A 57,671-nucleotide genomic window follows, 5' to 3' on the forward strand; every position below is an offset into this window, starting at 1 on the left:
GGCTGCTCGGGCGGTGTTGCGGATCGGGTTGCGTAAGCGGGGGGAGTTGCCGGGGTTGCCGGGTGCGCCGATGTATCGGTTCCGGGAGCGGTCGATGCGGGAGTATGTGGCTACGACGGGGGTGCCGGTGACGGCGGGTGGGGAGAACCGGTTCATGGACGTCGGGCTCGCGGCGGCGAATGCGCTTGGTGAGTTGGTCGATCATCTGGTGGCGTATCGGGGGCTGAGTCGGGAGCAGGCGTACGTGCTGGTGAGTGTGGCGGCGGATCTGCATATTTCGTCGGTCGTCAACATTCCGAACGTTCTGGTGTCCGCGGCGCTGCCGCTGGACGTCTTCGAGTGACCAGACCTGCCCGGCCAGGCCCAGCTCGGCGCCGGTCGCTCCGCTGATCGTTTCCGGCCGCCCGGACCACCCCTGGCTCACCGGCGCCCACCCGGATCGCTCCGTATCGGCCCGCCCGCGGCGGGCGCCGAAACCGCCGCACCGTCCGCTCAGGACCGCCCAGCGTTTCCTCAGACAGGGATTCGCGCCGGTCCGCACCAGCTTTCGGCCGCATGCGCGGTCCCCGCGGAAACCTGGTGCGCGGCGGAGCGTTTCCCGCGGGCACCGCTGCGGCCGTCGGCGAGCTGGCGCTCGCCGAGATCCCCGGCCTCCGCTACAAGGTCCGCGACAAAAGCCCGCCCCGGAGGAGCACAGACGGGGCAGCTCCAGAGCTTCCCGCGCGCACACATCCGCCCCGACCGCGGTGCGGTGGTGAGCTGCCGTGGACACGCAGACCCTGGGCGGCAGCCGGCTCCCCGCAGGGGCCGGGGTGAGATCGCCGACCGCGCAGGGTGAGGCCGCGGGAGCGACGGTCCGGACCACAACGGACATCGCGGCAGCCCAAGTCCTCTTTTTCGGGGTTTGATCCTCTCCAGACGCCGACGGCCCAAGCCATCCCCGACTCGAAACCTCGCTGGGTGCCCGCGTCAAGGTCGACAAGCCGATGCGACCCGGCGGCGCCGTCCGCATGGTACGACTGCGCTAATAAGGTGCGGAACTGACAGAACGGGCGAATCGATGGCGGGAAGTAGGGCGGAAGCGCTGCTGCGCAAACCCGGGCAACCGCCAGGGGCCAGCTACCTGGAACTCTTCTTCGACCTGGTGTTCGTATTCGCGCTCACGCAGCTCTCCCAGTGGCTCCTGGAGGAGATGACCTCTCGGCACCACATCGTCCTGGCCGGCCAGGCGCTGCTGTTGCTGCTGACGCTGATGATGCTCTGGTTCGCCACGGCATGGCTCACCGACCTGTTGGACCCGCGGCGGCCGGAGATCCAACTGGTGATCGCGGGCGCCATGTTCAGCGCGCTGGTGATGGCGGTCTCGCTGCCCGGGGCGTTCGGATCTCTTGGCCTGTCCTTCGCCGGCGCGTACGTCGGGGCCCACATCGGCCGCGGCCTCGTCCTCGTGGCCACGCTGCGGGGCCACGAAGCCCAGCGCCGATCGGTGGGCGCGCTGCTGTGGTTCACGCTGTCCGCCGTGCCCTGGATCATCGGCGCGACCTTCGCGCACGGTTTCGCGCGTGGAGCGTTGTGGACACTGGCGATAACCATCGAGTACACGGCGGTGATGCTGCTGTTCGCCCCGGTGCCGAGGATTCACCGCCCGAGGCTGGCACAGTGGCCCATCGCCGCCGAGCACATGGCCGAGCGGTACCAGCAGTTCTTCCTCATCGTCCTCGGTGAGCTGGTCGCGGTCACCGGCGCCACCGACGGGGCGCACTACCTGGAAAACGCCAGCGCCACGGCGGCGTTCTTCATGTCGTTCGCCACCACCGTGCTGCTGTGGCTGACGTACCTCTACCGGGCCGGGGCGTTGCTGCCCGCCGCCTTCGCGGCCGTTCCCGTGCCGGCCCGCCTGGTCCGCCGCGCGTTGCTCGCTCACGTGGTCATGGTGGCCGGCATCGTCGCCACCGACGCCGGCTTCGAACTTGTCATCGCGAACCCGCGTGGATACGTCGATCTGCCCTGGCTCTGCCTCATCGTCGGCGGTCCGGTCGCGTTCCTCGCCGGACGCGTCCTGTTCGGACACATGATATTCGCCCGCGTCTCCAAGTCCCGGGTGATCGGGGCGCTCCTGCTCGCCGGCATCTCGCCAGCGTTGATCTTCCTGCCGCCGTTGGCCATCACCATCACGGTCGCGCTCGTCCTGGCCGGCATCGTCACCTCCGACGTGGTCCTCGCCCGCGGACACCCGCCCAAACCGCCGTCACCGCCCAGCTGACCGGGTCCGCGCCAAGGCTCTGGACAGATGTGCCCCGGTCCGCGTCAGCCGCGGACCGTTCGCTCCCGAGGGCACCGCTGCGGCCGGCGGCGAGCTGAAGCTCGCCGGGAGGCCCCGGCTCCCCGCGGGGGCCGCGGTGCGGGCGCCAACCGCGAAGGGTGAGGCCGCGGGAGCAGCGGCCCGGACCACGGCGGACATCGCGGTAGCCCAGATCTCCTGCCGGGTGGCTCCCTCCACATAGGACCACCGTCAGCTTCACCCTCGGAGAACCTCACGTCCACAACCGCGAGGGCGAGAAGTGCGTCACTGCCCGCGACCTCATCCGGCCCGTCATTCCCGCCGCATAGGTCTCGGCTCGGCGGGCTGCGGCTGAAGGTACGGGTCGGTGATTTCCCGTAGGGCGGCGAGCGCTTGAGCGGGATGTCGTGGCCGTGAGCGCGGTTCAACCCCCACCGCGTCAACACCCTCCTGGCCATCCGCCACCGTCGCGACCCTAAAGGCCTGAGTGCCGCATCGGCAGGACCGGGGCCACGTTGGTGAGGTGTTCGGACTGTTCCCATAGCCGGGCGGCGAGTGTCGCGTCGTAGGATCTGCGGCTCGATCGGACGAGGGTCGGGTGACCGCGTCGTTGCATGAACCCGTCCGGCCCGAGGCAGGCGCCGCCGGTCAGGCCTGGCGCGGTTGCCGCGTAGAGGATCGGCAGCGCGCCCATCTGGGGAGCTTGCGCGGGCCCACCGGCAAGGAGCTTTCCCCGCAACGACGTGTCTCGGCGCTGCCCCTCGGTCGCGGCGACGCCGGGGTGCGCCGCCACCGAAATGGTCCGCCGGCCCGCCGCGGAGAGCCGTCGGTCGAGTTCGTAGGCGAACAGCAGGTTGGCCAGCTTGGACTGCGCGTAGGCCAGCCACCGCTGGTAGCGGCGGTGTTCCCAGTTCAGGTCGTGGTGAATCCGGCCGAGCACGTGCAGGCCGCTGGATACGGTGACGACGCGGTCGCGTACCCGGTTGATCAGCAGGCCGGTCAGTGCGAACGGCCCGAGGTGGTTGGTGCCGATGTGCCGTTCGAAACCGTCCGCTGTGGTGCCTTTGGGTACGGCCATGACTCCCGCGTTGTTGATCAGCACGTCGACGTCGCCGTCGAAGCCCTCGGCAAACGCGCGTACGGACGACAAGTCGGCCAGGTCGAGCCTGCGCACCTCGGTGTGCCCGTCGATCCCGTCCGCCACCGCGCGGGCCCTGTCGGGGTCCCGGCACGCCATGATCACCTTTGCGCCGGCCTCGGCGAGCACTCGGGCCGTTTCCGCGCCGAGCCCGCTGTTGGCGCCGGTGACGATCACCGTGCGACCGCTCGTGTCGGTGACGTCCGCCGCGGTCCACTTCGCCATGTCGCGCTCCTCCGCCGCGCGCCAGACATCGCACGCTGTCGTCGGTCGCTTCCGGGACAGTCGCGATCCGTGGTTCCACGGTGCCCGGCACCACGAGCCGACGCGTCGTGCGGCGGGCGACAACGCGGCTACCCCGCCGGGGGCAGCTCAGCGGCTCTCGTACTCCACTGGCAGTATTCGTCGGGTGCGCGAGCCAACGGGGGTTGGGTCCGCTCGCCCGGTCGGCCCGCCGGGCAAGCCGATCGACGTCGCGACAACCCGGCGCGCCTGAACACGCACAACCGCCGCCGAACCCGGCGACCGGCCCGAAAGGAGATCATCATGGACGACACCGACCAGCGGGGCCGCCAACCCGGGCGCGGGACGATCCGGCGGATGGACAACATCGCCGTCGTCGTCGACGACCTCGCGGCCGCCAAGGCGTTCTTCCTCGCGCTCGGACTGGAGCTGGAAGGCGAGGCGACAGTCGAGGGCAGCGCGGTGGATCGCCTCGTCGGGCTCGACGGAGTCCGATCGGACCTGGCGATGATGCGCACCCCGGACGGCCACGGACGGCTCGAGCTGACCAAGTACCACGCGCCGTCGAGCCGAGACGGTGACCCGCGCGCCCCGGTGAACACGCTGGGCATGCATCGCGTCATGTTCGCCGTCGAAGACATCGACGACACCCTCGACCGCTTACGGCCACACGGCGCCGAACTCGTCGGCGAGATCGTGCGGTACGAGAACAGCTACCGGCTCTGCTACCTCCGCGGCCCCGCGGGCATCGTCGTCGCGCTGGCCGAGCAGATCAAGTGACCGGTCGAGTCGATCCACCTGGCCGGCTTCGCCGGCGCCGGGCGACCAGCGGCTCTTGGCCGCTGGTCACCGGGTGAACGTCAGCGGCCACCGCATCAGCTGGCCAGGACCAGGCCGGCCCGCTGGGCGCCCCGGCTGAAGAGATATCCGCGGATCCGGTCCAGCGCCGCCCGATAGGTACTTCGCCGGCTCTCCGGCAGCCGCGGGTCAGCCAGCGCGCGGGAAAGCTCGACCAAGCGGATGTCCGGTTGCAGATCGACCCAGGTAGGGATCGCCTCGATCTTCGTCACCGTCCACCGCCTCGGGGCCTGCTCGGTGAAGGTGACGCGGGCCATGATCCCTTCACGGTTGCCGTCGGTCGGCTCCGCGTGCCGGGCCAGTTCGTTGCCCATCCCGTAGACGACCCACTTGCCCCCGATCCGCTCGATCGGCTGGACGACGTGCGCGTGGTGCCCGAGGATCACATCGATGTACGGGGAAGCGAGCAGTTCCCGCGCCAGGTCTCGCTGATCGGCGTCCGGCTCGTGCCGGTACTCGGTGCCCCAGTGCAGGCTCAGCACCACGATCTCGGCACCGACCGCGCGGGCCCGCTTCGCCATGGCGACGACCTTGGCCGGTTCGATCCGGTTGGCCAGCCATTGCTTGCCCGGCGGTCGGCTGAGCCCGTTGAAATGCGAGGCGTACGCCAGATGCGCCACCTTGACACCGCGGACCGTGTACACCAGCGGTGTGTTCGCCTGCTCGGCGCTGCGGAACGTGCCCGTGTGGCCGAGCTTGGCCGCTTCGAACGCCTCGATCGTCCGGACCACGCCCGCCTCACCCCGGTCGAGCGAGTGGTTGGAGGCCGTGGAGCAGCCCTCGTACCCGGCCCGCTTCACGCCCTGCAACACCTGGGGAGGCACGCTGAAGCTCGGGAACCCCTCGAACGGCCCGTCGGGACGGGCCAGCGGCGTTTCCAGGTGACAGATCGCCAGGTCGGCGCCGGAAACGGTCTGGCTCACCCCCTGGAACATCGGGAAGAAGTCGAACCCACCGCTTGTGGCGTCGCGCCGCGCCTGTTCCCAGACCGGCGGGTGGACGAGCACGTCCCCGGCGCCCAGCACGGTCAGCGTCCGAGCGCCGGCGGGGGTACTCGTCGCCGGTCCCGCACCGACCCACTCGGCCGGCGCATTGTCCGCCGGCGCCGAGCGTGGGGAGGGCGGCCAACCGGAGCCGAAGGCGACGAACGCGATGCCGGCGACCAGCACCACGACGACCAACACGCCGAGGCGACGGCGGCCAGGACGACGCTTGCCATCCCACACGGGCACGGCGCAAGGATAAGCCCGCCGTTTCGGGACCGGGGCATTTATCAGATCCTTGCCGGGCCAGTGCGGTGGCCACTAACCTTTGCCGGCTTCTCCGGGCCCGGGTGACCAGCGGCCGAAGGCCGCCGGTCACCCGGTGAACGTTGGTGGCCACCGCTTTAGCTCGCTCACGCGCCGTCTGACGGTGCGTCCCACGCTCTCTTCGGCGGACCTTCGTTCCCGGGTCGCCGGGACCTTGGGCCCTGCTGGACGCGGCCCGGCTCAAGTGACGATCACCTTGTCCAGGGATCGTTTCAGCGGGTGAGGACACCATGACACGTACATCTGTCGTCACAGGATCGGCGTCCGGCATCGGTAAGGCCACCAAGGAACTGCTGGAAAGCCGCGGCGAACGGGTCATCGGCGTGGACCTGCACGGCGCGGACGTGACGGCCGACCTGACGACCGAGCAGGGCCGGGCCGCGATGGTCGACGGCGTGCGGGAGCTCAGCGGCGGGGCCGTCGACGCCGTGTACGCGGTCGCCGGGCTCAGCCAGCCGGCGCCGGCCACGGTCGCCGTCAACTACTTCGGTGCCGTCGCCACACTGGAGGGGTTGCGCCCCCTCCTGCTGACCTCGGCCGCGCCCCGCGCCGTCGTGGTCTCGTCCATGGCGGCCCTGCACCCGGTCGACGAGCCGCTGGTGGCGGCGCTCCGGGCGGGTGACGAGATCGCGGCGCTGAGCCGCGCGGAGGTCATGGCGAAGGAACCCGAGTCGCTGGGCCGGTTGATCTACAGCTCCAGCAAGCGGGCGATCTCCCAGTGGGTACGGCGGCAGGCGCCCACGGCGCTGTGGGCCGGCGCCGCCATCCCGCTCAACGCCATCGGGCCCGGCATCATCGCCACCGCGATGACGGCCGACCTTATCTCCACCGAGGAGAAGAAGGCGGCGCTGCTCGAGATGGTGCCGATGCCGCTCAACGGTGTCGCGGAGGCGGAGGCCGTGGCCCACCTCCTGGCCTGGCTCGGCGGCGTGCACAACACGCACCTGTGTGGCCAGGTGATCTACATCGACGGTGGCAGCGACGCCGTCATCCGTGGCGACTCCATCTGGTGAAGCGGCGGCTCCCCGTCCGGTGAAGCGGTGACTTCGACCGCTAGGCCGGTGTGATCGGCTTGCCGGAGGCAGAGGCGGCGGCGGAGGCAGAGGCGGTGACGGAGGTGGCGGCTGCGCCCTGGGCGGCCAGCTTGGTCCGGACCTCGTCGGCGTCCGGATGCTTGAGTTCGTCGAAGACGCACAAAGCCCGCTGCCATGCGGCCACGGCCGCCGCGGTGCTGCCGGCGGCGAGGTGGGTGTCGCCCAGGTGGTGCAGGACGTCCGCCTGGTAGTACTGGTTGCCCAGCTGCCGGTACAGGTCGAGGGAGCGCTCGTACGCGTCGACGGCCTCGGTGAACTGGCCCAGGCGGTGGTGGATGTAGCCGAGGCTGTCCCAGGTCGGGGCCTCCCCGTGCTGGTCGCCCTCGGTCTGGAAGAGCGCGAGCGCGTCCCGGCAGTGGGCCAGCGCCTCGCCGTGCCGCCCGAGCACGCTGTGGCACCAGCCGATCCCGTTCAACGCGTTCGCCTGGCCCACCCGGTGACCCGAGGCCTGAAACACCTGGAGCGCCCGCGTGGCGCGGTGCAGCGCCAGCGGGTAGTCGGCCCGCTTCGACGCCGCCCAGCCGAGGTCGAGGTACGTGTGCCCCTCGCCGTCGTCGCCGAGCCGGCCGAACAGGTCGGCGGCGGACGAGAGGTGGGACTCGGCCTGTGCGTAGCGGTCCCGCCGGGCGTGGGCCAGCCCGAGACCGCGGTGGGCGTGCGCCTGGCCGGTCGGGTCGGCCGCCCGCAGCGCGGCCTCCAGCGCGAGCTGATGCGTCGTCAGGGCGTCGTCCCACCGGCCGCGCCGGTCCATCTGGCTGGCCAGGGCCCAGGCGAGCTGCCACGCGTGTACGTCGAACCCGTCCCGCGCCGCCTGCGCGACCGCGGCCAGCAGGACCTGGTACTCGGCGGCGAACCACGCGGACGCGTCCCGCTGGTCGGCGAGCTCGCGGACCGCCACTCCGGCGCCGGGTGGAGCGACGGAGATCCGGCTCCGGTGCGGCTGCTGCAACAGCGCGGCGCGGTGCGCGGTGTGCAGGTAGTGGTCGAGGAGGCGGCGCAGCGCCGCGCTCCGCCGCTCGGCGGGCTCGACGCCGTGCGCCGTCTCCCCGGCGTACGCCCGGAGCAGGTCGTGGTGGGTGTACCGGCCGGGGGTGTGCTCGGTGAGCATGTGCGCCTCGGTCAGCGTGGCCAGCAGCGGGCGGACCCGCGCCGGTGGTTCACCGGTGAGGCTCGCCGCCGCGGGCAGGCCGATGTCGGGGCCGAGCGGCAGGCCGAGCAGGCGGAAGAGCCGTGCCGCCGGCGGCGCCAGCGTCCGGTACGAGGCCGAGAACGCCAGCCGGACGTCGGTGACCGCGTCGCCACCGCCGAGCCGGCTCAGCCCGGCGGACGTGCTCAGCAGGTCGCCGGCGACGTCGGCGAGCGGAAACCGCGGGTGGATGGCGGCCCGCGCCGCCACGACGGCGAGGGCGAGGGGGAGGCGCCCGCACCGGGCGACGATGTCGTCGACCGCCTCGGGCTCGGCGGCCACCCGGTCCCGGCCGAGCCGCCCGGCGAGCAGGTCGCGCGCCTCGCCGTCGGCGAACGGTGCCAGCGTCAGCACGCGGGCACCCTCGCCCGCGACCAGGCCGGCGAGCTGGTGGCGGCTGGTCACCAGGACCACGCAGCCGGGCGTACCCGGTAGGAGGGGGCGGACCTGGTCGGCGTCGCCGGCGTCGTCCAGCACGACGAGGAACCGCCGTCCGGCGAGCAGGCTGCGAAACCGCGCGGCCCGGCCGGTCTCGTCGGCCGGGATCCGGTCGGGCGGCGTGCCGAGGGCCTCCAGGAACCCGTGCAGGGCGTCGGCCGGGGAGACCGGGGCGGCCGGGCCGAATCCGCGGAGGTTCACGTACAGCTGGCCGTCGGGGAAGCGGTCGGCGACGCGGTGCGCCCAGTGCGTCGCCAGGCTGGTCTTGCCGACCCCCGCCATGCCGGTCACCACCGCGATCAGCACGGCCGGGCGCTCCTCGCGCTCCACGCCGTCGAGCCAGCCGTCCAGCGCGCCGATCTCCTCGGCCCGCCCGGTGAAGGCGGCGACGCCGGGCGGCAGCTGCCGGGCCGGCGGGGGAGCGACCCGCACCGGACGGCCGCTGGGCGGCGCGAGGGTGGGATCGGCGGCGAGGATCCGCTCGTACAGCTGCCGCAGCGGGTCGCCGGGCGCCACCCCCAGCTCGTCTTCGAGCACCTGGCACACGTCCCGGTACGTGGCCAGCGCCGCCGACCGCCCGCCGCACCGGTACCGGGCCAGGATCAGTCGGTCCCACAGCCGTTCCCGCAGCGGGTGGGCCTGGACGAGCTGGTCGATCTCGGCGGCGACCTGGGCGTGGTGCCCTTCGGCCAGCGCGGCGTCCGCCCACAGCTCGGCGACGTGCAGCCGGCGCTGCTCCAGCCGGGCCGCCTCCGCGCTGAGCAGCGGGCCGCCGGAGAGCCCGGCCAGGGCTGGCCCGCGCCACAGGTCCAGCGCCCGGCGCAGCCGCTCGACCGCGGTGGCGGTGCCACTGGCGTGGACCGCCGCCTCCCCCTCGGTGGCCAACTCCTCGAAGCAGGCGAGGTCGAGCTCGCCCGGCCGGACCTCGAGCCGGTAGCCGGCGCGGTCCGTGGTCAGCCGCGACCCGCCGCCATCGGTGGCCAGGACCCTGCGGAGGTTGGCGACGTAGGTCCGCAGGTTGGACTCCGCGGCGCGCGGCGGCTCGGCCCAGAGCATCTCGGCCAGCCGGCCCGGCGTCACCGTCCGGTTGGCGTCGAGCAGGAGCGTCGCCGCGACGGCCCGGCTCTTTCCGGCGGGCAGCGGCGCCGCCCGGCGGTCGCCGCTGATCTCCAGCGGCCCGAGCAGCCGGAACTCCACGCGACCCCCTCCCGGCGCCGTGACGGGTGCCTGCCGCGCCCGCGCCAGCATAGTGGGTCCGGTCGATGCCGACCGGCCCCGTACATGCGTTCACGGCCGCCGATGTGCGAAACGTGTGCACACGACCGGCGAGGCTTGCCGCGCCGGCGGACACGGCCGCCGGCGGTACCGACGAGGAGGGGACAGATGACGATGGCCGTGCTCCTGGCCGCGGCGGTCGCGGCGACGTCGATCTGGGGCTGCACCACGCGACCGGTGCGGCGCCGCTCGACGCTCGACCGGATCCTGCGGCCCGTGCCGTAGCGGGACGCCGTCGCGCGGGCGGTGTCGTCAGGTCAGGAGCGCGTCCAGCTGCCCGACCGCCGCGTGGTCCCCCAGCCGCGCGTACACCGTCCGCGCCCGCGTCCAGGCGTCCCGCGCGGCGGTCTCGGCGCCGGACGCCTGCTGCGCGTCGCCCAGGGCGCGCAGCACCCAGGCCCGCAGCGGCGGGCCGTCGAGCCCTTCCGCGATCGCCAGCGCCTCGGTGCAGAGCCTGACGGCCAGCTCCGGACGGCGCTGGCGGCGGTGCAGGTCGCCGAGGGCCATGAGCGCGAGCCCCTCGCCGAAGCCGACGCGGAGCCGGCGGCACGCCGCCAAGGCCGACTCCAGCGTCTCCTGGGCCTGCGGATGTCCCTGGTCGGCGAGCACCTGCCCGAGGGTGAGCATCGTCGCGGCCCACGCGCTGGCGTGTTCGCGCTCGTTCAGGATGGCCAGTGCCTGCCGCAGCCGCAGCTGCGCCGCGTCCGGGTCGCCGCCCCGCCGGTACAGCGAGGCGAGCGCCCGCAGGGTGATCGCCTCCCGCACGGGTGCCCCGCGCCCGCGGAGGGAGTCCAGCGCCCGCAGGTACGCCGCCTCCGCCTCGTCGCGGCGCCCCTGGAGCTGCAGCGCCATGGCCCGCGACAGCCAGAGGTCGCCGGCGAGCTCGGGATCCGCGCCGGCCTCCGTCGCCAGCGCCTCGTCGACGCGGCGGATCGCCTCCTCCGGGCGGCCGTGCTTCTGGTGGAAGAACGACATGAGCTCCAGCGCCTTGGCCCGCCCCCGCGGCTCGCCGTGCGCGGCGAAGAGCTCGGCCGCACGGCTCACCACCGCCATGTGGTCCTCCTCGCCGGCCTCCGGGCCGTTCGACCAGAGCACGCCGAGCGCCATCAGCATCGTCGCCTCGCCCAGGCCGTCGCCCGCGGCCTGGCAATGCCGCAGCACCAGCCGGCACAGGCGCAGGCCGTCGTCGTAGTAGCCGCGGGCGTCCAGGTAGGTGCTGCACGCCGCGGCGAGCGCCCAGGCGTGCGCGGTCAGCCCGGCGGCGCAGCACGCCTCCACGGCCGAGACGAGCCCGGCCCGCTCGGCGTCGAACCAGCCCGCCGGCCCGGCTGCCAGCTCCGCCAGGACGTCCGGCGGGACCGGGTACCGGCCGGCGGGGCTGGGAATTCGCGGCAGCTCCCGGCCGGGCAGCCGGCTCGTGGCCTCCTCCGCCGCGGCCAGCCACGCCCCGGCGAGTCGGGTCAGCGCGGCCCGCCGGTCGGCCTCGGTCTCCTCCCGGGCGCCGAACTCCCGCGCGCAGAGCCGTACCAGGTCGTGCAGGCGAAACCTCGTCCGGCCCGTCGCGTCCGTCCCCACCGGATCGACCAGGTACGCCTCGGCCAGCACGTCGACCAGCTCCTCGGCCTCCTCCGGCCGCACGTCCAGCAGCGGCCCGGCGATCCAGGCCGCGAAGTCCGGAATGTCCACGATGGACAGCGCGCGCAGGGCGCGGGCGGCGCCCGGCCCCAGCGACCGGTAGCTCAGCGCGAGGCTGGAGCGGACGTCCAGGTCACCGGCGGTCAGCTCGCCCAGCCGCCGCCGGCCGTCGGCCAGCCGGCCGGCCAGCCACCCCAGCCCCCGGTGCGGCCGGGCCGCGAGCCGGGCGCCGGCGATCCGGACCGCCAGCGGGAGAAAACCGCAGAGCTCACCGATCCGGTACGCGGCGGCGGGGTCCTCGGTCACCGCCTCCCGCCCCACCAGCGCGCCGAGCAGGTCCAGCGCCTCGGGCGGCTCCAGGACGTCGAGGTCCAGCCGCTTGACGCCGGCCAGCTCGGTCAGCCGGGAACGGCTGGTCACCAGCACCGCGCACGGGCCGGACCCGGGCAGCAGCGGCCGGACCTGCGCGGCCGATCCCGCGTCGTCGAGGACGACCAGTACCCGCCGCTCGGCCAGCAGGGCCCGAAACAGGGCGGCCCGCTCCTCCGGCTCGGCCGGCACGGCCGCCCCGTCCACGCCCAGCCAGCGCAGGAACCGGCCCAGCACCGAGACCGGATCGGCCGGCTCGGCGCTCGCCCCGCGCAGGTCGGCGTAGAGCTGGCCGTCCGGGAAGCCCGCCGCCACGCGGTGCGCCACCCGCAGCGCCAGCGCCGTCTTGCCCACCCCGGCTCGGCCGGCGACCGCCGACACCACCGGCGCCACGCCGCCGGCGCCCGGAGCCAGCAGCGCCGTCAGCCACGCCACGTCCTTGTCCCGCCCGACGAAATCGGCGGCGTCGGCGGGGAGCAGCGCCGGCACCGGCCAGGGCCGGGCGCGCTCCGTACCCGCCCGGTCGGTGGCGTCGCCGGTGCCGGCCTGCTGGAGCCGCAGCCACGCGGCCTCCCAACCGCGCACCCCCTCGGCGTCCGCGCCGCAGGCGGCGACCAGCCGCCGCACGACGTCCAGCGCCGGAAGACCCGACCGGCGCCGGCTCAGCGCGTCGGCGAGGGTGCTCCGCGGGACCCCGGACAGCCGCGCCAGCCGGTCGAACGACGGGTTGCCGGCCCAGGCCTTCATCATCCTGAGCAGCGCGACGAACGCCGCGGGGCTCGCCACCCCCGAGGGATCAGGCGGACTGATCGTCGTCGACACGTCGAAAGAGTCTAAAGGGTCCCGTTCGCGATCAAAGCTCCCCTCGATCCGCTGGGACGGCGCGAGGGGAGCTTCGACCGCGGGTGGGCGGCGCGTTACTAGACGGCGGGGGTGGCGGTCATGCGGTGCGGGTCCAGGCTGGCGGTCAGCCGGATCCCGCCGATGGTGGTCGCGCGCTCGCTGTCCACGTTCTCCTTCGCCCACTTCCCCGCCTGGCCGCGCAGCTCGTCGCCCTGCGGGGAGAGGACCGCGTCGGCCAGGGTGGAGGCGAGCGTCGTACACGCGTTGGTCTTGAGGCCAACGCGGCACGTGGCCTCCACCATCTTTATCTTGTCGGCCGCGTCGTACCCGACGGTGACGAACGTGTCCCGGTCCTCGTCGTCGGGCAGGCCGCACTCGGTCATCTTCTTGACCTGGACGTAGCCGTCGGGGTCGGCGTCCTTCTCGGCGCACGTCCACGAGTTCGACTTCTTCATCCAGTCCTCGACGACCACGTCGAGCGTCACGCCGGTCATGTACTGCCGCTCCCCGCTGGGGAACTCGGCGGCGAGCGCGGGCGGGGTGTCGCTGTCGGGAGGTTCGGTGCTCGCCGCGCCGCCGATACCGCCGGCGAGCCCGCCGCACAACGCCGCCGCGACCAGCGTGCCGGCCAGCGCCAGCACGAAGCCGGCCTTGGCCGGGCGCCGGGGGAGCGCGCCGCCCGGTGGCGGGAAACCGGGACCGGGCGGCGCGGCGGCCACCGGACGCCAGCCGGCGCCGTCCCACCAGAACCTGCCGTCGGGGGTGTAGTGCTGGCCGGGGGGTGGAGCGGTCATCAGAAATCGCCCTTGATGTTGAGCTCGACGCTGTACGTCTCGGGATTGGTGAGCCGGTACTCGTAGTCGCCGATGACGGCCTGGGTGTCCTTGTTGCCGTTGACCTGTTCGGCGACCCACGCCTCGATCTGGGCGGAGGTCTCCGCGTCCCGGGCGTACGGCAGGGTGGCGAACCAGTTCAGGTACGCCAGGCCGGTCTCGGTGACCGGGTCGCTGCCGCCACGGTAGACGCTGACGCTCATCGCGTGGATGAGCTCGTCGGCGACCTGGAGCGTAGCCTCGAAGCGCACCAGGCCGATCTTCAGATCGCAGGTCCGGTGGTTGAACTCCTCCGTGCAGGTGTGCCCCTTGTCCCGCAGCGCCTTGACCACCGTGGCGGCTTCGAGCCGGGGGATGCAGCTGTACGACCCGCAGGACTGCGAGGCCTGGCTCCCCTCGTAGCCGCGCGCGAGGAAGAAGGCGCCGGCGCCGGCGAGCAGCAGCACGGCCGCGCCGAGCGCGGGGAGCAGCAGCCACTTGCGGCGGCCACCCGGAGTGGGCGGTGCGGGAGGTGTCCGCGACATCTCAGCCTCCATTTTGGACGTAGCTCTTCCACCGGCTCCGGAAGGAGTCGCTGGACATGCCGAGCACGTCCGCCGAGATGCCCTCGAAGACCGGCAGCTCGAGGATGGAACGGTCGGCCGAGTCGACCCGCTGGACGAGGCGGGCGTACAGCTCGGCGGCCGCGTCCCGTCCCTTCAACCGTTCGGCGAGGCTGAAGACCGTCGACCCCAGGGCGTAGTTGAAGCCGGCGTCCTTGCCGTAGAAGGCGTCGCTGAACGGCGTGGTGCCGCGGAACTTGCCGGCCCGCACCCCGTCGGCCACATTGCCCCGGATCAGGGCGGCGCGGGACGGCTGGTCGATCGTCTCGCTGTACCGCGCGAAGCCCTCGACCACCCATCGGGCCGGTTGCGCGGTGTCGCTGTAGCCGGCCAGGGAGGCCCGGGCGGTGACCGCGTGGGTCAGCTCGTGCCGGATGGTGGCCCACGGTTCGTTCTTTCCGGCCTCGATCGAGGCGAGGTTGACCAGGATCCGGGACGCGGCGTACTTGCCGGTGTAGGTCTGGCCGTCCTTGCGCACCCCGAGCTGCGGAATCTGGAAACCCAGCGCCTGCCGGACGACGTTGTCGGTGCCGCTGATGCCGAACCACCGCAGCACGCTCTCCTTCTTGCGGCTGAAGAAGAGGACGTTGCCGGGGAAGGACTCCCGGCCACCCCAGAGCTTCTTGACCGTGGCCAGCTCCTGGTTGGTGACGGCGCCGAACTCGTCGAGGTCGGTGACGCTCTCGTCGCCGACCAGCCAGACCGCCTCGCCCACCTTGAGCACCCTGAGCTTGTCGGTGTTCCACGGGGCGTCGGCGCGCGGCCCGGTGATGCCGAGCTCTTCCCGGTTCTGCATGGTGGTCCGCACGATGTCGCCGATGACGTTCCTGTCGCCGGTCCTGGTCAGCCAGTAGAGGAACGACTCGCCGGGCGCGATGTCGCCGGGGCCGGCGTCCGCGGTGAGCTTGGCGATCCGGACCACCGGCGAAAACCACGAGCCACCCTTGTCGGGGCGCTCGTGCATGCCGTTGAGGACGTACCGGATCTCGGCGAACTCGAACTGGCGCAGGTTGGCGAAGACCAGCTTCTCCCGCTCGATCAGGTCCTTGTTGGACGGATCGAGGTCGGCGAGGTACGCCTCCTCGTCCTCGTCCGCCAACGCCTTGGCCCGGCGCTCCAGGATCGGCCGGATCCGGCTCAGACCCGAGGCGGAGCCCTCGTAGTCCGCGCTCTGGATGACCGGCTTCTCCGGGCCGCCGCAGCCGGTCAGCAACAACCCGCCGGCCAGCAGGACCGAGCGCCTCGACCACCGGAGCCCCGATACGTCGTTCGGCGAGCTCAGCTCTGGCACGCTTTCGCACCCCCACACAGATCGACGGACTGGCGACCGTCACCCGGACTGGTCCCGGCGCCCAGGCCGTACCCCGGGTGGGACCCTAGGTCACCGGCCGGCCCCGCCGCCGTCCGCTCGGACGACTCCGGACGATCCCGGATGGCGCGACCCCGGCCCGGCAAGGCGCCGGCCCGGCCGGACCCACGCTGCTGGTACCCTCCCCGTCGTCGTCCGGGCCGAGCGGCCGGGACAGGAGTGGGGTGACGCGGTCGTGCGAGTCGTCCGTCGCATGTCGACAGTCCTGGTGTTCGCCGTCGCGATGTGCCTGCTCGCGTCGTCGCAGGTGTACGCCGGAACGCCGGTCGTCGCGACCTCCGGCGTCCCGCTGCCCGACGGGGTGTACCCGGGCCAGGCCGGCTACGAGGCGGCCGGCTACTACCAGTACGCGCCGTCGATCGTCCAGACCTCCGACACGCAGCGGATCGTCTACTACTGCGCCAACCGCGTCCGCTACGACCGGGCCGCCGGCAACGCGCTCGCGGCCACGCACGACCACGTGCTCTTCAACGTCGGCACCCGGCAGTCCAACGGCGCGTACCGCTGGGGTGCCACCCAGGTGGCGCTCCGCCCGCGGCTCCAGCCCGGCGACCCCGACCACCATCCGGCCACCCCGGCCTGGGCGGCGTACCACATCTGCGACCCGGATGTCGTCAGTGGACGGTTCACGTACGCGGCGCCGGGGCTCGGGCGGCGCACGTACACCTGGGCGATGTTCTTCACCGGCGCCGACAACGACGACCACGGCGCCGACGGCCGCTTCAACGTGGTCGGGGTCGCGCTCGCCACCTCACCGCTCGGGCCGTGGACGATCGTCGCGTCGCCCGTCGTCGACATCACCGAGCCGGACTACAACCCGGCCGGGTACGGGGTGGGCCAGCCGAGCGTCACCAGCGTCGACGGGCAGGGCCGGCTGCTGCTCTTCTACAGTGGACTGGACTGCGCCGCGCTGGACACGCCGAACCCGTCCTGCGACGGCACGGAGCGGGGCACCGCCCGGCGCACCCTCGACCTCGGCGACGCCAACGCGCCGGTCCTCGGCACCCGGTCGTTCGTCACGACGGCCGGCCTGACGCCGGAGCCGTTCCTGCCGGACTCCGGCCGGTTCCTGCACAACGCCTCCTGGGCGTACGACGGCAGCCGCGACTCGTTCGTCGTCTCCCGCGACACCGGTGCGCTGGAGGGCAACGAGGTCCAGCGGAACGTCGAGGTCGACCGGATCGCGGGGGCGAGCGTCTGGGCCGGCGGCGGCACCTGGACCGTGCTGGGCCAGATCACCGGCGCCCACTCCGGGTACCGGTGGAACCACAACTCCGGCCTCGTCCGCGACCCGTACGGCGGCCTGGCCTACCAGCGCCCGCTGGACTACTCGGGCGTGGACGTCTACTTCGCCACCGAACCCGGCACCGGCGACGGCCCGCCACCCTGGGACGGCTACTTCTCGTACCGCATGCGGCACTCCGCCTCGCCCCTGTGACCGGGCTCGCCGGCTAGGGCCTGTATCAAATGCCTTGCCGGGCCAGGTGGGCGCCGAGTTCGCGGCCGCCGACCGTGACCGCGCGCAGGGTGGCCGGCAGGCCGAGGCCGGCGCGCAGCTTCCGGGCCGCGGACCGGGCGCTCCGGGCGGCGTCGGGCTGGCCGCCGGCGGCGGCGACGGCGGCCCGCACGTCGAGGGTACGGGCGGTCCAGTATGGACTGTCCAGCCGCTGCCAGATCGACAGGGACCGCTCCACCGCCGCCACGGCGGGCGCGGTCCGTCCACTGTGCAGGTAGAGGTCGGCCTGGCTGCGCAGCGTCAGAGCCTCACCGAAGCGCTCGCCGTACCGGCGGTACGCGGCCAGGCAGTCGTCGAGCATCCGCTCGGCGCGGTCCGGTTCCCCGCAGACGTCGGCCAGGTGGGCCAGCCAGTGCCGCGCGTGCACCTCGCCGGCGTGGTCGCCCACCTTCGCGGCGAGCTCGCCGGAGAGCTCCAGCTGCGCGGCCGCGTCGGACAGCCGGCCGGCGGCCAGGTACACCAGCCCCAGGCAACGGCGCCCCGCGGCCATCCCGTTGTGGTGCCCGATCCGGTTGGAGATGGTCAGCGCCTGCTCGGCGTCCCGCTCGGCCCGCCGGATGTCGCCGCGTTCCAGGTGGACGCTGACCAGCCCGCGACGGGCGTACGCCTCGGCCCGCGGGCTGCCGCTGCTCCGGGCGCTGTCGATCGCCCGGTCCAGCCACCCGGCCGCCTCCAGGTACCGGCCGCGCAGGCGCAGCAGCACGCCGAGCCCGGACGCGGCCGCCGTCTCGCCGGGGTCGTTCGTGTCCTGGTAGGCCCGCAGCGCCGTCTGGAACGCCGCGATCGCCTCGTCGTAGCGGTCCACCACCGTGTTCAGCTCGCCGAGGTTGCGGCACATCACGGCCTCGCCGAGGCGGTCGCCGGCCTGCCGGGCCGCCGCCAGAGCCACCTCGTGGACGTCCCGCCAGTCGTCGAAGTGGGTGGCGATCTCGAAGTAGCCGGCCAGCGCGGCGGCCAGCCGCCAGGCCACGCCCGCCAGCCCGGCCGCCGCCGCCTGCCGGATCAGCGCGCACAACGTGGTCCGCTCCGCGTTCAGCCAGCTCAACGGCGCGGCCGTGAGCCGGTGCAGGTCGGCGTCGGGCAGCCGCCACCCGGCGGGTACGGCCGGCGCCGGATCGAGGAAGCCGGCGTCGAGGCTCTCGTCGGCGCGGCGCGCCACCGTCAGGTACGCCGCGCAGACCCGGCCCAGGGCGGCCGTCCGCGCCGCCGGTGTGTCCTCCGCCTCGGCCCGTTCCCGGGCGAAGAGGCGGACCAGGTCGTGCAGCCGGTACCGGTGTTCGAGGGTCGCGTCGGTCGAGTCGAACTCCAGCAGATGGTTGTCGACCAGTTCGCCGGTGACCCGCTCGCCCTCGGCCGGGGTGCGGTCCAGCAGCGCGCCGACGACCCAGCCGGGGACCGTCGGCGTGCTCAGCAGCCCCAACAGCCGCAGGGCGCGGCGGGCGGGGGCCTGCAGCGTCTCGTAGCTGAGGGCGACGCTCGATCGCACCTCCAGGTCTCCGGCGACCAGCTCGTCCAGGCGGCGCCGCTCGTCGTCCAGCGCGTCCGCCAGCCGGCCGGCGGAGAGGTGCCGGCGGGTGGCCAGCCGGGCTCCGGCGATGCGCAGCGCCAGCGGCAGGTTGCCGCAGAGCCCGATGAGCCGGCGGGCGGCGTGCGGCTCGCGCTGGCTCCGGTCGTCGCCGGCCGCGGCGGAGAGCAGGTCGAGCGCCTCGGCGTCGCTGAGCACGTCCAGGCCGACGCGAGCCACCGCCTCCAGCCCGGCGAGGGCGGCCCGGCTGGTGACCAGCGCCGCGCTGTGGCCGGTGCCGGGCAGCAGCGGCCGCACCTGGCGCTCGTGCACCGCGTTGTCGAGCACCACCAGCACCCGCAGGCCGGCCAGCACGGCCCGGTACCGCCGGGCCCGCTCGGCCACCCCGTCCGGGATCTCCGCACCGGTGACGCCGAGGGTCTTGAGCAGCGAGGCCAGTACGTCGGCCGGTTCGGCGGTGCTGTTCTCCGGGCCGCGCAGGTCGGCGAAGAGCTGGCCGTCGGGGAAGGCGTCCCGCATCAGGTCCGCGACATGCACGGCGAACGCGCTCTTGCCGACGCCCGCCTTCCCGGTCACCAGCACGGTCCGGGCCGCCGCCGCCCCGGCCGGCCCGCGGCGGGCGTCCAGCAGGCCGAGTACCCGGTCGACCTGCTCGTGGCGGCCCACGAAGTCGGGTACCCGGCCGGGAAGCTGGTAGGACGCGGCCCGGGGCGCGGGCAGGTCGGGCGGCGGCGCGGGCGGCTCGGGCTCGTCGGCGAGCAGCTGCTGGTGGATCCGGCGCAGCTCGCTGCCGGGCCGCACGCCCAGCTCGTCGGAGAGGACGCCGGCCACGGTCGCGTACGCGGCCAGCGCGTCGGAGCGGCGACCGCACCGGTGCAGGGCGACCAGCAGCCGGGCCCACAGCGGCTCCCGCAGCGGATGCTCGGCGACCAGCTCGCGCAGCTCGGCGACGAGCTCGGCGTGCCGGCCGACGGCGAGCTTCGCGTCCGCCAGGTCCTCCCAGGCGCACAGGCGCCGTTCTTCCAGCCGTTCGGCCTCGGCCAGCACGGTGGGCGTGTGCGGTACGTCGGCCAGCGGGCGGCCGCGCCACAGCGACAGCGCCTCGGTCAGCCGCGCCACGGCGGTCGCCGCCTCCCGCCCGGCCAGCGCCTCGCGGCCCTGGTCGACCAGGGCGGCGAACCGGCCGGCGTCCACCTCGTCCGGTGCGACGCTCAGCTCGTACCCGCCGGGACGGGTCAGCAGCCGCACCGGCGGCGAACCGAGGGCGCGGCGCAGCCGGTACACGTAGACCTGCAGCGTCTTCGCCGCCGACTCCGGCGGCTGGTCTCCCCACAGCTCGGCGATGAGGCGGTCGGCCGACACGAACCGGTTCGCGTTGATCAACAGGCAGGTGAGCAGGAGACGCCACTTCGCCGCGTTGAGCTGACTCCACTCCTGACCGTTCCACACATTCAGCCGGCCAAGGATCTGGTAGCGCATCATTGTCCCCGCGTCATGCCTCGCGATGCTGCGACCCGCGTACGGCGCAGACACCCGGCACAGGAAAGCGGCTACGGCACGCGTTGACGAGGGCAATCGTTGTCAATGCCTGTCCGGGTGTCAACCCCTACGGAGGGTGACTGCCGGGGCCCGCGCTACCGGCGCGCTACCGCGGCGCATCGCCGGCCCGGTACACCCTGATCGTCACGCCGCGGGCCCTGCCGGCGTGCGGGGGAGGTGGAGGGTGGCGGCGTCGCTTGGGATGCTGTCGTGCGGTGGCGGGTCGACCGGGTCGCAGACCACCCGGCCGGCCGAGCTGACCGGAGCGCAGTGGCGGATCCTGCGCCTGATGACGATGGGGATGAGCGACGTGGCCCTGTCCTCGGCCACCGGTGCGACGGTCAAGACCGTCCGCCGCCACGTCACGGCGGTCCTGCTGGTGCTGGGGGCGCGGACCCGGTTCGCGGGCGGTGTCGAGGCGGCCCGCCGCGGCTGGCTACGCGCCGAGCACCTCGCCGCCGGCGGTGCGGACGACGGCTCGTTGACCCCGTTCGACCGGCGGGTGCTGGCACTGCTGGCCGCCGGCCACCGCGACGCCTACGTGGCCACGCTGACCGGCACCTGCGTGCGGACCGTGCGGCGGCGGATCACCGCGATCGTCGCGCACTTCGGCGTCACCAGCCGGTTCGCGGCCGGTGTGGAGGCGTACCGGCGCGGGCTGGTGCCCGCGGCGCTCGCTCATCCGGGCAGGGCCAGTGACGGCTCGCCGGTGCGCCGGAGCAGGTCGCCCGCCGCGTGACGGGCGTGCCGGGCGGCCGAGTGCTCGCCCAGCGCCTCGCACCCGTCCGCGAGGGCCCGCAGGCCGGTCGCGAGCAGGTCGATGGAGAGCGGCCCGTCCGCCGGTACGGGACGCGCGTCGGCGAGCGACCCGTCGCCGCGGAGGATCCGCTCGTGCAGCCGCCGCAGCTCGGGGCCGGGGTCGGTGCCGAGCTCGGCGGCCAGCACCCCACGCAGCTCGGCGTACGCGGCGAGCGCCTCGCCCGGCCGTCCGGACCGGCACAGGGCCAGGATCAGGCAGCCCCACAGCCGCTCCCGCAACGGATGCTCCTTGACCAGGGCCCGCAGCTCGGGGACCACCCGCTCGGGGCGGCCCAGGTCGAGCCAGGCGTGCGCCCACTGCTCGGCCACCGCGAGCCGCCGCTCCTCCACCAGCATCACCTTCGTCTGCAGCCCCGGCCCGCACGCCAGCCCGTCGAGCGCCCGCCCGCGCCAGAGCCGGAGTGCCTGCTCGAAGCTGTCCGCCGCCGCTCGCGGCCGCCCGTCGCGCAGCTCCCGGCCGCCCCGGTCGGCCAGGCCGTAGAACCGGTCCAGGTCCAGCTCGCCGGGGAGCACGGTCAGCTCGTAGACGCCGGTCCACGGGGTACGCAGGCGGGAGCCCTGCTCGCCGGGTACCCGCAGCAGGCGGCGCAGGCCGGACAGGTACATCCGCAGGTTCGACCCGGCGGCGGCCGGCGGGTCCCACCAGACCGAGTCGACGAGGCGGGCGGTGGAGAGCGGCTCGTTCGCACTGAGCAGGAGCGCCGCGAGCACGGTCCGTTGCTTCAGCGTGCCGGAGTCCAGGCATTCGCCGTCCTGGCAGACCTCCGGCCGCCCCAGTACCCGGAATTCCACGTCAACGTTCTATCCGGGAACGCCGGGCCCGGGCGAGGGGAGAAGTGGACACGGGGTCTGCGGTGTCCACATTTGACCTCCCGGTGCGGTGGCCCCGACCGTACCTTCGGCGGGCATGAGGACCCACAAGGCCGGGCGGCGCTGGTCGCGGTTGGCAACGCGCCTGCTCGTGGTGACGATGCTGGCGCTGCCCGCGGCCGCCTTCGGCGCGGGTGGGGCGTCCGCCTTCGGCGGCGCCTTCTACCCGGCCCAGCGCCTGGGCAACCGCGGCGTCGACGTGCTGGCCATCGAGTACCTGCTCCAGCACCACGGCCACGACGTGCCCGCCGACGGCCAGTTCACGTCCTCTGTGGACACCGCGGTGCGGGCGTTCCAGTCGGCCCGGGGGCTCGGCGTCGACGGGATCGTCGGCCCGAGGACGTGGGCCGCGCTGGTGGTGACCATCGGCCGCGGTGCGAGCGGTCCGGCGGTGCGGGCCGTGCAGGAGCAGCTCAACGAGAAGCGAAACGCCGGCCTCGCGGTCAGCGGCACGTTCGACGACGCCACCCACGCGGCGGTGGTGGCGTTCCAGGGGCATGCCGCGATCGCCGCCGACGGCATCGTCGGCGCCGTCACCTGGACCAACCTGGCCTGGCACTACGCGTACCCGGACATGTCCGCCGGCCTCTGCGACCAGGACCCGGACGGAAACGGCACCGCCAACTGGGCCACCGGCGCGGCGGTGGCGCAGCTCGAAGCGGCCGCCGCCAGCTTCGCCGGCACCGGCCAGGGCCAGGTGCCGCTGGGCGACGCGAGCAGGGAGCACGGCGGCGACATCCCCGGCCACTCCAGCCACGAGGTCGGCCTCGACATCGACGTGTGGCCGATCCGCACCGACTCGGCGCAGTGCACGGCCGGCCGGATCACGTGGCGGTCGTCGACCTACGACCGGGCCGCCACCCGCCAGCTCGTCCAGGCGATCCGGAGCGCGGCGCCCGGCCACGTGCGGCTCGTCTTCTTCAACGACCCGACCCTGATCGCCGAGGGGCTCACCACGGAGTACGCCGGCCACGACAACCACCTGCACATCCGTTACTGCGAGCGGGTCCATCCGAACAGCCTCTACACCTGCTGAGCGCGGAAGTGCGGAAGATGTGCGGCTGCCTGTTCATCCTGTTGCTGGCCGCGCGCCCCACCCGTACCCGGCCGGGCCGGGCGGTGGGGCGCGCACGTGGAGCGGAGGGATCGCGATGACGCTTCGGTTCGGTGCCGCCGGTTGGCCGGTGGCTCTGTTGGCGGCACTCGTGGTCGGGTCCGCGCCGACCGCCGGTCCCGCGTCCGCGGGTGCGCCCCCGCGCCGGCCGGTGACCGCGCCGGCGGCGCCCGATCGGGCGGGCGTCACGGAGGCGGTGCGGGCGGCCGAGGCGGCGCGGCGGACCGGCGTACCGGTCGAGATCGTGGGCGAGCGCACCGAGACCGCGCGGGTGTTCGCGAACCCGTCCGGTACCCGCACGCTCGAGCAGCACCTGCTGCCGGTGCGGGCCAAGCGCGGCGGCGAGTGGGTCCCGATCGACACCCGGTTGGTCCGGGACGCGGCCGGTGGCGTCGTGCCGGGCGCGACCCCGGTCGGGTTGCGGCTCTCCGGTGGTGGCTCCGGTCCGCTGGTGACCGCTGAGCGGGACGGTGCCGAGTTGGCGTTGTCCTGGCCGGCGCCGCTGCCCGCGCCGGTGCTCGACGGTGACGCGGCGACGTACCCGGAGGTGTTGCCGGGGGTGGATCTGCGGGTCCGGGTCAACGCGGTGGGCTTCTCGCAGTTCCTCGTCGTCAAGGACGCCGCCGCGGCGGCGAACCCGGCCCTGCGCCGCATCCGGTTCGGTACCAGCACGCGGAACCTGACGCTGCGGGCCGGGCCGGACGGCAGCAGCGCGGCCGTGGACGCCGCCGGCCGAGCGGTTTTCGCCGCCGGACCGCCGGTGATGTGGGACAGCACGCCCGAGCCGCCCGAGGCGGCCGGTGTCGCGGCGGCGGACACCCGCTCCGCTGAGGCGAGTCCGGCGCCGGAGCGGCGGCGGGCGACGGGCGTGGAGGTCAATCCCGGTGAGCTGGTGGTGATTCCGGACCAGAAGATGCTCTCCGCCCCGCAGACCCGGTACCCGGTCTACATCGACCCGTCGTACAGCGCGGCCCAGTACCGGTGGACGCTGGTCAACCACGACGACCCCGCCAAGTCGTACTGGACCGACGACTTCTACCGCGAGGACGCGCGGGTCGGCTCGGTGTACGGCAGCGGCGACGGCCCATGGCGGACGTTCTTCCAGATGAACGTGGCCCGGGTGGCCCGCGCGACGGTCGCCCGCGCCTGGTTCTCGATCTCGATGACCCACACCGCGGACTGCGCGGAGACGAGCGTGGAGCTGTGGCACACCCGGCTGATCGACCCCGGGACACCGGTGACGTGGAACAACAGCGCGGGCCACTGGCTCGGCGGCGCGGCCCTGGACACCCGCAAGGGCAAGGCCAACAAGTCGGCCTGCGGCCAGCCGCCGAAGCTCATGGAGTTCGGCCTCAGCCCCGACACGGTCACGCCGGTCGTGCGGGAGGCCGTGTCGGGAGCGGACGGGCCGCAGGAGGCGATCGGCTTCGGGCTGCGGATCCCCGCCGCGAACGAGGGGACGCAGCTCTACTGGAAGCGGTTCAAGCCGTCCACCGCGCTGCTCAACATCGAGTACAACACCGCGCCGGAGAGCCCGACGAGCGTCTCCACCGTGCCGCCGTCGCCATGCGGGACCGCGGCCGCGCCGACCCCGCTGAGCACCGCCACGCCGACCTTCTCCGGGGTGGGCTACGACCCGAACGGCGACAACGTCACCAACGAGTTGGAGATCCTGTCCGGTGAGACGGTGCTGGCCGGCCTCTCCTCGGGCACGGTCGGTTCGGGCAGTGTGGTGCGCTGGTCGCCGGTCCCGTCCGGGACGCTCCCGACCGATCAGCCGGGTGCGGTGTTCAGCTACCGGGCTCGCACCCGGGACGCGGGGCTGGCCGGCCCGTACGGTGAGCGGTGCTAGTTCACAGTGGACACCAGCCAGCCGGATCCGCCGGTGCTGACGTCGGCGGACTTTCCGGGTCCGAGCCCGGTGAAGTCGGTCGGCGAGGTCGGCACGGTCACCTTCGCCCCGGGTGGCGGGGAGAGCGACGTCGCCGGCTACCGGTACGGGTTCAGCCAGGACGTCACGACCATGTGGGTGGCCGCCGGCGCCGACGGGCGGGCCACCGTGCCGGTGACGCTGTGGCCGGAGTACGCGACCGACACCGGTGACGTGCGCCGGACGCTGTACGCGCGGGCGGTGGACCGGGCGGGCAACGCCAGTAGGCTCGGCCCGGGACGCGAGTTGGTCGCCCGGGGCCGCGCGGTCAGCGATCCGGCGGTCTCCGCGGACGTCAACGGGGATCGGCGGGCCGACGTGACCGCCCTGGTGGACCACGGGCATGGCCAGACGGCGGTGTGGAATCTGCTTTCCGCCCCGGGCGGCGTCCATCCGGGGTACGTCGCCTGGGACACCGGCGTCGGCGGCGGGTCTCCGGCCGATCTGGTGCGGAGCGTGACCGGTGACTTCGACCGGAACGGCCGCACCGACGTGGCCATCTTCCGCGAGGACGCGGACCGGATGGTGCGGCTGTTCCTGCTTCCCGCCGACGGAAACCGGTTCTCGGCGGTGAGCGAGCCGGTGTGGACCGGCGACATGTTCCGGCTCTCCCACCTGAGGGTGGCCGCCGGGGACTTCGACGCGGACGGCGACGACGACATCGCCGCCCTTCAGGGCCTGGCCGGCGGCCAGCTCAGGCTCTGGGCGTTCCTGTCCACAAGGGACGGCTTCGCCGCTCCCGCGCTGAGCTGGGACAGCGGCGCCTCCGGTGCCGGCGTGACCGGGGCCAACCTGGTGGCGATGGACGTCGACGCGGACGGCGACGACGACGTCGTGGACATGCACGACATGGGCAACGCCCAGACGCAGATGCGGATCCACCACGCCACCGCCGGCGTGTTCGGCGCTCCGGTGACGCGGTGGGACAGCGGGGCCGGTGGCTTCGACGCCCGGCGGGCCCGGTTCGCCGGTGGAGACCTCGACGGCGACGCCGAACGCCGCCACGAGGTGGTCGCGCTCTACGACGACGGCGGCGCCACCGCCCGGCTGGTGGTCTTCAAGGGGCGGGGGACGGTGTGGACCCCGACCATCTGGTGGAGCAGTGGCGCGGGCGGGTTCGACGCCACCCGCGGCACCCTCGCCGCCGGCGACTTCGACGCCGACGGCCGGACCGACGTCGCGTCGCTCTACGACACCGGCGCCGGCAAGCGCCGCCTCTACACCTTCGTCTCGTCCGGCACCGGGTTCGCCGACAAGCGCGCCGACTGGGAAGGGTACGTCAGCGAGGCCAAACCGGCCGTGCACGTCGACCCGAACCGCCGGTACCGGATACACCCCGTGCACAGCGGCAAGTGCTTCGACGTACCCGGCGGGAGCGCGGCGAACGACGCGATCCTGGACCAGTGGGACTGCGTCGCCACCGCCACCTGGGAGACGTTCCGCTTCGAACGGGTCGGCGGCTCACCCTACTACCTGATCCGGACCGCCGCCGACAAGTGCCTGGATCTCAAGCTGTACAGCCTCTTGGACAACGCGCAGACCCTCCAGTACGCGTGCGACGAAGCCGGCGCGGCAAAGCCCAACCAGCAGTTCCGCCTCGATCTGGTGGGCGGCGGCGGATACGAACCCGTGGTGCGGTTGCGGGTCGTACACAGTGGAAAGTGCCTCCACGTCAGCGGCGCGAGCCTCGCCAACGGAGCGCAGATCGTGCAGGCCCCGTGCGCCGCGGTACCGCCGGACGAGCAACGGTTCACGCTCCGCCTGGAGCCGTGACCACGGATACCCGCGCCGGCAGCCTCCTGGGCGTCTCCTGCGTTGCCGGAACGACATGACCACGGACGACCTGGGGAGGACTCGTGGAACACGCGGCGCGTCGCCAGCTGGGACTGGCGTTGGCAACGATCATGGCAGCGTCGATGGTGTGCGGCATCCCGGAGCGGGCGGCGGCCGCGCCGGCGGAGAACCTCTCGCTCGCCAAGGAGCGATCGACGCCCGTCCGGCCGGTGTCGGCACCGCAAGCCAAACCGGGCCTCGACGAGGAGCTGGCGCTGCGCGGCACCCCGGCCGTCTCCTGGCCCGCGCCGGGCAAGGCGGAGGTCGCGCTGAAGACGGCCGGCGCGAGCGCCGCCGGCACCGCGCGGGTCCGGGCGGGCGCGCTGCCGGTGTCGGTCGGCGCAGCCAAGAGCGCCGCCGCCCGGTCGGCAACGCCCGCCCAGGTACGGGTCGAGATGCTGCCACGGCGCGCGGACGGCTTGCTGTTGCGGGTGAACCGCGCGGACGGCGTGGCCGCCGCCGGCCAGATCGACCTCGAGGTCGACTACTCCTCCTTCCGCGACGCCTACGGTGGGGACTGGGCGACCCGGCTGCGGTTGATGGCCCTACCCGAGTGTGCGCTGTCCACACCGGACCTTCCGGAGTGCGCCGGTAGTCCGATCGCCACCCGCAACGACGGTTCGGGCCGGCTGAGCGGGGACGTCCCGGTGCGGGCCGAGAGCGGATCCGGCTTGTTCGCGGTCATCGCCGCCGCCTCCTCCGGCGCGGGCGACTTCAAGGCGACCGCGCTCTCGCCCTCCTCCACGTGGTCGGTCGGCACCTCCTCCGGCGACTTCGGTTGGCAGTATCCGATGGAGGTGGTGCCGGGCCTCAGCGGGCCGCAGCCGACCATGGAGCTCGGTTACTCCAGTGGCGGCGTCGACGGCCGGACCTCGTCGACGAACAACCAGCCGTCGTGGGTCGGGGAGGGGTTCTCGCTCGACCCGGGAGGCTACATCGAGCGGCGGTACAAGTCGTGCGGCGAGGACACCGGCGGCGGCACCAACAGCGGCCGCAAGACCGGCGACCTGTGCTGGGCGACCGACGCCGGACGCAGCCGAAGCTACGACAACGCGGTCATGTCGCTCAACGGGCGCGGCGGTGAGCTGATCCGTGACGACGCCACCGGGCAGTGGCGGACGCGCGTCGACGACGGCACCAAAGTGGAGCTGCTGACCGGCGCGGGCAACGGCGACGACAACGGGGAATACTGGCGGATCACCACCCCGGACGGCACCCAGTACCACTTCGGAAAGCACAAGCTGACCGGATGGGCCACCGGTAACGAGCTCACCAACTCGGTCTGGACGGTTCCGGTGTTCGGCAACCACTCCGGCGAGCCGTGCTACAAGTCCACATTCGACACCGCGTACTGCGACCAGGCGTGGCGGTGGAACCTCGACTACGTCGTGGACCGCAACGGCAACACCATGAGCCTGTTCTACGGGACCGAGAAGAACAACTACGCCCGCAACATCACCGCCACCAAGGTTTCGAGCTACGTCCGGGGCGGCTGGCTCAAGCGGGTCGACTACGGGCAGCGCGACGGCGAGGTCTACTCGAAGCCGGCGGTCGCCCGCGTGCTGTTCACCGAGGCGGACCGGTGCATTCCCGGCACCACCTGCGCCACCTCGTCGCCGGCGAACTGGCCGGACGTGCCGTGGGACCAGGCATGCACGAGCACCACCAACTGCAACAACAAGTTCAACCCCACCTTCTGGACGCAGAAGCGGCTGGCCACCGTGACCACCCAGGTCTGGGGCGGTACCGCGTTCCGCAACGTCGACTCGTGGACGTTGACGCACTCGTACCCCAGCCCCGGCGACGGCACCCGGGCCGGGATGTGGCTGGCCTCGATCCAGCACAAGGGTCTCGTCGGCGGCGAGGCGAGCCTGCCGCCGATCACCTTCGACGGGATCCAGCTGAACAACCGGGTGGACGGAGTCGACGGCATCCCGCCGATGAACTGGTTCCGCGTCAACAAGATCAATCTCGACTCGGGTGGCGAGATCACGGTCGCCTACTCACCCAAGGACTGCGCCGTACCCGGAGACGTGCCGGTGCCCGACTCGAACACCCGGCGCTGCCACCCCTCCCGATGGACGCCGGAAGGGCAGACCGGCGATCGCCTCGACTGGTTCAACAAGTACGTGGTCACCGAGGTGACCGAGGTCGATCGCACCACCGGCCTGCCGCCGGTGGTGACGCGGATCGAGTACCCCAACACGCCGGCCTGGCGCTTCGACGAGGCCGACGGCATGGTGCCGGACAACAAGAAGAGCTGGTCGCAGTGGCGGGGATACGACCGGATCCGGGTCCAGAAGGGTCCGGTCGGTGGCCTGCGGTCGGTGACCGAGTCGCTGTACTTCCGCGGCATGGACGGTGACCGGACCGCGTCCGGCGGGAAGAAGGAGGTCTGGATCACCGACTCGACCGGCACCCGGCTGCGTGACTCCGACCAGTTCGCCAACACCGCGCGGGAGAACACCAAGTACACCGCCGGCGGCGCGGTGCAGGAGAGGGAGATCACCGACCCCTGGCTGTCGGCGGCCACCGCCACCCGGACCCGGAGCTGGGGTACGACCCAGGCGTTCCGGGTCGAGGAGGGCAAGGTCCGGCAGAGCCAGGCCAAGGGTGCGGGAGCCTGGCAGAACACGGGCTCGGAGAACGTCTACGACGCCCAGGGCACGGTGCTGCGCTCCAACGACCTCAACGACGTGTCCAACCCGGACGACGACACCTGCACCCGCTACTGGTACACGAAGAACGAGTCACTGTGGATCATCAACCTGCCGTACCGCGTGGAGACGGTCGCGGTGAACTGTGACACCACCCCCGTCTACCCGGACGACCTCATCTCCGACGTCCGGCACTACTACGACGGCAGCACCACCCTGGGCGCGGCACCGGTGCGCGGCGAGATCACCCGTACCGAGGAGCTGTCGGGCTGGGCGAACGGGGCACCGACGTACGTGACCACGAAGCGGGCAAGCTACGACGTCTTCGGCCGCGAGACCGAGACGTACGACGTCAGGGGTGCCCGGACGACGACGGCCTACACGCCGGCGGGCGGTGGCCCCGTCACCCAGATCGACGTCACCAACGCGCTCGGCCACCGCAACCGCACCATCTACGAGCCGGCCTGGGCCGAGGAGACCGCGACGCTGGACGCCGACGACCGGCGGACCGAGCTGCGCTACGACCCGCTGGGCAGGCTCACGAAGGTGTGGCTGCCGGGCCGGTCGACCAGCCAGACACCGAACGCCGAGTACAGCTACCTCGTGCGCACCACCGGGGCCAACGCGGTCACCTCCAGGACCCTGCAACCCAACGGCGACTACGAAACCGAGTACGAGCTCTACGACGGGCTGATGCGGCCGCGGCAGACCCAGGAGCCCGCGCCCGGCGGCGGCCGGATCCTCAACGACAAGGTCTACGACTCGCGTGGCCTGGTGGTGAAGGAGAACGGGCCGTACTACAACGACGCGCCACCCGGCGCCGACGTGGTCGTCGCGGACGACCAGACCATGCCGGCGCAGATACGCACCGTGTACGACGACCAGGAGCGCCCGACGAACGTCATGCTCATGGTGGACGGAGTCGAGAAGTGGCGCACCACGCACACCTACGACACCAACCGGCACGACGTCGATCCGCCCGACGGGGACACGCCGACCACACGCATCACGGACGTGGAAGGCAATCTGGTCGAGCTCCGCTCGTACCACGGCGCCTCGCCGACCGGCACGTACGACTCGACGAAGTACACGTACACCAACCGTGGGCAGCTCGCCACGGTCACCGACGCCGCCGGCAACCTCTGGCGGTACGGCTACGACCTGCGGGGCCTGCGGATCCGCAGCGAGGAGCCGGACCGGGGCGGCACCGATTTCACCTTCACCGACGCCGGGGACGTCGCCACGGCACGGGACGCGCGCGGTGCCACGATCGCCTACGCGTACGACATCCTCGGCCGGCAGACGGGGACCTTCGACGGATCGCCGAGCGGCGCCCGGCGGACCAGCCGGACCTACGACACGCTCGCCGACGGCACCCCGGCGCGGGGCAGTCAGATCTCCGCCACCCGGTACGTCGGCACCAGCGCCTACGTCTCCGAGACCACCGGGTTCGACGCCGCCGGGCGGCCGACCGGCTCGCGGATCACCATCCCGGCGAGCGAAGGAGCGTTGGCCGGCACCTACGAGTTCACCCAGACGTACAAAGTGGACGGATCGTCGGCCACGATGAACGTGCCCGCCGCCGGTGGGCTCCCCGCGGAGCAGCTCGCCACCGGATACGACAACCTCGGGCAGGCGACTACGTTCAGCGGCGCGAGCGGTTACGTCACGGCCACCGAGTACACCCAGTTCGGCGAGCTGCGCCAGATGACGCTCTCGAGCGGCGGGCCGGCCGCCCGGCTCGGATACGAGTACGAGTACGGCACGCATCGGATGGCCCGAGCCGTGATCTCCCGCGACACCGCGCCGCAACGCGTGGCCGACCTCGCCTACGGCTACGACCCGGCCGGCAACATCACGTCGATCGCCGATCGGGCCGAGGGTGCCGCGGAGACGCAGTGCTTCCGGTACGACCACCTGCGACGGCTCACCGAGGCGTGGACACCCACCTCGGGGGAGTGCGGGGCGGCACCGTCGGCGGGCGCGCTGGGCGGCCCGGCGCCGTACTGGCACTCGTGGACGTTCGACAAGACCGGCAACCGGCTCTCGGAGACCCGTACCGCCCCGGGTGGCGCCCGGACCACGAGCGCGTACACCTACCCGGCCGCGGGCCAGGACCGGCCGCACGCCGTGAGTCGAGTGACCACCACCGGACCGGACGGCACGGCGCAGGTCGAGGAGTTCGGCTACGACGCCGCCGGAAACACCGCGACCCGGCGCAAGGGAACCGGCGGGCAGACTCTCACCTGGGATGCCGAGGGCAAGGTCAGCAGCATTACCAAGGGGGGCGCCACCACGAGCTTCCTCTACGACGCCGGGGGTAACCGGCTGATCCGGCGCGACGCCGGCGGCACGACCCTTTACCTCGCCGAGACCGAGCTGCGCCTGGCGAGCGACGGCACGGTGACCGGCACGCGGTACTACAGCTTCGCCGGCCGTACCATCGCGGTTCGCACCTCGGCCGACAAGGCGCTGCACTGGCTGGGGCTCGACCACCACGGCACGCCGGAGATCGCCATCGAGGCGACCGGCCAGGACGTGAAGCGGCGCCGGCACACGCCGTACGGCGAGGTCCGCGGTGTGGCCGGAGCGTGGCCCGGCGAGAAGTCGTTCGTCGGCGGCACCGCGGATCCCACCGGCCTGATCCATCTCGGCGCCCGCGAGTACGATCCGACGCTCGGCCGGTTCATCTCGGTCGACCCGGTGATCGACCACCAGGAACCGCAACAGATCAACAGCTACACCTACGCCAACAACAACCCGGTCACCTACGCCGACCCGAACGGCGACCGGTGGGTCATCACCACCCGACACGTCAAGAAGATGACGGTCCGGAAGGTGACGGAGAAGCAGCCTTACTGGGTCAAGTTCTGGGTGGCCGTCACGACCTGGGAACCCGTGAAGTGGGTTACGAAGATCCCGTTCCTGGGCAGCCTCGTCAAGTGGGGCTGGAAGCAGGTCACGACATTGGTGGAGCGGAGCAAGCAGCTCTGGCGCACCATCGAGAAGACGATCAGAGAATGGGACACGCAGGTCGAGCGGATAAAGACCTGGGTCAAGGACGAGGTCAAGAAGGCCTGGAAGAAGGCCAGCCCGCACATCAACCGGATAAAGAAGCGAGCCGAGAGCATCGCCAAGGGAGCCGGCAAGATGGCCAGATCGGCCGGCCGGGGCCTGGCCAAGGCGGCGAAGTGGGCGGGGAACCAGATGAAGCCCGGCGGGGCGGGCTGGAAACTTCTCAAACTCGGTCTGGCCATCGGCGCGTTCACTCCCTTCTGCTCCGCCATCTGCGCCGTGGGCGCGGCAGCGATGACCGTGGTTGACATGAGTATCGCCCTCAAGGACCGGAAGTTCCGGACCGCGGGCTGGGAGGCGGCCGGTCTGGTGACGTTCGGCCTCGGCCGGGCGGCGAAGGTCGGGATGGACTCGGCCCGCGCCGCCCAGACGGCGGCCCGTGCGATGCCGCGGGACGCGGCGGGTCGCGTCGACATGCTCACCAGGGCCAACGCCACCATCGCGAACGGCGAGAGGACGGAGGCGAGTATCGGCGGTACCGACGGCGCACTGTTCGTCAAGGACGCGGTCTCCTTCGCCGGCGAGATGGTGGGTGGGGAGAAGGGGGAGAAGTTCTTCGACATGGGTTAGCACCCCGCCTCCAGGTGCCGCGACGTGATCAGGGCGTTCCCGGGTCGTTCCGCGACCCAGGGACGCCCTGACCGCGAACGGGCAGGTGGCGCCGAGCGGACACCGCGAATGTGCGGATAATGTGCCCCGCATGTACGAAGCTTATTGCCGTAACGAGCTACAGTACTGACGCTAATTTTCGCGCGATCCTGGGGAGGAGCGTCAATGCCCGTTGCCCGCATGACCGCAGGAGGTGCCTGCCTGCGTACCGCGCTCGTGTTGCTGGCGGCACTCGCCATCAGCACATCCGCGTTCGCCGTCGACACGCCGGCGTCCGCCGGCCCGGCAGCCGCCGCCGCGCCGGCCTGGCCGCTGGTCCGGGAGGGGCAGCAAGGCGCACAGGTACGCACGGTGCAGCACCTGCTGCGCCAGCGCGGCGAGACGATCGTCGCCGACGGCATCTTCCTCGGGCTGACCAAGGCCGCGGTCCAGCGGTTCCAGTCGGCCAACGGCCTCAGCGCCGACGGCATCGTCGGACCGCTCACCTGGCCGGTGCTGTTGGTCCCGCTGGACACCGGCGCCACCGGCGAGGCGGTGCGGGCGTTGCAGGTCCAGCTCAACCGGTACGCCGCCGGGCTGACCGTGGACGGTGTGCTCGCCGGACCCACGGCGGAGGCGGTGAGCGCGTTCAAGACCGAGCGGGGCCTCGGCAGCGGCTCCACAGTGGACGTCGCGGTCTGGCAGTGGCTGGTCGGCGGGGCGCCGTCCGTCGGCGGGTACGCGCTGCCGCTGTCGCGCGACGTGCTGCCGCGCGGCGAGTACGACGATCCGCACCACGACTACCCGGCGATCGACCTGCCGGTGCCGACCGGGACGGCCGCGTACGCCAGCGCCGCCGGCACGGTCGCCGCGGTGAACGACAGCAGCTGCGGGATCGGTGTGGTGATCACCGACGCGAACGGCGTCCGGCACATCTACTGCCACTTCTCGCAGCGGGTCGCCGCGGGCGGCTCCACAGTGGTCGCCGGCCAGCTCGTCGGCTACACCGGAAACACCGGCAACTCCACCGGTCCGCACCTGCACTTCGGCATCAGGACCGGCACCACCAACCGGTGCCCGCAGCCGTTCCTGCTGGCCCTCTACGACGGTGTCGCGCCGCCCGCCCCGGCCACGTTGCCGACCACGGGCTGCTACTACGCGACCCCGAGCCCCGCCCGACCGCTGCTCGACCACCTCCACTAAGGACGGACGTACGCCGATGAGGAGCCTCGACCGTCGCACGTTGCTCATCGGCGGGTTGGCGGCCGGTGGTGCCGCCCTCGGCGCCGGCCTCCCGGACAGGCCGGCGCGCGCCGGGGGCCGGACCGACCTCGCCGCCGCGGCGGACGACTTCGCCCGGATGCGCGCCCTGTGGCGGGCGCTGCACGTCACCTCCGGGTACGACCCGGCCGACCCGGGCATCGCGCCGGTGCTCACGACCATCACCGGCGAGGCGCAGCGGTGGTGGTCGGCGATGGCGAAGTCTTCCAGCCGCACGTACCTCTGGTCGGACGCCCAACTCGGCGTCCACCAGTCCTTCGCGATCCGGGACTCCTTCGCGCGGCTGCGGGCCATGGCCCTGGCTTGGGCCACCCCCGGCTCCGGTCTGGCCGGCCGGGACGACCTGCGCGCCGACACGGTGGCCGGCCTCGACTGGGTCGTCGGCCACTGGTGCAACGAGAACCGCGACCCCGTCGGCAACTGGTGCTTCTACCGCGACGGCTCGTTCATCCAGCACCACTACTACCCCTACGCCGGCGCGTACGGGGCGTCCATTCTCGACGCGCTCGCCCCGGTGCTGCGCACCGTCGCCGGCACGCCGTGGCAGGTCGACGCCCCGATCGTCGTCGAGTGGCTGCGCGAGGCGTTCGATCCGCTGATCTGGCGCGGCGGCTTCATGGACATGACCCGCGGGCGGACCATCGCCCGCCCGGACGAGCAGAGCCCGGTCACCGGCCACGCCACCCCGGCGGCGGCGCTCGGCCTGCTCGGCGCCGCGCCCGCCGCCGAGACGGCCTGGCTCCGGTCGCTGCTCAAGGAGTGGATGCTCGCGGACGGCTACCGCGCCGACCCGACACCGGCCCGCAACGTGCCGCTCCGCCTCGCGGCCCGCGTGCTGCTGGACGACGCGACCGTCACCCGCCGCGGCCCGCTGGCGGTGAGCAAGGTGTACCACCACCAGGACCGGGTGGTGCACCGGCGGGCCGACTGGGCGCTGGCCATCGCGATGCACTCCAGCCGTATCGCGAACTTCGAGTACCTCAACGGCGAGAACACCCGCGGCTGGATCACCGCCGACGGCGCCACGTACCTCTACACGGCGGCCGAGCAGTACGGCGACGCGTACTGGCCCACCGTGAACTCGGCCCGGCTCGCCGGCACCACGATCGACGTCCGCTCCCGTGCCGCCGGCGAGGGCGACGGCTACCGCAGCGGGGTCAACTGGGCCGGTGGCGCCACCCTCGACGGGCGCTACACCGCCGCCGGGATGAACCTCGACGCGCAGGGGTCGTCGCTGACCGCCAAGAAGTCGTGGTTCTGCTTCGACCGCGAGGTGGTCGCCCTCGGCGCCCGCATCAACGCCACCGACGGGCGGCGGGTCGAGACGACCGTCGACAACCGCCAGATCTCCGCGTCCGGAGCGGAGAAGCTTCTGGTGAACGGCGTGGAACGGGTGGCACAGGCCGGGTGGGTGGAGGAGCCGCAGACCCGCTGGGTCCACATCGGAGGGACCGGCGGCTACGTCTTCCCGACCCCTACGCTGGTCGACTTCCGGCGGGAGGCGCGCACCGGCCGCTGGACCGACGTCAACACGCACCCGACGTACGCGGGCTACACCGGCGCGCTCACCCGCAACTACCTCGCCGCGTGGATCGACCACGGTACGGACCCGGCCAACGCCGGCTACGCGTACGTCATCCTGCCGACCGCCACGCCGGAGCAGACGGCGGCGTACGCGGCGCGACCGGACGCGGTGGTGGTCGCCAACACGGCCAGCGTCCAGGCGGCCCGGTCGTCGAGCGCGCGGGTCCTCGCGGCGAACTTCTGGGCCGCCGCCAGCGCCTCCGTGGTCACCAGCCTGGACCCGGGCTCGGTCGTGCTGATGGAGGGCGACGGTGAGATCGCCGTCGCGGTCGCCGACCCGACCCACCAGGCCAGCCGGATCCGGCTGACCGTCGACCTCGGCGCCACCCGCGTCGTCGCCGCCGACCCGGGCATCACCGTGACCGCGCTTGCCCCGCTCACGTTCACGGTCTCGGTGGCGGGCGCGGCGGGCGCGACCAGGACGCTTCGGGCCGCCCGGTGAGGCGGACCCGATCGATGGCACAGGTTTCGAGGAGTCGAGTCTCAGGAGGGTTCGATGGGTTCGCGTTCGATGGTCCTGGCAGCCGCGCTCGCCGCGCTGGTCGGCGCCGGGCTGACGGGGTCCGCCTCGGCGGCCGAGCCGCCCGCGGCTCAGGCGGCGCCGGCGGGGATGCACCGCTTCGTGGTGTCGATCGGGAAGGTGGACGCCGGTTCGCGGCAGAACTGGAACCGGCTCGGCATGTACACGCTGACCGACAGCGGTGAGGTGTCGGAGGTGCACTGGCACTGGACCCAGCGGGAACGGGTCAGCCGGAGCTACACCGGTGTCCCGGCGGCCAACTGCGGGGCGCGCAACTGCAACGTGCAGACCGGCAACGGCTTCCAGAGCGGGAGCGCCCCGGACCGTCTACAGGGGACGTACACGGTGAGCGGCTCGGTGCTGCGGATCACCTGGAGCACCGGGATATGGGAGGAGTGGACGGTCAGCGAGCCGGTGCCGGGCAAGCTGGCCAAGCTCGCCTTCCGGGGCAACAACTTCGGCGCCACCCACGGCTTCGGGTACGGCAGCGAGGCGGCCTTCACCACGCGCGCGTCGATGGCGCAGATCGCCGCGGCCAACCACGACGCGTTCGTCCACACGTACTACCTGTGGAAGACCGACTCCAACCAGGTCGGGTACGTCGACCAGGGCACCGGAAGCCCGTTCTGGTACCGGGACTTCACCGTCTGCACCGGCAGCCGCTGCGCGGCCGGGCGTACCGACAAGGCGCAGTACTACATCTCCCGGCCGAACACGTCCGCCACGGACCGGCGGGACACGCTCTGGCACTGGTTCACCGCGAACGCGGACGGCCGCGGCGAGTTCTGCTACACCGGCAACTCCCACGTGAAGCCGATGCTGGAGATCGTCGACAGCGACGGGGTGCTGCACGGCTGGGTCGGCGTGGAGGCGTCCATCAACCAGACCGTGCCGGCCCAGGGCGCCAACGCCGACGACATCGGCGTCTTCGCCATCGCCGATGTCTGAGGGCAAGGAGATGCGACGGCCACTGGCTCTGGCACTGCTGCCGGCGCTCCTCACCGCCGCCGCGGTCGGGATCGGCCCGGGCGCCGGGTACGCCGATCCGGTGCGGCCGCCGGTCGCGGTCAGCCCGGCGTACGGCGGCGCGCGGGTCGAGGCCGCGGCGGCGGACGTCGGGACGTACGCGGCGACCCGGCTCGCGCCCGGCCTGACGCTGAGCGACTTCAGCACGACCGGCCCCAACAAGGGCGCCATCCTCACCGCCGACCTGACCGAGCCGACGCTGAAACCGAAGTACCTCAACCCGGGTACCGTCGGTGCGACCGCGACGCTGACCACGCAGGCCAACCGGGCCGGCGCGGTGGCGGCGGTCAACGGCGACTTCTTCGACATCGGCGCGACCGGGGCGCCGCGCGGCGTCGGGATCGACGGCGGCGGCCTGCTGCACGGCCCCGCCTCGGGCTGGAACAACGCGGCCGCGCTCTACGCGGCCGGCGCCGGCACCCGGGGCGGGCTGGCCAGCGTCTTCCTGGACGCGACGGTGACGCTGCCGGGCGGGGCGGTGCTGACCGCCAGCAACCTCAACTCGCCGAACATCGCCGCGAACGGCATCGGCATCTACAACCCGCTCTGGGGCGACGAGCCGCGCAGCCAGGTGCTCGACGGCGCGACCCGGTCCCGCGAGATCGAGATCAGCGGCGGCGCGGTGAGCAAGGTGAGCACCAGCCCGGGCGGCAAGGTGGCCGCCGGCACGGTGGTCGTGCTCGGCGTGGGTACCGGCGCGGACGCCCTCGCCGGGCTGCGGGTCGGCGACGTGGCGACCGTCGACTACCGGCCGCGCGGCGGCGACGGCGCGCAGGTCGCCATCGGCGGAAACCTCGTGCTGGTACGGGATGGCATGGTCACCACGACGTCGCATCCGCGCAATCCGCGCACGGCGGTCGGGTTCTCCGCGGACGGGCTGCGGATGTGGCTGGTCGTCGTCGACGGCAGGTCCGGCACCAGCGTCGGGATGACCTACGTCGAGCTGGCCAACTTCATGAAGTCACTCGGCGCCGACGACGCGCTCAACCTGGACGGCGGCGGATCGTCCACATTGGTCGCCCGGATGCCCGGCGCCACCGGCGTCTCGGTGCGCAACACCCCGTCCGACGGCGCGCAGCGCCCGGTGCCCAACGGCATCGGCTTCGTCTCCACCGCCCAACCGGCCGCCTGCGTCTCGGCCAACCTGAACCTCACCGGCTACCCGGCGCTCTCCGCCGGCGCGACGGGGCCGGCCGTGACGGCCGCGCAGTGCCTGCTGATGGACGCCGGCTTCGGCACCGGCGCGGCTGGCCCCACCGGCACGTTCGACACCGGCACCGCCGCGGCCACCACCCGGTTCCAGCAGGACCGCGGGCTCACCGCCACCGGTACCGTCGACGCGCGCACATGGACCGCGCTGCTCGCCGCCGGCGACACCCCGATCCTGCGCAACGGGTCGACCGGGTATCCCGTCACGCGCCTGCAACGGGCCCTGACCGCCGCGCTCGGGCGGAGCGTCGGCATCGACGGCGCGTTCGGTCCCGTCACCGAGCGCGCGGTCCGCGACTACCAGACCGCCCGCGGGCTCGGCGTGGACGGTGTCGTCGGCACCCAGACCTGGGGCGCGCTCCAGGCCGGCAGGTAACGAGAACCAGAAAGGTCACTTGTGGACAGTACAGTCGTCGCGGTCGCCGCGCTGGCGAGCACGCTCGCCGCCGGCCTCGCCCCCGCACCCGTGGCCGCCACCGCCCAGGTGGTGTCGTACCACGGATACCGTGTCACCGTCCCCGCCAGCTGGCGCGTGGTGGACCTGGACCGCACCCCGTCGGCGTGCGTCCGGTTCGACTCGCCCACCGTCTACCTCGGACATCCGGGCGACCAGTCGACCTGCCCGGCCGGTCTGGTCGGGCGCGGCGCCGGGCTCGTCGTCGAACCCATCGACGCCACGCTGGCCGGACGGGTGGGCGCCGACGCGCGGACCACCGCCCCGGGCACCGCCGCCGCGCCGCCGACCACGCCGTCCCGGGACGGCACGATCCAGGTCGCGGTCGAGAGCGCCGGGGTACTGGTCACCGCGGTGCACGGCGGGGCGGACGAGGTGGCCGTCCGGCAGGTGCTGGAGTCGGCCGGCCTCACCGCCGGCGCCGTCCCGGCCCGGCTGCCGGCATCCGCCCAACCGCCACGCACCGCTGCGGCGAGCCCGCAGCCGGGCACCTTCCTGGGCCGGGGCTTCGACGCCTGCGCCGCGCCGTCACAGGCCACGATGGACGCTTGGCTGACCTCGTCCCCGTACCGGGCGGTCGGTGTCTACATCAGCGGCGGCCTGCGCGCCTGCGCCCAGCCCAACCTCACCGCGTCCTGGGTGGACACCCAGACCGCCAAGGGCTGGCACCTGATCCCGCTCGATGTCGGCCGGCAGGCGCCCTGCTCCAGCTACAGCTCCAAGATTTCCAGCACCCCGGCCACCGCGAAGGCGCAGGGCGGCGACGCCGCCGCGACGTCGGTGACCGCGGCGCAGGCGCTGGGAATCCCGGCCGGCAGCGCCATCTACGCCGACATCGAGGGGTACGGCAGCGGAGCCTCGTGCACGGCGGCCGTGCTGTCGTACCTGTCCGGCTGGACCGAGGCGCTGCACGCCCGCGGCTACCTGTCCGGGCTGTACTCCAGCGCCTCCTCCGGCATCCGGGACGCCGCCAACGCCTACACCAACACCGGGTACACCCGCGTCGACCACATCTGGTTCGCCTGGTGGAACGACGCCGTCAACACCGACAGCGGCCCGTACGCGCCCGCCTCGTACTGGGGCGACCACCAGCGGATCCACCAGTACCAGGGCAACGTCAGCGAGACCTGGGGCGGCAGGTCGGTCAACATCGACCGCAACTACCTCGACGTGGCCGCCGGCCCGGTCGAGCCACCGCCGCCCTGCGCCGGCACCAATGTGGACTTCGCCGCCTATCCACCGCTCGGCGAGGGAGCCACGGGTGCCCCGGTGACCGCCGCCCAGTGCCTGCTGGACCCCGCCGGCACCCCCTCCGGCACCTTCGACGCCGCCACTATCGCGGCGACCCGCGCCTTCCAGCAGGCCCACAACCTGCCCGTCACCGGACAGGTCGAGGCGCACACCTGGACCGCGCTGCTCGCCGCCGGCGACACACCCACCCTCCGCTCCGGCTCCACCGGCCCGGCGGTACGCCGCCTCCAGCGGGCACTGACCGCTGCCCTGTCCCGCACCGTCGCCGTCGACGGCGTCTTCGGAAGCCAGACCGACCAGGCGGTACGCGACTACCAGACCTCCCGCGCGCTCGCCTCGGACGGGGTCGTGGGCGGGCAGACCTGGGGCGCCCTGCAGGCCGGCAGGTGACCGCCGTGGACGTCTGACCCGTACCGGGGGCGCTGACTACGGGCGCTGGAGCGGGAGGGTCCGCCGTTGCGCGTATCTCAGGTCCCGACGAACTCCTCGCCCAGCAGCGCGCGCAGCCGGGTGAGCGCCCGCGCGCTGCGGGTCTTGACCACCGACGCGGAGACGTCGAGGATCTCGGCGACCGTCTCCACGCTCTGGTCCTCCCAGTAGCGCAGCACGACGATCGCCTGGTCGCGGAGCGATAGCGTGGCCAGCGCCCGCATCAGCGTGACGTGCACCTCGGCCGCCGGCTGCGGTGGCCGCACCGCGGACTCGGGCAGTTCGGCCACCACCACCTCGCCGCTGCTGCGCCGCTTGCGCTGGTCGAAGAGGGCGTTCATGAGCACGCGGCGGCTGTACGCGTTGAGGTTGTCGCTGCGCCGGACCCGCCCCCAGGAGGCGTACATGCGGGTGAGCGCGGTCTGGGTCAGGTCCTGGGCCAGGTGCCAGTCGCCGCACAGCAGGAAGGCGGTGCGGCGCAGGCCGTGCGCGGTCGCCGCGACGAACTCGGTGAACTCCTCGTCCTGGGCGGCCCGCTGCCGCTGGCGGGCCCGGCTCCACCGGGCGATCGGACCCTCGGTCACTCGCCTTCCCCCGCCCCCGGGCGACCCTCGCACGCAGTCCGGACGACGGCCTCCACCCCCGGTCGCCGCCGGAGCTCCTCCTCCATCGGCGGGCTCTGCTCCGGCTGGGCCAACGTGACCCGGAACGACTCCGGAATCTGCCTGGGCTTGACGGCGGCGATCAGGTCCGGCGCGTCCCGGTACATCTCCTTGAACTTCTCGTAGGCCGCCTCCCGCGTCTGGAACCGCACCTGCCGCACGCGCGGGTCGGACCGCAGCGACTCGTCGAGGTCGGCGAGCTGCCGATCGGTGACGTCATGCCTCAGGAAGACCGCGATCTCGTCCACCACCTCGACCGGCTGGCTGCACCCCGGCCCGATCGCCAGTGACATCGCGGTCGGTATCGAGGGTGGCGCGGTAGCCAGGTTCACGGCGACGACGGTGGCGAGCACCGTGACCACCCCCGCCACGCCGCCGGCGAGCAGGTGCCGGCGGCGGCGCCGGCGACGCCCGCCGGCCATGGCCTCCTGCGCCAGGTCACCGGGGGGCGGAAGGGGCTCGTCACCGAGCGCTCGTTCGAAGAGCACCCGAAGGTTCTGGTCCATCGCTCGCTCCTGTCGCGTGGCTTGCCGTCCCCCTTACGACTGGGTGGGCCGCCCAATCGGTCACACACCCGAGGCGATCGCGCTCCCCATCCTCCCGAAGCCGGCGCCGGCGGATCGGGCCCACCTCCCAACCGCGGTGAGACCTGCCGGTCAGCCCGGACGCCCGGGTACAAGGGCCCTGCCCGCATTGCCGGTGCGCCGCGCAGGCTGACGGTGGACGAGCGGGTACTCCGGGCGGCACTGCTGGCCGCTTGACCGGCGCGGAGAGTGGAGGAGCCATGCGTGCACTTGTCGTGTACGAGTCGATGTACGGCAATACCCACCGGATCGCGGAGGCGATCGGCGAGGGCTTGGCGGAGGGGTTCCAGGTCGACGTCGTGCCCGTCGAGCATGCCGGTGCGGGCCTGGTCGAGGCCGCGGACCTGCTCGTGGTGGGTGGCCCGACGCACGCGCACAGCCTCAGCCGGGCCGGAACCCGGGCGTCGGCGGCGGCCGAGGCGCGCAAGCCGGGCAGCACGCTCATCCTCGACCCGGCCGCGGAGGGACCGGGCCTGCGCGAGTGGCTGGACGCTCCGCTGGTGACACAGGCCAGGGCGGCCGCCTTCGACACCCGCATGGACGCCCCGGCGGTGCTGACCGGCCGGGCCGCCAAAGGCATAGCCCGCCGGCTACGCCAGCGTGGCCTGGAACTCGTGGGGGAGCCGGAGAGCTTCCTGGTCACGAAGCAGAACCACCTCGAACCCCAGGAAGTCGGCAGGGCCCGCGAGTGGGGCCGGCAACTTGTCGGCTCGCTCACCCCGCGCGGCTGATCCGCCCGTTTCCGAGCGGGCCTGCGGGAAAGGCCACCTCAACGTCCAGGCCGCCCTCCGGCCGGGCGCTCGCGCGCAGCGCGGCGCCGTGGGCGACGGCGATGGCCCGCACGATGGCCAGGCCCAGCCCGTGCCCGTCGGGCCGGGTGCGGTCGCCGGCCAGCCGCTGGAACGGCTGGAGCAGGCGGTCGACCTCGGCCGGCGGGACGACCGGGCCGGTGTTCCAGACCCGGACCAGCGCGCCCGCCCCGGTCGCCCCGGTGCTCACCTCGACCCGTCCGCCGGGGGCGTTGTGGCGGACGGCGTTCTCGGCGAGGTTTGTCACCAGACCGGCGAGACGGCGGGCAGCCACCGCGCCATCCTCACCCCGTGGGCCAAGGCCGGCCTCGTCGTCAAGGACGGCACCCGGGCCGGTTCCAGCTACGCGGCGGTCATGCTGACCGGAGCGCACGGGGTACGCATGCAGCACGACTACGTCCACGACCGCGCCGGATCAACCGGTGGCGGCCCGCGCTGGCTGCGGCTGACCCGTTCCGGCGACACGGTCACCGGCGCCGAGTCCGCAGACGGTGCACAGTGGACCGACGTCGGCTCGGTACGGCTCAGCGGCCTGCCGTCCACTGTGGAGATCGGGCTGTTCGCCACCTCGCCGCAGTACGCGGAGACGGTCGACACGCCGTTCGGCACGACCGGCGTCGCCACCGAACCGAGCCGGCTCACCGCCACCTTCGACCACGTCGACCCGGCCGGCGACTGGACCGGGACGGTGCTCGGCGGAGCGCGGGCGCGGGAGTCCGGCGGGTACGAGCGGGACGGCGACCGCTTCACGCTCCGCGGCACCGGCGACATCGCCCCGGCGGTGGCGGGCGCGACCGGCCTCGGTACCACGATCACGCAGACGCTGGCCGGCACGTTCGCGGCGTTCATCGTCATGGTCGTGGTCGGCGCGCTGACCGCGACCGGCGAGTACCGGCGCGGCCTCATCCGCACCGCCCTGGCCGCCACGCCCGGCCGCGGGCGCGTACTGGCCGCGAAGGCGCTCGTCGTCGGGTGCTGGCCCTGTGGGCGGCGGCCGCCCTGCTGGCCGGCGCGCTGGCCATCCAGGCCCGCGACGCCTGAGCCGCCAGGGCTGGCAAGCTCTGGCCGCCGCGTCCGCGAACGCGGACCGGGCACTGCTGTGTGCCACGGACCGGAACGGAACGCGTGGAAGGCGCGCCACGCGGCCCGATACTTGGCCGCATGTCACTCGGCTCCCCGGCCGCGGTCCGCGCTGCCGCCGATCGGCTCAGCGCCGCGGCGGCCACCGGCACGCCCTGCGCACCGATCCGCGACCTGATCGGCCCCGGCGACGTCGCCACCGCGTACCGGGTGCAGCGGCTGGTGGTGCAGCGGCGGCTGGCCGCCGGTGCCCGGGTCGCCGGCCGCAAGATCGGGTTGACCTCGGCGGCCGTGCGGCGGCAGCTCGGCGTGGACAGCCCGGACTTCGGCGTGCTCCTCGACGACATGGCGTACGGCCCGGCGGCGACGATCCCGATGAGCCGGCTGCTCCAGCCCCGGATCGAGGCGGAGATCGCCTTCCGGCTCGGCGCCGACCTGGCCGGCGGCCGGGTCGGCACCCCGTTCACGGTGGCCGAGGTGCGCGCGGCGGTCGCGTACGCCGCACCGGCGCTCGAGGTCTGCGACAGTCGGGTCGCCGGCTGGGACATCAGCCTCGCGGACACCGTCGCCGACAACGCCTCCAGCGGGCTGTACGTGCTGGGCGAGGTGCGCCGGCCGCTGAACGAGTTCGAGCCGGTGACGGCGGAGATGCGGATGACCGTGGACGGCGAGGTCGCCTCGACCGGTTCCGGCGCCGCCTGCCTGGGCGATCCGCTCGCGGCCGTCGCCTGGCTCGCCACGACCGCCCGCGATCTCGGCAGTCCGCTGGTGGCCGGGCAGGTCGTCCTCTCCGGGGCGCTCGGCCCGATGGTGCCGGTCGCCGCCGGAAACCAGGTGCGTGCGCGGATAACCGGTCTGGGGAGCGTCTCGGTGGCGTTCGACGGTGGAGACGGAGGGGAGCGGTGAGCGTGAAGGTGGCGGTCGTCGGCTCGGGCAACATCGGGACCGACCTGATGATCAAGGTACTGCGCACCTCGAAGGCGCTGGAGATGGGCGCGATGGTCGGTATCGACCCGGCCTCCGACGGGCTCGCCCGCGCGGCCCGGCTCGGTGTGCCGACGACGCACCACGGCGCCGACGGCCTCGTCGCGCTCGCCGGGTTCGACGAGATCGAGATCGTCTTCGACGCGACCTCCGCCGGCGCGCACAAGGCCAACGCGGCCGCGCTGGCGCCGTACGGCAAGCGGCTGGTCGATCTCACCCCGGCCGCCCTCGGGCCGTTCGTCGTGCCCGCGGTCAACCTCGACGACAACCTCGCCGCCGGCAACCTCAACATGGTGACCTGCGGCGGCCAGGCGACGATCCCCGTCGTCGCGGCGGTCTCGCGCGTCACGCCGGTGCCGTACGCGGAGATCGTCGCCTCGATCGCCGCGCGCTCGGCGGGGCCCGGCACGCGGGCGAACATCGACGAGTTCACCGAGACCACGAGCCACGCGATCGAGACGGTGGGCGGCGCGGCCCGGGGCAAGGCGATCATCATCCTGAACCCGGCCGAGCCGCCGCTGATCATGCGGGACACCGTGCTCTGCCTGATCGGCGATCCCGACCCCGCCGTACACGAGGAGATCCGCGCGTCGGTCCACGCGATGGTGGCCGCGGTCGCGGACTACGTACCGGGGTACCGGCTCAAGCAGGATGTGCAGGTAACGCCGGTGCCGCCCGACCAGCCTTTGTGGACACTCGCCGGCGGCGCGGCGGTGACCCACCAGGTCAGCGTCTTCCTGGAGGTGGAGGGGGCGGCCCACTACCTGCCCGCCTACGCGGGAAACCTGGACATCATGACGTCGGCCGCGCTGCGGGTCGGGGAGCGGATCGCCGGGCAGGTCGCCCAGCGGCGGGGAGCGCGGGTATGACGCGGCTGTTCGTACAGGACGTCACCTTGCGGGACGGCATGCACGCGGTCCGCCATCGGATGGCGCCCGGGCACGTCGGGCGGATCGTCGCGGCGCTGGACGCGGCCGGGGTGGACGGCATCGAGGTCGCCCACGGCGACGGGCTCGCCGGCGGGTCGCTGACGTACGGGCCCGGGTCGCACACCGACTGGGAGTGGCTCGAACAGGCCGCGTCCCACGTCACCCGCGCCCGGCTGACCACCTTGCTGCTGCCCGGCATCGGCACCGTCCAGGAGCTCAAGCGCGCCTACGAGGCCGGCGTGCGCTCGGTGCGCATCGCCACCCACTGCACCGAGGCGGACATCTCCGCCCAGCACATGGCGTTCGCCCGCGAGATCGGGATGGACGTGGCCGGGTTCCTGATGATGAGCCACCTGGCGCCGCCCCGGGAGTTGGCGCGCCAGGCCGCCCTGATGGAGTCCTACGGCGCGCACTGCGTGTACATCACCGACTCCGGCGGCCGCCTGCTCATGGACGGCGTACGCGAACGGGTGCGCGCCTACCGGGACGTGCTCGACCCGGCCACCGAGGTCGGCATCCACGCGCACGAGAACCTGTCGCTGTCGGTGGCCAACTCGGTCGTGGCCGTCGAGGAGGGCGTCACCCGGGTCGACGCGTCGCTGGCCGGCCAGGGCGCGGGAGCGGGCAACTGCCCGATCGAGCCGTTCGTGGCCGTGGCGACGCTGCTCGGCTGGGAGCACGGCTGCGACCTGTTCGCCCTCCAGGACGCGGCCGAGGACCTGGTCCGCCCCCTGCAGGACCGCCCGGTCCGGGTCGACCGGGAAACGCTCACCCTCGGCTACGCCGGGGTGTACTCGAGCTTCCTCCGGCACGCCGAGGCGGCCGCGGAACGCTTCGGGATCGACACCCGCTCCATCCTGCTGGAGGTCGGCCGGCGCGCCCTTGTCGGCGGTCAGGAGGACCTGATATCCGACATCGCCCTCGACCTCACCCGCTGAACAGCTTTCCCAGCGGGCGAGGTCGGCGCCCGGCTACCCGGTCGTCAGGCGCCAGCCGGCACGCGCGTCATGCCGCCGGCCGACGATCGGGGTGGGCCAGCCCCAGGTGCTCGCGGAGCGTCGCGCCGGTGTAGTCGGCGCGGAAGACACCCCGTTCCTGCAGCAGCGGCACGACCGTGTCGGCGAACTCGTCGAGTCCGTCCGGCACCAGGTGTGGCACGAGGATGAACCCGTCGCTGGCGTCCCGCTGCACGAGGTCGTCGATGGACTCGGCGACCGTGGCGGGCGCGCCGATGAACGTCTGCCGTGTGGTCACCTCGATGACCAGCTCGCGGATGGAGAGCCTCTTCGCCTCGGCCAGCTCGCGCCACCGTCGCGCGGTCTCCAGCGGGTCGCCGAACATCCGGGTGCTGGCCCGCCCTTTGGCGATGGTGTTCTCCCCGACGATCGGGTCCACGTCGGGCAGTGGGCCGTCCGGGTCGTAGGCGCTCAGGTCGCGGTTCCAGAGCTGTTCCAGGTGGCGGATGGCGGTCTGGCCGCTGACCTGCTGGTGGCGGATCACCCGGGCGCGTTCCTGGGCGTCCGCGTCGGTGTCGCCGAGGACGAAGGTCGCGGCCGGGAGCACCAACAGCTCGTCCTTGGTACGGCCGTAGCGGGGCAGCCTTCGCTTCACGTCCGCGTAGAACGCCTGTCCGGCCTCGAGCGTGCCGTGCCGGCTGAAGATGGCGTCGGCGGTGGCGGCGGCGAACTCCCGCCCCTTGTCCGAGTCGCCGGCCTGCAGGATCACCGGCCGCCCCTGGGGAGCGCGCGGCACGTTGAACCGGCCGGCGATGTCGAAGTGCTCGTCCCGGTGGGCGAAGGCGCCCGCGTCGGGCCGGGACAGGAACACCCCGGACTCCTTGTCCGCGGCCACGTCGCCCTCGCGCCACGAGTCGAAGAGCTCCCATGCGGTACGCAGGAACAGCTCGGCCCGCAGGTACCGGTCCTCTTGGCGCAGGAAGCCGCCGCGGCGGAAGTTCTCCCCGGTGAACGCGTCCCAGGAGGTGACCACGTTCCAGCCGGCCCGGCCGCCGGAGAGGTGGTCGAGGCTGGCGAACTGGCGGGCCACCTCGTACGGCTCGTTGAACGTGGAGTTGATGGTGCCGGTGAGGCCGAGCCGGTCGGTGACGGCGGCGAGCGCGGCCAGCACCGTGAACGTGTCCGGCCGGCCGACCACGTCGAGGTCGTAGATGAGGCCGTTCTGCTCGCGCAGCCGCAGCCCTTCGGCGAGGAAGAAGAAGTCGAACTTGGCCCGCTCGGCGGTGCGTGCCAGCCGCTCGAACGAGGCGAACTCGATCTGGCTGCCCGAGCGCGGGTCGCTCCACACGGTCGTGTTGTTGACGCCGGGGAAGTGCGCCGCCAGGTGGATCTGCTTGGTCATCGCGCGCCTTCCACTGTGGAGTACCGGTTGGCAGGGCGGGGGAGGCCGAGCAGACCGCGCAGGGTGGTCGCCTCGTACTCGCGTCTGAATGCCCCGCGGCGGCGTAGCTCCGGCACGAGCCCGCGGGTGATCGCGGTCAGGTCGTGCGGGATCGCGCCGGGCCGCAGCCGGAAGCCCGCGATGCCGGCGGCGTGCCAATCCAGCAGCACGTCGGCGAGCTGGGCGGGCGTGCCGGTGAAGACCGCCGCGTCCGAAGCGTAGGGCGCGCCGTCCCACGCGTCGAGCCGCTTCTTGCGGTCCGTCGCCCGGCTCGGCGTGCCGTCCAGGAACACCACCAGGTCGGCGAAGACCAGCGGTGGCGCGTCGAACCGGCGTGCGACCAGCGCGGCGCTGTCCACATCGGACGGTGTCGTGTACACCAGGTCGGTGGCGCCGGCGGCGAACCGGTACGGCACCTCGGTGTGCGCGAGCGCGGTGACCGGTGGCTGGCCCTGCGGGGGGCGGGGCACGATCGACGGTCCGCGGATCCGGAACCAGCCGCTCTCGAAGTCGACGTAGTGCAGCTTGTCCCGGTCGACGAACCGCCCGGTCGCCGCGTCCCGGATCTCGGCGTCGTCCTCCCAGCTGTCCCAGAGCCGGCGGACCACCTCGACGTAGTCGGTGGCCTCGTCGAAGAGGTCGGTGACCAGGTCGGGCCCGATCCGGTCGGGGATCTCCCGGCGGCCGAAGTGCTTCGCCTCGTGGGGCCGGCCGGAGACCTGTACCCGCCAGCCGGCCCGGCCGGTACTGGCGAAGTCGAGCGTCGCGATCGCCTTGGCGATGTGGAACGGCTCGGTGTGCGTCACCGTCGCGGTCGGTACGAGTCCGATGTGGCGGGTCAGCGGCGCGACGCGGGCGGCGATGAGGACCGCGTCGAGCCGGCCGCGCACCTGGTCCACCCGCTCGTCCGGCCCGTCGGCACGGGCTGCCTGTACGCCCAGCGCGTCTTCGATGGTGACGAAGTCGAGCGTGGCCGCCTCCGCCTCGCGCACCAGGTCGGCCCAGTACCCGGCGGTGAACAGCTCGGCCGGCCGGGCGTCGGGCTCGCGCCAGGCGGCCGGATGCCAGCCCGCGCCGTCCAGCGCGACGGCCAGGTGCGGCCCGCGCCCACTGGTCATGAGAGCCCCCATTCCTTGGCGAGCAGCTCGTACGAGCGGACCCGGTCGGCGTGGTCATGCGTGATCGTGGTGACCAGCAGCTCGTCGGCGCCGGTCGCGTCGCGCAGCACCCGCAGCCGCTCGGCGACCGCCTCCGGCGCGCCGACGAACTGGGTATCGATCCGGTCGGCGAGCAGCGCGCGGTCCTCGTCGCTCCACTCGTGCGCCAGGGCCTCGGCGGGGGAGAGGAACGGCTGGGCGCCCCGCCCGGTGCGGATGTCGCGGACCCACAGCCCGTACGGCGCGGCCAGCTCGCGGGCGGTCCCTTCGTCCGGTGCCACGACCGCGTCGGCGGAGACCAGCACGTACGGCTCGTCGAGCGCGCCGGGCCGGAACGCCGCCCGGTACGCCGACACCGCCTCCAGCACGGTCGCCGGGCTGACGTGGTAGTTGGCCGCGAACGGCAGCCCTCGTTCGCCGGCCACCCGGGCGCTCTGCCCGGCGCTGCTGCCCAGGATCCACACTTGCACGTCCGCGCCCTCTCCGGGTACGGCGTGCAGCTCCACGTCGTCCAGCGCGTAGGTGCCGGCGATCAGCGCGAGGATGTCGCCGACCTGCTCGTCGAAGTCGGGCGGCTCGGCCCCGGGCTGCTGCAGGGCGGCCGCCTGCGCGGCGAAGCGCGGCGACTTCAGCAGCGGCAGGAACGAGAACGGCGGCGGGATGAGCAGCCCGTCGACGACCCGCGCCTCGACCCGCGGCGGCGGCTCGGCCGGTGGCCGGGCGCCACGGGCCTCCGCCACGCGCTGGCCCGAACGGCCGAGGCCCAGGTCGATCCGGCCCGGATGGAGGGCGTCCAGGGTGCCGAACTGCTCGACGACCGACACGGCGGTCTGGTGCCCCAGCTGCACCGCACCGGACCCGACCCGGATCCGCTCGGTCGCCGCGGCGACGAGCCCGATGAGTACGGCGGTCGCCGAGCTGGCCACGCCGGGCGCGAAGTGGTGCTCGGCCAGCCAGTACCGGTGGTAGCCGGCCTGCTCGGCCCGCTGGGCGAGGTCGACGGTGTTGCGCAGTGCCTGCGCCGGTGTGCTACCGGAGACCACCGGCGCGAGGTCCAGGATCGATAGTGGTGTCGCCATGGTCGTGCCTCACTTGCGGGGTAGGCCGGGCGGGTTTACCTCGGACGTCGGGATGGCCTCGCGCGAGGAGGGCGGCGAGGTCGTCGCCGGTGCCGGCGGGGCGTCTCGCGGCTGGCGCGGGCCCGGCTGTCGCCACCTTTCCGTCTACGGCCATAGGCATAGTATTCCTATCGGTCTACTAGGAAAGCAACCCCGCGTGGTTGGCGAACCGTTCAACCTGGCCCGGCGGCCGGTGGCCACGTCGCGCCGACTGTCCGGAAAGGACAGTGCGCGGTGGAGTGCCGGGGCGCCCCCTCGCGATCAACCCCGGGGTGAGTGGATCGCGTGCGGACCGCGACGCGGTAGCGCGAAATCCCGGTCTGAGCGCCGTCGCCGGTGTTCTTGACGGCCGCGTTACGCCGCGGTTACGGTGCTACTGCCGGTATTCATTCGACATCGAATATCTATTCGCACGCAGACTCCGTCGCCGCCTCGCCACCACCCAACGTAGGCGCGTCGATGGCGCCTGCCCTCACCCCACCTTCCCCCCGAACCGAGAGGATGTGCGATGCGCAAGCGACTCACCGAGCCCGCCGGTACCTGGCGAAGACTTCGCCGGCACCTGTGCGTCACCGCCCTGGTGGTGACCCTCCCGATCGCCGGCCTCGCCGCCCCGGCGCGGGCCACCGCGGCGTCCGGCCACGACTGGACCGGGCGCGGCGGCGACAAGCCGAGGATCATCGTCACGCAGGACGGCGAGGTGGACGACATGGACTCGTTCATCCGGTTCCTGTACTACGCCAACGAGTTCGACATCGAGGGCATCGTCTACTCCAGCTCGCGGTTCCACTGGGCCGGCGACGGCGCGTCGGTGCCGGCGTTCCGGTGGACCGGCACGGAGTGGGTCGACCACTACATCGACCTGTACGCCAAGCTCTACCCGAACCTGCGCCGGCACGCCGACGGCTACCCCACGCCGGCGAAGCTGCGCTCGCTGTACAAGATCGGCAACATCGAGAACGTGAGCGAGATGGAGAAGGTGACCGAGGGCTCCGACTGGATCAGGAAGGTGATCCTGGACGACGAGCCCGGCCCGCTCTACGTCCAGGCGTGGGGCGGCCTGAACACCACCGCGCGCGCCCTCAAGTCGATCCAGGAGCAGTACGAGGGCTCCCGGTGGTGGCCGGCGATCCAGCGCAGGATCAGCCAGAAGGTGGTCATCTACAACATCCTCAACCAGGACGCCACCCTGGCCGACTACATCAAGCCGAACTGGCCGGACCTGAAGATCATCGACAACCAGAGCCAGTTCTGGAGCTTCGCCTACCAGTGGAACCGGCGGGTGCCGGCCGACTACCAGTACGCGCTGAAGGCGCCGTACATGGAGGAGCACTTCCTCGCCGGCCACGGCGAGCTGCTCGAGCAGTACCGCACCTACCGGGACGGCAAGCCGACGCCCGGCGACGACCAGAACAACCGGTGGCGGCCGGACCAGAACCTCTCCTACGCCGTGCACGACTTCATCTCCGAAGGGGACTCGCCGGCGTACATGTACCTGTTCGACTTCAACGGGCTGCGCTCGTCGGAGGACCCTACGTACGGCGGCTGGGGCGGCCGGTTCGCGCCCAACGAGTCGGGCTGGATCGACACGACCGACTTCAACCCGTTCACCGGTGTGGACGATCGCTCCTTCCCGCAGACCCGCTGGGTCGCCGACCTGCAGAACGACTTCGCCGCCCGCGCCGACTGGGGCCTCACCCCGCGCTACCGGGACGCCAACCACAACCCGCGCGCCTCGGTCCGCGAAGGCCTCGACCTGCGGCTGAAGCCGGGCAAGCGGATCACCCTGCACGGCCACGGCACCGACCCGGACGGCGACCGGCTGACCTACCGGTGGTGGCAGTACACCGACGCTGACACCTATCCCGGCACGGTCACACTCGCGAACGCCGGCACGCCCACCACCACCTTCACCGTCCCGGGCGACGCGACCGCCGGCGACACCATCCACCTCGTCCTCGAAGTCACCGACGACGGCAGCCCCGCCCTGAAGCACTACCAGCGCGTCATCGTCACCGTGCGGTAGGCGCTGGATCGGGACCGGCCGGGGCGGGCGTCGCCGTGCGGCGCCCGCCCCGCGGACGTCCGGCGTGGCTACCGCAGCGGCCGCTGGACCGCTAGGGCCGCTCGGGTTTGCGGCCGATCACGGCACCGTTCGCCCCCGCCGCCTCGAACCAGACCGTGCGTACGTCTTGGAAGCCCAGGTCGCCCAGCCACGCGCTGTACTCGGCGGGCGTGTAGTTGCGGCCCTCGGTCTCGACCAGCATGTTGAGGCTCATCAGGGCCGCGGCCGCGGGGCCGGTCCGCTCGTCGTTGACCAGCAGCTCGGCGATGATCACCTGTCCGCCGCCGGGCAGTGCCGCCCAGCATTTGCCGAGGATCGCGCGGCAGCGGTCTTCCGCCCAGTCGTGCAGGATCATGGAGAGCAGGATCGTGTCGTACCCGCCGGGCAACGAGGGGTCGGCGAAGAAGTCGCCGGCCACCGTCTCGATCCGGTCCGCGAGGCCCGCTTCCTTGATCTTCCCGGCGGCGATGTCGGTGACCTTCGGCAGGTCGTAGACCGTCGCGGTCAGCTCGGGGTAGCGGTGGCACAGCTCGATGTCGAACGCCGCGGAGCCACCTCCGACATCGAGCAGCCTGCGCGCGCCGCTCAGATCGACGGCCTGGCCGAGCGTGCGGGCGGTGAACGTCGAGAGCGAGTGCATCGCCTCCCAGAACACCGCGAGCAGCTGGGGATCCTCACCGTCGAAGAGCGAGCCTTGCCGGTCCGGATCCCAGGTGGTCGGGCGGTTCGTGCGGATCGCCTCGGCCAGCCTGCCCCACCCGGGATACAGCCGCTGGTCGAGCATCCGCACCCAGCCGCCGAAGTAGTCCGGCTTGCCGCGGACCAGGAACCGCTCGGCGAGCGGGCTGTTGACGTAGCGGCTGCCGTTCTTTTCGAGCAGCCCGAGTGCGGCGCACCCGGTGAGCAGCATCTCCGCCGGTCGCTCCTGGATCGCGAGCGCCGCGGCAAGCCCTCCGGCCGTCGTACCGGCCGTGCCGGACAGGCGGGTGAACAGGTCGAGCTCATGGGCCGCGGCGAGCGTCTTGAAGGCCCAGAAGCCGGTCGTCAGCCGCATCAAGGGGGCGGGCGACAGTTCCCGATCGGCGTCCGCGGTCATGAGACCTCCAGGGTGTCGTCGTCGGTCATGGTGATCGGCTACCTGGACGACACTGGCGTCGCGTCCTACACGGCCGTCCATACACCGTTGCGTAGACCTCCCGGTGCGGAACGGGAGTCAGTCGACGAGGTACACCGTGTCCTTGTGTGACAGGTGACCGCCGGTGAAGCAGAGCCGGTACGCGGGCGAGCGCGTGTCGGGGTGGACGCGGTAGAAGCGGCATTCGTCGGTGCCGGCCGGATCGGCGGGGGTGCCGTCCGGCCGCCGGGTGCCGCTGACCTGGTAGGCGGGCAGGTACTGCGCCACCGACGGCAGCGGGTCGCCGAGGCGCAGCTGCTGGTACACGTCCTGGTTGAGCACGGAGCGGTACCGGTCGTCGGTGTCCAACGTGAACGCGAGCACCAGCACGGCGGCCGCGGCCACCGGCACCCAGATCGCGTCGATGACGGTACGCCGCACCTTGCGCCGGGCCAGGGCGAGCTCGCGCCGCGAGGTCCCGGTGCCCCGCGGCGGGGTGGTGGCCGCGCCGGCGCTTCGCGGGAGCCGGGCGGTCACCGCGAAGCCTCCGTCCAGCGGCTCGGTGCGCAGTGTGCCGCCGGCCAGCCTGACCCGCTCGTGCAGGCCCAGCAGGCCGTGGCCGTCCTGGGGCGGGGATGCCGGTGGCGCCGGCGGCGGCTCGTTGACGACACTGACCACGGCGTCGGCGCCGTCCCGGTGCAGCGTCACCGTGACCTTCGCACCCGGCGCGTGCTTGGTCGCGTTGGTCAGCGCCTCCTGGACGACGCGGTAGACGGCCCGGTCCGTCATCGGCGTGAGCGGCGCCGAGCCCGGCGGGGAGAGCTCGCCGACCAGGATCACCGGCATCCCGGCGGCCGCCGCCCGGTTGACCAGCGACCGTACCGTGTCGTCGGCCGGCACCAGGGATGGGCTCTCGCCGTCTTCGCGCAGCACGCCGACGACGTCGCGCAGCCGTTGCGTGGCCGCGGCGGCGGCCCGTCGCAGCTCCGCGGCGGCCTGCCGGCCCCGCGGCCCGACGTCGGGGGCCACCTGGAGTGCGGCGGCCCGTAGCGCGATCATGCTCAGCTCGTGGCCGAGCGAGTCGTGCATGTCCCGGGCGATCCGCGAACGCTCGCGCAGCCGCACGCGGTCGCCGGCGAGCTCCTGCTCCCGTTCGAGCCGCTCGGCGAGCTCCCAGCCGGTGCTGACGAGCTCGGCGTGCTGGCGCGCGTAGCGGCCGGCCATCCAGGGCAGGACGAGCGTGACGAGGACGTTCGTGACGAGCCCGAACCAGTCCGACATCGTGGCGCCCGGGATGACCGGCACGAGCAGCAGGCCGACCGCGCACGCCGCCGTGAAGAGCAGCATCGGCGCCCGCCGCCCGGCGCGGCGGCGGCCCAGCAGGTAGGCCAGCAGCACGTGGGCGACCATGAAGTTGGCGCTGAGGAGCTCGGGCGTGGCCGCCAGCCCCAGCGCCACCGGCACCGCGGCCGCGACCACCGGCGCGCGGCGGGATACGAGCACCGCGAACGCCAGCAGCGGTACGGCGGCGATCCGCACCCACAGCAGCGGCACCGCGGACAACCCCGCCGCTGCCGCGTCGTCGTCCGGGATGAGCAGTGGGGCCGTGATCACGAGCCAGAGCAGCAGGTCGGCCGCCCACCGGCTGCTCAGGATCCGGTCCAGCCGCGCCACGAACCTCACGCTACGTGTCCCGGGCGGCCGCGACACCTCTCGAAGGTTAGTAGTGGTCGCTGACGTTCGGGAGCAGCCGCGCACCCGCCGCCGTTCCTAGGTTCGTCGGCGTGAAGACCGGTGTGTTCCGCGCTGCCATGCGCGACGTCCTCGCGCACAAGGCCCGGCTGGCGATGACCATGCTCGCCGTGCTGCTCGGCACCGCCTTCGTCGGCGGCACCCTGGTCTTCACCGACACGCTGTCCGACGCGTACCTCGACAGCGCGCAGAAGAGCTTCACCGGCGTCGACGTGCAGCTGCGGGCGCAGCGGCGGGCCGGCCACGACACGGCGCGGCTGGTCGACGAGCGGCTGCTCGACCGGGCCCGGGCGCTGCCCGGCGCCGCCTCCGCCCGCGGGGTGGTCTCCGGCTTCACCGCGCTGGCCGGCAAGGACGGCGAGATGCTCGGCGACGGCTGGGCCACGGTCGGCGCCAACCGCGGCGACGAGGACCGCCGCTATCCGATGGCCGAGGGCCGGGCGCCCCGGGCCGCGGGCGAGGTCGCCATCGACGCCAAGACGGCCGAACGCGCCGGCTACGCGGTCGGCGACACGGTGCGGCTGTCGGTCAGCGGACCCGTCCTCGAAGAGCGGGTCACCGGCATCTTCCACACCGACGACGGCAGCGTCGCCGCCGGCGGTACGCTCACGTTCTTCGACACCCGGACCGCCCAGGCTCTGTTCGCCGAGCCGGGGCGCTACAACCTGATCGAGCTGACCGCGAAGCCGGGCACCTCCGCCGAGGAGCTGCGGCGCCAGGCGCAGGGCATCGTGCCGCCCGGGACGGAGGCGCTCACCGGCGCCCGGCTCGCCGCCGAGCAGGCCGACTCGAACGCGGTGAGCGTCCGGAGCCTCAGCCCGGTGCTGCTCGCCTGCGCCGGCATCGCCCTCTTCGTCGGCAGCTTCCTCATCGTCAACACGTTCACCATGCTCGTCGCCCAGCGGACCAGGCAGCTGGCGCTGCTACGCGCCGTCGGTGCCAGCCGCCGCCAGCTGACCGGCTCGGTGCTGGCCGAGGCCGCGGTGGTCGGCCTTGCCGCCACCCTGGCCGGCCTGGTGACCGGGACCGGCGCCGGTGCCGGGGTACGCGCGCTGCTGTCGGTCACCGGCGACACGATGCCCGACGGTCCGCTGGTCGTCGCTCCCCGGACGGTCGCGATCTGCCTGGCCCTCGGTGTGGGTGTCACGCTGCTCGCCGCCTGGCTGCCGGCCCGCCGCGCCGCCAAGATCCCGCCGGTGGCCGCGATGAGCGCCGTGCACGCGCCGCGGACCACCCGATCGCTGGTGGTTCGCGACACCGCCGGCGGGCTCTTGGCCGCGGGCGGGGCCGCGCTGGTGATCGCCGCGACGGCGATGACCGACGGCCGGCTCCCGCTGGCCCTGGGCGCCGTGCTGTTGCTGGTCGGCGTCATCGCGCTGACGCCGCTGCTGTCCCGGCCGCTGATCGCCGCCGCGCGGCCGGCGCTGCGCCGGTTCGGCATCAGCGGCACGCTGGCCGGGCAGAACGCGGTGCGGAACCCGCGCCGCACCGCCGCCACCGCGTCCGCGCTGACCATCGGCCTCACCCTGATCACCGCTCTGACCGTCACCGGGGCCAGTGCGGACAAGGCCGTCCGCGAACTCGCCGGCGCCGGCGTCTACCGCGCCGACTACTACGTCTCCATGGCCAACTCCGGCCCGCTCGCGCCGCGGACCGAGAAGACGCTGGACGACCTGGACGAGGTCGTCGCCACCTCTCCCCGGCGCGAGATCCCGGCCCTGGTCGCGGGAACGGAGCAGATCGTGGTCGGCTTCCGCACGGCGGTCATCGACCAGCTGCTCGAGTTCGACTTCACCGAGGGCGGCTTCGCGCCGGGCGACACGGTCGTCGTCGACGAGGAGACCGCCACCGCCAACGGCTGGCGGCTCGGCGACACCGTCGAGGTCACCTGGCCGGACGGCGCCCGCGGCGCCCTGGCGCTCAGCGGCTTCTACCGCAGCGCCTTCGACGACGGCTACAAGGTCGACGTCTCCGTGCTGGACCCGCATCTCGACCGCCCGACCGCCCCGGAGATCCTCGTCCGGACCGCCGACGGCACGAGCGAGGCGACGAAGCGCACGCTACGGGCGGCGCTCGGCGACAGTCCGGCGATCCGGGTCCAGGACCGGCAGGAGGTCGCCGACGGCATCACCGGCTCGATCGCCCTCGTGCTGAACATCCTCTACGGGATGCTCGCGCTCGCCGTCGTCGTCGCGGTCCTCGGCGTCGTCAACACGCTCGCCATGTCCGTGCACGAACGCGTGCGGGAGATCGGCCTGCTCCGCGCCGTCGGCCTGGACCGCCGTGGTGTCAGGCGCATGGTCCGCCTGGAGTCGCTGGTCATCTC

The 57,671-nt window shown here is 73.1% G+C and carries 39 protein-coding genes (1 of these 39 running past the window's edge); 22 read left to right on the forward strand and 17 right to left on the reverse strand.

Annotated features, from left to right (window positions below):
• On the forward strand, positions 1–343 hold a 343-nt coding region (locus tag RB614_RS27325), incomplete at its 5' end, for an acetamidase/formamidase family protein (protein WP_308715513.1).
• 717 nt (positions 344–1,060) lie between these two features.
• Positions 1,061–2,263 carry a low temperature requirement protein A gene (locus tag RB614_RS27330; RefSeq protein ID WP_308715514.1) on the forward strand — a complete coding sequence of 401 codons (1,203 nt, stop codon included), beginning with the start codon at positions 1,061–1,063 and terminating at the stop codon, positions 2,261–2,263.
• Positions 2,264–2,756: 493 nt separating this feature from the next.
• Here the strand turns inward: RB614_RS27330 and RB614_RS27335 are convergent, their stop codons facing one another.
• Complete coding sequence (locus tag RB614_RS27335) at positions 2,757–3,644, reverse strand: oxidoreductase (protein WP_308715515.1); 888 nt, start codon at positions 3,642–3,644, stop codon at positions 2,757–2,759.
• 321 nt (positions 3,645–3,965) lie between these two features.
• Here RB614_RS27335 and RB614_RS27340 point away from each other — a divergent pair, with 321 nt between their 5' ends.
• Complete coding sequence (locus RB614_RS27340; protein ID WP_308715516.1) at positions 3,966–4,442, forward strand: VOC family protein; 477 nt, start codon at positions 3,966–3,968, stop codon at positions 4,440–4,442.
• A gap of 95 nt (positions 4,443–4,537) precedes the next feature.
• Here the strand turns inward: RB614_RS27340 and RB614_RS27345 are convergent, their stop codons facing one another.
• Positions 4,538–5,752: a CapA family protein gene (locus RB614_RS27345; RefSeq protein ID WP_308715517.1), complete on the reverse strand. Its 1,215-nt coding sequence runs from the start codon at positions 5,750–5,752 to the stop codon at positions 4,538–4,540.
• Positions 5,753–6,060: 308 nt separating this feature from the next.
• On the opposite strand from RB614_RS27345, the gene RB614_RS27350 reads away from it, so the two are divergent.
• Positions 6,061–6,843, forward strand: a complete 783-nt coding sequence (locus tag RB614_RS27350; protein ID WP_308715518.1) for an SDR family NAD(P)-dependent oxidoreductase — start codon at positions 6,061–6,063, stop codon at positions 6,841–6,843.
• Positions 6,844–6,883: 40 nt separating this feature from the next.
• Here the strand turns inward: RB614_RS27350 and RB614_RS27355 are convergent, their stop codons facing one another.
• The 5 genes from RB614_RS27355 to RB614_RS27375 all read right to left on the reverse strand — a co-directional run bounded on the left by RB614_RS27355 (position 6,884) and on the right by RB614_RS27375 (position 15,396).
• The gene (locus RB614_RS27355) at positions 6,884–9,745 is read right to left on the reverse strand and encodes an AfsR/SARP family transcriptional regulator (protein WP_308715519.1); all 2,862 of its coding nucleotides are present in this window, start codon (positions 9,743–9,745) and stop codon (positions 6,884–6,886) included.
• 330 nt (positions 9,746–10,075) lie between these two features.
• On the reverse strand, positions 10,076–12,649 hold the full coding sequence (locus RB614_RS27360) for an ATP-binding protein (protein WP_308715520.1): 2,574 nt from the start codon (positions 12,647–12,649) through the stop codon (positions 10,076–10,078).
• A gap of 98 nt (positions 12,650–12,747) precedes the next feature.
• Positions 12,748–13,464 carry a hypothetical protein gene (locus RB614_RS27365; protein WP_308715521.1) on the reverse strand — a complete coding sequence of 239 codons (717 nt, stop codon included), beginning with the start codon at positions 13,462–13,464 and terminating at the stop codon, positions 12,748–12,750.
• A complete protein-coding gene (locus RB614_RS27370) occupies positions 13,464–14,027 on the reverse strand; it encodes a hypothetical protein (protein WP_308715522.1) in 564 nt (187 codons plus the stop codon). Before RB614_RS27370 ends, RB614_RS27365 begins: the two co-directional genes overlap by 1 nt.
• Before the next feature lies 1 nt (position 14,028).
• Positions 14,029–15,396, reverse strand: a complete 1,368-nt coding sequence (locus RB614_RS27375; protein WP_308715523.1) for a hypothetical protein — start codon at positions 15,394–15,396, stop codon at positions 14,029–14,031.
• A gap of 271 nt (positions 15,397–15,667) precedes the next feature.
• Here RB614_RS27375 and RB614_RS27380 point away from each other — a divergent pair, with 271 nt between their 5' ends.
• The gene (locus RB614_RS27380; RefSeq protein WP_308715524.1) at positions 15,668–16,912 is read left to right on the forward strand and encodes a glycoside hydrolase family protein; all 1,245 of its coding nucleotides are present in this window, start codon (positions 15,668–15,670) and stop codon (positions 16,910–16,912) included.
• A 25-nt stretch (positions 16,913–16,937) separates the two neighbouring features.
• On the opposite strand, the gene RB614_RS27385 is transcribed toward RB614_RS27380, so the two are convergent.
• Positions 16,938–19,994 (reverse strand): AfsR/SARP family transcriptional regulator, encoded by a 3,057-nt coding sequence (locus RB614_RS27385; protein WP_308715525.1) that lies wholly within the window; start codon positions 19,992–19,994, stop codon positions 16,938–16,940.
• A 244-nt stretch (positions 19,995–20,238) separates the two neighbouring features.
• Between RB614_RS27385 and RB614_RS27390 the strand changes: the two genes are divergently transcribed.
• Complete coding sequence (locus RB614_RS27390; protein WP_308715526.1) at positions 20,239–20,793, forward strand: helix-turn-helix domain-containing protein; 555 nt, start codon at positions 20,239–20,241, stop codon at positions 20,791–20,793.
• Here the strand turns inward: RB614_RS27390 and RB614_RS27395 are convergent.
• Complete coding sequence (locus tag RB614_RS27395) at positions 20,733–21,665, reverse strand: AfsR/SARP family transcriptional regulator (RefSeq protein ID WP_308715527.1); 933 nt, start codon at positions 21,663–21,665, stop codon at positions 20,733–20,735. The genes RB614_RS27390 and RB614_RS27395 overlap by 61 nt on opposite strands.
• 115 nt (positions 21,666–21,780) lie before the next feature.
• Between RB614_RS27395 and RB614_RS27400 the strand changes: the two genes are divergently transcribed.
• The 9 genes from RB614_RS27400 (at position 21,781) to RB614_RS27440 (ending at position 40,655) form a co-directional block, all read left to right on the forward strand.
• Positions 21,781–22,779, forward strand: coding sequence for a penicillin-insensitive murein endopeptidase (locus RB614_RS27400; protein ID WP_308715528.1), 999 nt, complete (start codon positions 21,781–21,783; stop codon positions 22,777–22,779).
• A 115-nt stretch (positions 22,780–22,894) separates the two neighbouring features.
• On the forward strand, positions 22,895–24,709 hold the full coding sequence (locus RB614_RS27405) for a hypothetical protein (RefSeq protein ID WP_308715529.1): 1,815 nt from the start codon (positions 22,895–22,897) through the stop codon (positions 24,707–24,709).
• Between the two features lie 33 nt (positions 24,710–24,742).
• Positions 24,743–26,560 carry an RICIN domain-containing protein gene (locus tag RB614_RS27410; protein WP_308715530.1) on the forward strand — a complete coding sequence of 606 codons (1,818 nt, stop codon included), beginning with the start codon at positions 24,743–24,745 and terminating at the stop codon, positions 26,558–26,560.
• A gap of 131 nt (positions 26,561–26,691) precedes the next feature.
• Complete coding sequence (locus tag RB614_RS27415) at positions 26,692–32,922, forward strand: RHS repeat domain-containing protein (RefSeq protein WP_308715531.1); 6,231 nt, start codon at positions 26,692–26,694, stop codon at positions 32,920–32,922.
• A 204-nt stretch (positions 32,923–33,126) separates the two neighbouring features.
• On the forward strand, positions 33,127–34,143 hold the full coding sequence (locus tag RB614_RS27420; RefSeq protein WP_308715532.1) for a peptidoglycan DD-metalloendopeptidase family protein: 1,017 nt from the start codon (positions 33,127–33,129) through the stop codon (positions 34,141–34,143).
• A 16-nt stretch (positions 34,144–34,159) separates the two neighbouring features.
• The gene (locus RB614_RS27425; RefSeq protein ID WP_308715533.1) at positions 34,160–36,247 is read left to right on the forward strand and encodes a polysaccharide lyase 8 family protein; all 2,088 of its coding nucleotides are present in this window, start codon (positions 34,160–34,162) and stop codon (positions 36,245–36,247) included.
• A 54-nt stretch (positions 36,248–36,301) separates the two neighbouring features.
• Positions 36,302–37,273, forward strand: a complete 972-nt coding sequence (locus RB614_RS27430; RefSeq protein ID WP_308715534.1) for a hypothetical protein — start codon at positions 36,302–36,304, stop codon at positions 37,271–37,273.
• Positions 37,274–37,283: 10 nt separating this feature from the next.
• Complete coding sequence (locus RB614_RS27435; RefSeq protein WP_308715535.1) at positions 37,284–38,936, forward strand: phosphodiester glycosidase family protein; 1,653 nt, start codon at positions 37,284–37,286, stop codon at positions 38,934–38,936.
• A gap of 21 nt (positions 38,937–38,957) precedes the next feature.
• Positions 38,958–40,655, forward strand: coding sequence for a glycoside hydrolase domain-containing protein (locus RB614_RS27440; protein ID WP_308715536.1), 1,698 nt, complete (start codon positions 38,958–38,960; stop codon positions 40,653–40,655).
• Positions 40,656–40,732: 77 nt separating this feature from the next.
• Here the strand turns inward: RB614_RS27440 and RB614_RS27445 are convergent, their stop codons facing one another.
• The gene (locus tag RB614_RS27445) at positions 40,733–41,278 is read right to left on the reverse strand and encodes a SigE family RNA polymerase sigma factor (RefSeq protein ID WP_308715537.1); all 546 of its coding nucleotides are present in this window, start codon (positions 41,276–41,278) and stop codon (positions 40,733–40,735) included.
• Positions 41,275–41,862, reverse strand: a complete 588-nt coding sequence (locus RB614_RS27450; protein ID WP_308715538.1) for a permease-like cell division protein FtsX — start codon at positions 41,860–41,862, stop codon at positions 41,275–41,277. The genes RB614_RS27445 and RB614_RS27450 overlap by 4 nt, the downstream gene beginning before the upstream one ends.
• 278 nt (positions 41,863–42,140) lie before the next feature.
• Here RB614_RS27450 and RB614_RS27455 point away from each other — a divergent pair, with 278 nt between their 5' ends.
• Positions 42,141–42,671 carry a flavodoxin family protein gene (locus tag RB614_RS27455; protein ID WP_308715539.1) on the forward strand — a complete coding sequence of 177 codons (531 nt, stop codon included), beginning with the start codon at positions 42,141–42,143 and terminating at the stop codon, positions 42,669–42,671.
• On the opposite strand, the gene RB614_RS27460 is transcribed toward RB614_RS27455, so the two are convergent.
• Complete coding sequence (locus tag RB614_RS27460) at positions 42,655–42,996, reverse strand: sensor histidine kinase (protein WP_308715540.1); 342 nt, start codon at positions 42,994–42,996, stop codon at positions 42,655–42,657. The two genes, RB614_RS27455 and RB614_RS27460, sit on opposite strands and share 17 nt — an antisense overlap.
• Here RB614_RS27460 and RB614_RS27465 point away from each other — a divergent pair.
• The 4 genes from RB614_RS27465 to dmpG are packed head-to-tail and all read left to right on the forward strand — an operon-like array spanning position 42,964 to position 46,680.
• Positions 42,964–44,007, forward strand: a complete 1,044-nt coding sequence (locus RB614_RS27465; protein ID WP_308715541.1) for a DUF1349 domain-containing protein — start codon at positions 42,964–42,966, stop codon at positions 44,005–44,007. The genes RB614_RS27460 and RB614_RS27465 overlap by 33 nt on opposite strands.
• Positions 43,911–44,735: a 2-keto-4-pentenoate hydratase gene (locus tag RB614_RS27470; protein ID WP_308715542.1), complete on the forward strand. Its 825-nt coding sequence runs from the start codon at positions 43,911–43,913 to the stop codon at positions 44,733–44,735. The genes RB614_RS27465 and RB614_RS27470 overlap by 97 nt, the downstream gene beginning before the upstream one ends.
• Positions 44,732–45,682 carry an acetaldehyde dehydrogenase (acetylating) gene (locus RB614_RS27475; protein ID WP_308715543.1) on the forward strand — a complete coding sequence of 317 codons (951 nt, stop codon included), beginning with the start codon at positions 44,732–44,734 and terminating at the stop codon, positions 45,680–45,682. The genes RB614_RS27470 and RB614_RS27475 overlap by 4 nt, the downstream gene beginning before the upstream one ends.
• Positions 45,679–46,680 (forward strand): 4-hydroxy-2-oxovalerate aldolase, encoded by a 1,002-nt coding sequence (dmpG, locus tag RB614_RS27480; protein WP_308715544.1) that lies wholly within the window; start codon positions 45,679–45,681, stop codon positions 46,678–46,680. The genes RB614_RS27475 and dmpG overlap by 4 nt, the downstream gene beginning before the upstream one ends.
• A gap of 67 nt (positions 46,681–46,747) precedes the next feature.
• On the opposite strand, the gene RB614_RS27485 is transcribed toward dmpG, so the two are convergent.
• The 3 genes from RB614_RS27485 to RB614_RS27495 are packed head-to-tail and all read right to left on the reverse strand — an operon-like array spanning position 46,748 to position 50,375.
• Positions 46,748–48,100 carry an NtaA/DmoA family FMN-dependent monooxygenase gene (locus tag RB614_RS27485; RefSeq protein WP_308715545.1) on the reverse strand — a complete coding sequence of 451 codons (1,353 nt, stop codon included), beginning with the start codon at positions 48,098–48,100 and terminating at the stop codon, positions 46,748–46,750.
• Positions 48,097–49,257 carry an LLM class flavin-dependent oxidoreductase gene (locus RB614_RS27490; protein ID WP_308715546.1) on the reverse strand — a complete coding sequence of 387 codons (1,161 nt, stop codon included), beginning with the start codon at positions 49,255–49,257 and terminating at the stop codon, positions 48,097–48,099. The genes RB614_RS27485 and RB614_RS27490 overlap by 4 nt, the downstream gene beginning before the upstream one ends.
• Complete coding sequence (locus RB614_RS27495) at positions 49,254–50,375, reverse strand: LLM class flavin-dependent oxidoreductase (protein ID WP_308715547.1); 1,122 nt, start codon at positions 50,373–50,375, stop codon at positions 49,254–49,256. Before RB614_RS27495 ends, RB614_RS27490 begins: the two co-directional genes overlap by 4 nt.
• Positions 50,376–50,922: 547 nt before the next feature.
• On the opposite strand from RB614_RS27495, the gene RB614_RS27500 reads away from it, so the two are divergent.
• The gene (locus RB614_RS27500) at positions 50,923–52,440 is read left to right on the forward strand and encodes a DUF1593 domain-containing protein (protein WP_308715548.1); all 1,518 of its coding nucleotides are present in this window, start codon (positions 50,923–50,925) and stop codon (positions 52,438–52,440) included.
• 91 nt (positions 52,441–52,531) lie between these two features.
• Here RB614_RS27500 and RB614_RS27505 read toward each other — a convergent pair whose 3' ends face one another.
• Together RB614_RS27505 and RB614_RS27510 are read right to left on the reverse strand one after the other, a co-directional pair.
• The gene (locus tag RB614_RS27505; RefSeq protein ID WP_308715549.1) at positions 52,532–53,575 is read right to left on the reverse strand and encodes a methyltransferase; all 1,044 of its coding nucleotides are present in this window, start codon (positions 53,573–53,575) and stop codon (positions 52,532–52,534) included.
• A gap of 117 nt (positions 53,576–53,692) precedes the next feature.
• On the reverse strand, positions 53,693–55,267 hold the full coding sequence (locus tag RB614_RS27510; RefSeq protein ID WP_308715550.1) for a sensor histidine kinase: 1,575 nt from the start codon (positions 55,265–55,267) through the stop codon (positions 53,693–53,695).
• 110 nt (positions 55,268–55,377) lie between these two features.
• On the opposite strand from RB614_RS27510, the gene RB614_RS27515 reads away from it, so the two are divergent.
• A protein-coding gene (locus tag RB614_RS27515) for an ABC transporter permease (protein WP_308715551.1) crosses the window boundary here: on the forward strand, positions 55,378–57,671 show its 5' portion. The gene runs 223 nt beyond the window's last position; the window shows 2,294 of its 2,517 coding nt (coding positions 1–2,294); its start codon is at positions 55,378–55,380; its stop codon lies off the right edge, out of view.

Origin of the sequence: Phytohabitans maris, assembly GCF_031085175.1 — a bacterium.
Lineage (GTDB): Bacteria > Actinomycetota > Actinomycetes > Mycobacteriales > Micromonosporaceae > Phytohabitans > Phytohabitans maris.

Excerpts from the sequence above, each read along its gene's own strand:
- RB614_RS27330 (WP_308715514.1), top strand. The coding sequence starts at position 1,061 with ATGGCGGGAAGTAGGGCGGAAGCGCTGCTGCGCAAACCCGGGCAACCG.
- RB614_RS27335 (WP_308715515.1), bottom strand. The coding sequence starts at position 3,644 with ATGGCGAAGTGGACCGCGGCGGACGTCACCGACACGAGCGGTCGCACG.
- RB614_RS27340 (WP_308715516.1), top strand. The coding sequence starts at position 3,966 with ATGGACGACACCGACCAGCGGGGCCGCCAACCCGGGCGCGGGACGATC.
- RB614_RS27350 (WP_308715518.1), top strand. The coding sequence starts at position 6,061 with ATGACACGTACATCTGTCGTCACAGGATCGGCGTCCGGCATCGGTAAG.
- RB614_RS27365 (WP_308715521.1), bottom strand. The coding sequence starts at position 13,464 with ATGACCGCTCCACCCCCCGGCCAGCACTACACCCCCGACGGCAGGTTC.
- RB614_RS27370 (WP_308715522.1), bottom strand. The coding sequence starts at position 14,027 with ATGTCGCGGACACCTCCCGCACCGCCCACTCCGGGTGGCCGCCGCAAG.
- RB614_RS27380 (WP_308715524.1), top strand. The coding sequence starts at position 15,668 with ATGTCGACAGTCCTGGTGTTCGCCGTCGCGATGTGCCTGCTCGCGTCG.
- RB614_RS27385 (WP_308715525.1), bottom strand. The coding sequence starts at position 19,994 with ATGCGCTACCAGATCCTTGGCCGGCTGAATGTGTGGAACGGTCAGGAG.
- RB614_RS27400 (WP_308715528.1), top strand. The coding sequence starts at position 21,781 with ATGAGGACCCACAAGGCCGGGCGGCGCTGGTCGCGGTTGGCAACGCGC.
- RB614_RS27405 (WP_308715529.1), top strand. The coding sequence starts at position 22,895 with ATGACGCTTCGGTTCGGTGCCGCCGGTTGGCCGGTGGCTCTGTTGGCG.
- RB614_RS27415 (WP_308715531.1), top strand. The coding sequence starts at position 26,692 with ATGGCAGCGTCGATGGTGTGCGGCATCCCGGAGCGGGCGGCGGCCGCG.
- RB614_RS27420 (WP_308715532.1), top strand. The coding sequence starts at position 33,127 with ATGCCCGTTGCCCGCATGACCGCAGGAGGTGCCTGCCTGCGTACCGCG.
- RB614_RS27425 (WP_308715533.1), top strand. The coding sequence starts at position 34,160 with ATGAGGAGCCTCGACCGTCGCACGTTGCTCATCGGCGGGTTGGCGGCC.
- RB614_RS27430 (WP_308715534.1), top strand. The coding sequence starts at position 36,302 with ATGGGTTCGCGTTCGATGGTCCTGGCAGCCGCGCTCGCCGCGCTGGTC.
- RB614_RS27435 (WP_308715535.1), top strand. The coding sequence starts at position 37,284 with ATGCGACGGCCACTGGCTCTGGCACTGCTGCCGGCGCTCCTCACCGCC.
- RB614_RS27450 (WP_308715538.1), bottom strand. The coding sequence starts at position 41,862 with ATGGACCAGAACCTTCGGGTGCTCTTCGAACGAGCGCTCGGTGACGAG.
- RB614_RS27455 (WP_308715539.1), top strand. The coding sequence starts at position 42,141 with ATGCGTGCACTTGTCGTGTACGAGTCGATGTACGGCAATACCCACCGG.
- RB614_RS27470 (WP_308715542.1), top strand. The coding sequence starts at position 43,911 with ATGTCACTCGGCTCCCCGGCCGCGGTCCGCGCTGCCGCCGATCGGCTC.
- dmpG (WP_308715544.1), top strand. The coding sequence starts at position 45,679 with ATGACGCGGCTGTTCGTACAGGACGTCACCTTGCGGGACGGCATGCAC.
- RB614_RS27485 (WP_308715545.1), bottom strand. The coding sequence starts at position 48,100 with ATGACCAAGCAGATCCACCTGGCGGCGCACTTCCCCGGCGTCAACAAC.
- RB614_RS27490 (WP_308715546.1), bottom strand. The coding sequence starts at position 49,257 with ATGACCAGTGGGCGCGGGCCGCACCTGGCCGTCGCGCTGGACGGCGCG.
- RB614_RS27495 (WP_308715547.1), bottom strand. The coding sequence starts at position 50,375 with ATGGCGACACCACTATCGATCCTGGACCTCGCGCCGGTGGTCTCCGGT.
- RB614_RS27500 (WP_308715548.1), top strand. The coding sequence starts at position 50,923 with ATGCGCAAGCGACTCACCGAGCCCGCCGGTACCTGGCGAAGACTTCGC.
- RB614_RS27505 (WP_308715549.1), bottom strand. The coding sequence starts at position 53,575 with ATGACCGCGGACGCCGATCGGGAACTGTCGCCCGCCCCCTTGATGCGG.